Origin of the sequence: Streptomyces sp. 4N509B, from assembly GCF_052245655.1 — a bacterium.
GTDB lineage: Bacteria > Actinomycetota > Actinomycetes > Streptomycetales > Streptomycetaceae > Streptomyces.
In genome coordinates, this window is record NZ_JBQQBZ010000010.1 from 112977 (window position 1) to 170647 (window position 57671).

Annotated in this window: 44 protein-coding genes and 1 riboswitch (2 of these 45 cut by a window edge); of the genes, 33 read left to right on the plus strand and 11 right to left on the minus strand. The window is 75.3% G+C overall.

The features are described from left to right. On the minus strand, positions 1 to 1470 hold the 5' portion of the coding sequence (locus ACTWP5_RS12850) for a PP2C family protein-serine/threonine phosphatase (RefSeq protein ID WP_443221008.1). 33 nt of this gene lie to the left of the window's left edge; 1470 of the gene's 1503 nt are visible here — the first part of the coding sequence; the start codon lies at positions 1468 to 1470; the stop codon falls past the left edge of the window. A 289-nt stretch (positions 1471 to 1759) separates the two neighbouring features. On the opposite strand from ACTWP5_RS12850, the gene ACTWP5_RS12855 reads away from it, so the two are divergent. From ACTWP5_RS12855 to ACTWP5_RS12890, 8 genes are all read left to right on the plus strand, one after another. After that, positions 1760 to 3220 carry a HEAT repeat domain-containing protein gene (locus tag ACTWP5_RS12855; RefSeq protein ID WP_443221009.1) on the plus strand — a complete coding sequence of 487 codons (1461 nt, stop codon included), beginning with the start codon at positions 1760 to 1762 and terminating at the stop codon, positions 3218 to 3220. 139 nt (positions 3221 to 3359) lie between these two features. Beyond that, a complete protein-coding gene (locus ACTWP5_RS12860) occupies positions 3360 to 4484 on the plus strand; it encodes a glycosyltransferase family 4 protein (RefSeq protein ID WP_443221010.1) in 1125 nt (374 codons plus the stop codon). Beyond that, complete coding sequence (locus tag ACTWP5_RS12865; RefSeq protein WP_443221011.1) at positions 4481 to 5677, plus strand: glycosyltransferase; 1197 nt, start codon at positions 4481 to 4483, stop codon at positions 5675 to 5677. Before ACTWP5_RS12860 ends, ACTWP5_RS12865 begins: the two co-directional genes overlap by 4 nt. A gap of 209 nt (positions 5678 to 5886) precedes the next feature. After that, entirely contained in the window at positions 5887 to 6798 is a 912-nt protein-coding gene (locus ACTWP5_RS12870) for an SGNH/GDSL hydrolase family protein (RefSeq protein WP_443221064.1), read from the plus strand. Next, positions 6770 to 10459, plus strand: a complete 3690-nt coding sequence (locus ACTWP5_RS12875; protein ID WP_443221012.1) for a hydantoinase B/oxoprolinase family protein — start codon at positions 6770 to 6772, stop codon at positions 10457 to 10459. Before ACTWP5_RS12870 ends, ACTWP5_RS12875 begins: the two co-directional genes overlap by 29 nt. Positions 10460 to 10499: 40 nt before the next feature. After that, the gene (locus ACTWP5_RS12880) at positions 10500 to 12011 is read left to right on the plus strand and encodes a hypothetical protein (RefSeq protein ID WP_443221013.1); all 1512 of its coding nucleotides are present in this window, start codon (positions 10500 to 10502) and stop codon (positions 12009 to 12011) included. Next, positions 12008 to 12883: a hypothetical protein gene (locus ACTWP5_RS12885; RefSeq protein WP_443221014.1), complete on the plus strand. Its 876-nt coding sequence runs from the start codon at positions 12008 to 12010 to the stop codon at positions 12881 to 12883. The genes ACTWP5_RS12880 and ACTWP5_RS12885 overlap by 4 nt, the downstream gene beginning before the upstream one ends. A gap of 139 nt (positions 12884 to 13022) precedes the next feature. Beyond that, on the plus strand, positions 13023 to 17726 hold the full coding sequence (locus ACTWP5_RS12890; RefSeq protein WP_443221015.1) for a hypothetical protein: 4704 nt from the start codon (positions 13023 to 13025) through the stop codon (positions 17724 to 17726). Positions 17727 to 17783: 57 nt separating this feature from the next. On the opposite strand, the gene ACTWP5_RS12895 is transcribed toward ACTWP5_RS12890, so the two are convergent. Then, positions 17784 to 18053: a hypothetical protein gene (locus tag ACTWP5_RS12895; RefSeq protein ID WP_443221016.1), complete on the minus strand. Its 270-nt coding sequence runs from the start codon at positions 18051 to 18053 to the stop codon at positions 17784 to 17786. Positions 18054 to 18297: 244 nt separating this feature from the next. On the opposite strand from ACTWP5_RS12895, the gene ACTWP5_RS12900 reads away from it, so the two are divergent. The 4 genes from ACTWP5_RS12900 to ACTWP5_RS12915 all read left to right on the plus strand — a co-directional run bounded on the left by ACTWP5_RS12900 (position 18298) and on the right by ACTWP5_RS12915 (position 24803). Further along, positions 18298 to 20940, plus strand: a complete 2643-nt coding sequence (locus ACTWP5_RS12900; RefSeq protein ID WP_443221017.1) for a nitrate- and nitrite sensing domain-containing protein — start codon at positions 18298 to 18300, stop codon at positions 20938 to 20940. Between the two features lie 28 nt (positions 20941 to 20968). After that, positions 20969 to 21397 (plus strand): roadblock/LC7 domain-containing protein, encoded by a 429-nt coding sequence (locus ACTWP5_RS12905; RefSeq protein WP_443221018.1) that lies wholly within the window; start codon positions 20969 to 20971, stop codon positions 21395 to 21397. Positions 21398 to 21723: 326 nt separating this feature from the next. Further along, complete coding sequence (locus tag ACTWP5_RS12910; protein WP_443221019.1) at positions 21724 to 23757, plus strand: acetoacetate--CoA ligase; 2034 nt, start codon at positions 21724 to 21726, stop codon at positions 23755 to 23757. A gap of 38 nt (positions 23758 to 23795) precedes the next feature. Next, positions 23796 to 24803, plus strand: a complete 1008-nt coding sequence (locus tag ACTWP5_RS12915; protein ID WP_443221020.1) for a hypothetical protein — start codon at positions 23796 to 23798, stop codon at positions 24801 to 24803. 22 nt (positions 24804 to 24825) lie between these two features. Here ACTWP5_RS12915 and ptsP read toward each other — a convergent pair whose 3' ends face one another. Then, entirely contained in the window at positions 24826 to 26499 is a 1674-nt protein-coding gene (gene ptsP, locus ACTWP5_RS12920; protein ID WP_443221021.1) for a phosphoenolpyruvate--protein phosphotransferase, read from the minus strand. Between the two features lie 189 nt (positions 26500 to 26688). Between ptsP and ACTWP5_RS12925 the strand changes: the two genes are divergently transcribed. The 6 genes from ACTWP5_RS12925 to ACTWP5_RS12950 all read left to right on the plus strand — a co-directional run bounded on the left by ACTWP5_RS12925 (position 26689) and on the right by ACTWP5_RS12950 (position 33758). Then, positions 26689 to 27297: a CDP-alcohol phosphatidyltransferase family protein gene (locus ACTWP5_RS12925; RefSeq protein ID WP_443221022.1), complete on the plus strand. Its 609-nt coding sequence runs from the start codon at positions 26689 to 26691 to the stop codon at positions 27295 to 27297. 162 nt (positions 27298 to 27459) lie between these two features. Next, positions 27460 to 29955 carry a sugar phosphate nucleotidyltransferase gene (locus ACTWP5_RS12930; protein ID WP_443221023.1) on the plus strand — a complete coding sequence of 832 codons (2496 nt, stop codon included), beginning with the start codon at positions 27460 to 27462 and terminating at the stop codon, positions 29953 to 29955. A gap of 311 nt (positions 29956 to 30266) precedes the next feature. After that, entirely contained in the window at positions 30267 to 31016 is a 750-nt protein-coding gene (locus ACTWP5_RS12935) for an FHA domain-containing protein (RefSeq protein WP_443221024.1), read from the plus strand. Positions 31017 to 31095: 79 nt separating this feature from the next. Continuing rightward, positions 31096 to 31569: a bifunctional nuclease family protein gene (locus tag ACTWP5_RS12940; protein WP_443221025.1), complete on the plus strand. Its 474-nt coding sequence runs from the start codon at positions 31096 to 31098 to the stop codon at positions 31567 to 31569. Positions 31570 to 31693: 124 nt separating this feature from the next. Continuing rightward, entirely contained in the window at positions 31694 to 32323 is a 630-nt protein-coding gene (locus tag ACTWP5_RS12945; RefSeq protein WP_443221026.1) for a MerR family transcriptional regulator, read from the plus strand. A gap of 82 nt (positions 32324 to 32405) precedes the next feature. After that, positions 32406 to 33758 carry a DNA polymerase IV gene (locus ACTWP5_RS12950; RefSeq protein WP_443221027.1) on the plus strand — a complete coding sequence of 451 codons (1353 nt, stop codon included), beginning with the start codon at positions 32406 to 32408 and terminating at the stop codon, positions 33756 to 33758. A gap of 92 nt (positions 33759 to 33850) precedes the next feature. On the opposite strand, the gene ACTWP5_RS12955 is transcribed toward ACTWP5_RS12950, so the two are convergent. Then, positions 33851 to 34216 carry a PRC-barrel domain-containing protein gene (locus tag ACTWP5_RS12955; protein WP_443221028.1) on the minus strand — a complete coding sequence of 122 codons (366 nt, stop codon included), beginning with the start codon at positions 34214 to 34216 and terminating at the stop codon, positions 33851 to 33853. A gap of 136 nt (positions 34217 to 34352) precedes the next feature. Continuing rightward, a riboswitch (glycine riboswitch) is annotated at positions 34353 to 34450 on the plus strand. 182 nt (positions 34451 to 34632) lie between these two features. On the opposite strand from ACTWP5_RS12955, the gene gcvP reads away from it, so the two are divergent. Continuing rightward, positions 34633 to 37542 carry an aminomethyl-transferring glycine dehydrogenase gene (gene gcvP / locus ACTWP5_RS12960; protein ID WP_443221029.1) on the plus strand — a complete coding sequence of 970 codons (2910 nt, stop codon included), beginning with the start codon at positions 34633 to 34635 and terminating at the stop codon, positions 37540 to 37542. A gap of 172 nt (positions 37543 to 37714) precedes the next feature. Here the strand turns inward: gcvP and ACTWP5_RS12965 are convergent, their stop codons facing one another. Then, positions 37715 to 38272, minus strand: a complete 558-nt coding sequence (locus ACTWP5_RS12965; protein WP_443221030.1) for a hypothetical protein — start codon at positions 38270 to 38272, stop codon at positions 37715 to 37717. A gap of 260 nt (positions 38273 to 38532) precedes the next feature. Between ACTWP5_RS12965 and ACTWP5_RS12970 the strand changes: the two genes are divergently transcribed. Both ACTWP5_RS12970 and ACTWP5_RS12975 read left to right on the plus strand, forming a co-directional pair. Beyond that, entirely contained in the window at positions 38533 to 40038 is a 1506-nt protein-coding gene (locus ACTWP5_RS12970; protein ID WP_443221031.1) for a glutamate--cysteine ligase, read from the plus strand. 160 nt (positions 40039 to 40198) lie between these two features. Continuing rightward, positions 40199 to 40972 carry a CPBP family intramembrane glutamic endopeptidase gene (locus ACTWP5_RS12975; protein ID WP_443221065.1) on the plus strand — a complete coding sequence of 258 codons (774 nt, stop codon included), beginning with the start codon at positions 40199 to 40201 and terminating at the stop codon, positions 40970 to 40972. A gap of 43 nt (positions 40973 to 41015) precedes the next feature. Here ACTWP5_RS12975 and ACTWP5_RS12980 read toward each other — a convergent pair whose 3' ends face one another. The 3 genes from ACTWP5_RS12980 to ACTWP5_RS12990 all read right to left on the minus strand — a co-directional run bounded on the left by ACTWP5_RS12980 (position 41016) and on the right by ACTWP5_RS12990 (position 43719). Next, complete coding sequence (locus ACTWP5_RS12980) at positions 41016 to 41648, minus strand: TetR/AcrR family transcriptional regulator (protein WP_443221032.1); 633 nt, start codon at positions 41646 to 41648, stop codon at positions 41016 to 41018. 311 nt (positions 41649 to 41959) lie between these two features. Continuing rightward, a complete protein-coding gene (locus tag ACTWP5_RS12985; protein WP_443221066.1) occupies positions 41960 to 42652 on the minus strand; it encodes an HAD family hydrolase in 693 nt (230 codons plus the stop codon). Positions 42653 to 42753: 101 nt separating this feature from the next. Continuing rightward, positions 42754 to 43719: a M56 family metallopeptidase gene (locus tag ACTWP5_RS12990; protein WP_443221033.1), complete on the minus strand. Its 966-nt coding sequence runs from the start codon at positions 43717 to 43719 to the stop codon at positions 42754 to 42756. Between the two features lie 98 nt (positions 43720 to 43817). Here ACTWP5_RS12990 and ACTWP5_RS12995 point away from each other — a divergent pair, with 98 nt between their 5' ends. After that, on the plus strand, positions 43818 to 44441 hold the full coding sequence (locus tag ACTWP5_RS12995) for a GNAT family N-acetyltransferase (protein WP_443221034.1): 624 nt from the start codon (positions 43818 to 43820) through the stop codon (positions 44439 to 44441). On the opposite strand, the gene ACTWP5_RS13000 is transcribed toward ACTWP5_RS12995, so the two are convergent. Beyond that, on the minus strand, positions 44425 to 45108 hold the full coding sequence (locus tag ACTWP5_RS13000; protein ID WP_443221035.1) for a glycerophosphodiester phosphodiesterase: 684 nt from the start codon (positions 45106 to 45108) through the stop codon (positions 44425 to 44427). The two genes, ACTWP5_RS12995 and ACTWP5_RS13000, sit on opposite strands and share 17 nt — an antisense overlap. Positions 45109 to 45204: 96 nt before the next feature. Between ACTWP5_RS13000 and ACTWP5_RS13005 the strand changes: the two genes are divergently transcribed. From ACTWP5_RS13005 to ACTWP5_RS13030, 6 genes are all read left to right on the plus strand, one after another. Next, a complete protein-coding gene (locus tag ACTWP5_RS13005; RefSeq protein ID WP_443221036.1) occupies positions 45205 to 46620 on the plus strand; it encodes a DUF6421 family protein in 1416 nt (471 codons plus the stop codon). A 99-nt stretch (positions 46621 to 46719) separates the two neighbouring features. Further along, a complete protein-coding gene (locus ACTWP5_RS13010; RefSeq protein ID WP_443221037.1) occupies positions 46720 to 47496 on the plus strand; it encodes an SDR family NAD(P)-dependent oxidoreductase in 777 nt (258 codons plus the stop codon). Beyond that, positions 47493 to 48602, plus strand: a complete 1110-nt coding sequence (locus tag ACTWP5_RS13015; RefSeq protein ID WP_443221038.1) for a threonine aldolase family protein — start codon at positions 47493 to 47495, stop codon at positions 48600 to 48602. Before ACTWP5_RS13010 ends, ACTWP5_RS13015 begins: the two co-directional genes overlap by 4 nt. An 8-nt stretch (positions 48603 to 48610) precedes the next feature. Next, positions 48611 to 49003, plus strand: a complete 393-nt coding sequence (locus ACTWP5_RS13020; RefSeq protein WP_443221039.1) for a TlpA family protein disulfide reductase — start codon at positions 48611 to 48613, stop codon at positions 49001 to 49003. Positions 49004 to 49126: 123 nt separating this feature from the next. Further along, positions 49127 to 49915, plus strand: coding sequence for an electron transfer flavoprotein subunit beta/FixA family protein (locus tag ACTWP5_RS13025; RefSeq protein ID WP_443221040.1), 789 nt, complete (start codon positions 49127 to 49129; stop codon positions 49913 to 49915). Positions 49916 to 49967: 52 nt separating this feature from the next. After that, entirely contained in the window at positions 49968 to 50930 is a 963-nt protein-coding gene (locus tag ACTWP5_RS13030) for an electron transfer flavoprotein subunit alpha/FixB family protein (protein ID WP_443221041.1), read from the plus strand. Positions 50931 to 51036: 106 nt separating this feature from the next. On the opposite strand, the gene ACTWP5_RS13035 is transcribed toward ACTWP5_RS13030, so the two are convergent. Continuing rightward, entirely contained in the window at positions 51037 to 51252 is a 216-nt protein-coding gene (locus ACTWP5_RS13035; protein ID WP_443221042.1) for a hypothetical protein, read from the minus strand. A gap of 239 nt (positions 51253 to 51491) precedes the next feature. On the opposite strand from ACTWP5_RS13035, the gene ACTWP5_RS13040 reads away from it, so the two are divergent. From ACTWP5_RS13040 to ACTWP5_RS13060, 5 genes are all read left to right on the plus strand, one after another. Continuing rightward, the gene (locus tag ACTWP5_RS13040; RefSeq protein WP_443221043.1) at positions 51492 to 52829 is read left to right on the plus strand and encodes a DUF6986 family protein; all 1338 of its coding nucleotides are present in this window, start codon (positions 51492 to 51494) and stop codon (positions 52827 to 52829) included. 2 nt (positions 52830 to 52831) lie between these two features. Then, entirely contained in the window at positions 52832 to 53797 is a 966-nt protein-coding gene (locus ACTWP5_RS13045) for an ROK family protein (RefSeq protein ID WP_443221044.1), read from the plus strand. A 26-nt stretch (positions 53798 to 53823) separates the two neighbouring features. After that, positions 53824 to 54846 carry an NUDIX domain-containing protein gene (locus ACTWP5_RS13050; protein WP_443221045.1) on the plus strand — a complete coding sequence of 341 codons (1023 nt, stop codon included), beginning with the start codon at positions 53824 to 53826 and terminating at the stop codon, positions 54844 to 54846. Between the two features lie 134 nt (positions 54847 to 54980). Then, on the plus strand, positions 54981 to 55625 hold the full coding sequence (locus ACTWP5_RS13055; RefSeq protein WP_443221067.1) for a class F sortase: 645 nt from the start codon (positions 54981 to 54983) through the stop codon (positions 55623 to 55625). 132 nt (positions 55626 to 55757) lie between these two features. Beyond that, positions 55758 to 56399, plus strand: coding sequence for a hypothetical protein (locus tag ACTWP5_RS13060; RefSeq protein ID WP_443221046.1), 642 nt, complete (start codon positions 55758 to 55760; stop codon positions 56397 to 56399). Between the two features lie 49 nt (positions 56400 to 56448). On the opposite strand, the gene ACTWP5_RS13065 is transcribed toward ACTWP5_RS13060, so the two are convergent. Continuing rightward, positions 56449 to 57671, minus strand: the 3' portion of a protein-coding gene (locus ACTWP5_RS13065) for a dipeptidase (RefSeq protein ID WP_443221047.1). Its footprint extends 157 nt past the window's final position; only the last 1223 of its 1380 coding nucleotides appear in the window; the start codon falls outside the window, past its right edge — the gene reads right to left on this strand; it ends in the stop codon at positions 56449 to 56451.

Below are 57671 nucleotides of genomic sequence, written 5' to 3' on the forward strand. Positions count from 1 at the left end.
GTCGTCCTGCCGGCCCGTCTCGCCGCACGACTCCACGAGCTCCTCCAGGCAGTGCTCCGCGCTGCCGGCCGTACTCAGCCGGGGCGCCAGCGCGGCCAGCCGCCGGTCCACGCCGTCCACCGTCCGGACCGCCTCGGGGATGGCTGGAAACAGTCCATCGGTGGCGAGCACCAGCACGTCACCCGGTTCCAGCCGGTCGGTGCGCTGCGCGTACCCGGCGTCGGTCACCGTGCCGAGCAGCGGCCCGGCGGGGCGCGCCAGACCCCGGCCCACCCCGCGCCGGCACAGCATCGGGGCCGGGTGACCCGCCTGCGCCCACACCAGCGTGCCGCCCGCGCCCCGGGGCGCCGGCTCGTAGCGGCAGCAGACGGCGCTGGCCAGCACCGGATGCATGCCGTGGTCGAGCAGTTGGTTGAGGTACCCGAGGAGGTCACCCGGGGCGGCGCCGGTCAGGGCGATGCCGCGGACGGCGCCGAGCGCCGTCGCGGTGCTCGCCGCCGCCGCGGGGCCCTGCCCCGAGAGGTCTCCCACACTGAGCAGCCGGCTGCCGTCCGGCAGCGCGAGCGCGTCGTACCACTTGCCGCTCATCGGCGCGCCGTCCCGCGCCGGCAGGTAGCGGGCGGCGAGTTCGAGAGTGCCGGGCTCGCCCGCCGGCCCCGTCTCCGGCGGGCCGAGCCAGGGAGCCAGCGCGGCCTGGGCGAGCTCCACGGCCACGCCCTGCTCCGCCCGGGTGACGCGCCGCTGCCGCCGCAGCTCCTCGCCCTCCCGCGCCGACGGGCCGAGCGCCGAGCCCGTGGTGAGCGCTCCGGCGCCGCCCTCGCCGAGGACGGCGTCCCTGACCGCGGTCTCGCTGCGGCGCACCTCGCTGACGTCGCGGAACACCGCCCACATCGCCACCGTGCCGCCGCGGTCGTCGAGGATCGGCTCGCCCGACAGCTGCACCGTGCGCGTCGAGCCGTCCTGGCGGACCACCCGGAACTCGCAGTCCATGGGCCGCCCGTCCACCAGGCAGGCGGTGACGGCGGCGGTCAGCGTCGGCTGGTCCTGTTCGAGCAGCCGGGAGGGAAGCTGGTCGAGCGTGAGCGGGCCGTCCCGCTCGTCCCTGCCGAAGATCGCGAAGACCTCCGGGGACCACGTCACGCCGTCGGTCAGCAGGTTCCACTCGGCGCTGCCGACGCGCCCGCCCAGGCGCGCCCGGCCCTCCCGGCTCGTCGTCGCCCTGAGCTCGTCGAGGCGCTCCCCGACGTCCTCCAGCTGGCGGGCGGTGAGGTCCCACACCGCCCGTCGTATCCGCTGCCGCGACCCGCGGGAGGGGCCGGCCCGCCGGACGGCCTCGACCTCCTGGCGCAGGCGGTGGGTCCGGGCGATCAGCGTGTCGAGCGTGGTGAGGTCCCCGGCGTCGGGGCCGTCGGTGCACGCGCCGTCCGCCGCGTCGTCCGTGGAGTGGTCAGGTGGCTGGAAGGAGAGCATGGCGGGTCCCCGAGGAGGCGCGGCAGGGTGGTGTCGCCGGGTGCGGGTCGAGCGTCGCACGTGATCTCGCACAGGGTGGCCGACCCGGCGCGGCGACCGAGGATCACTGACTCCAGACTGTCGCACACCGTTCCGCACAGCGTAAGACTTTCGGCCGCCGGGCGGCCCGCCGGAGGGGAAACCTGCCCGGTCAGGGCCGAGAGAGGTGTAGGCGGGGCCCGGAGGGGCAAGGAGCCGCGCAACGGAAATCCCGTTGCCACCGTAACCTTCGCACCGGATGCTGACCCGTATGTTCGCCAGTCCGATCGAATCAGGCATAGCGCCCAGCGGCACCCTCCTCGGGCTGCTCCAGCGCGGCCGCGGCGACGGGTGGCTGCACGCCCTGGCCGCCCCCCGCGCGACGGCCGTCGCGGCGCTGGAGCACTGTGTGCTGCACGACCCACGCCGTGACTGGCGGCTGGAGCACCGCTCGTTGTACTACGCGCGCCTGTTCAGGGAGCTCGGGGCCGACCTCGACGCGGTCGCCGCCCACCTCTTCCACCCCGACGACCTCGCGGCCGGCGGCGCGGGCGAGGAGCGTGAGGGCGACGAGGAACGCACCGGCCTGGCCCTGTCCGTCCTCGGCCACCTCTCCTCCTACGGCGACCGGCGCGCCCTGACCCTGCTGCGCCGCTACGCCATGGTCGGCGCCAACTGGCGCTGGGCCCTCGACGAGCTGGCGGTCCGCGACGACGACGCCGGGCTCCGGGCCCTCGGGCCCGCGATCCTGGCGCGCTTCCCGCGCACCGAGGCGGGCGAGACGGCCCTGACCATCACCGTGCGGGACTCCTTCGAGCCGCGCCCCTGGCGGGTCTGGGCGGCGGACCCGACCCGCCCCCGGCAGCGCCTCCGGCTGGAGCGCGCCCTGACCAACGGGGACTTCGACCGCTGGCAGCGGCAGATGCGGCCCTCGGGGCCGCGGCCGGACTGGAGCGTGGCGGCCGTCCTGGCCTGGGCCCAGGAGGGCTACGAACAGATCCCGCGGCAGTGGCGCGAGGCGGCGGCGGCGCGTTGCCTGACCGCCGTGGCCGGGCCCGGCGATCGTCCCGCGCTGCGGGCGGCGGCGGCCGACGGGCCACCCGCGGCGCGGGCGGCGGCGCTGCGGCACCTCGCCGAGCGCGGCGACCCCGAGGTCTTCCCGCTGTTGGAGGCGGCGTCCGCCGCCGCGGACGGCGACGTCGCGCGCGCCGCGGTGACGGCGTTCTCCCGGATGAGCGACCGCGGCGCCCTGGCACAGGCCAGGCGCTGGGCCGACCGCCCCGACGAGCTCGGCTCCTGCGCCGCCGCCATGCTGGCCAGCCGCGGCGACGCGAGCGACGCCCCCGGCGTGATGGCCGCGTTGCTGCGCGCCGTGCGCGGTCGTGGCTGCGACGCCAGGGAGCTCGGGCCGCTGGTGGAGGGGGCGGGCCGGCTCGGGGTGAGGAACGCCGTGCCCGTGCTGCGTCACGTCTACCGCGAGACCGCCTCCTCCCAGCTGCGGGGCCACACCGCGCGGGCGCTCGCCGCCACCGACCCGTCCTTCGCCGCGGGCTTCGCCGTGGAGTGCCTGTGGGACTGCGAGGAGGACTCCCGGGAGCTCGCCGCCCGGTTCGTCGCCACGGGCGACGCCCGCGTCGTCGAGCGGCTGCGCCGGCTGGCGGCCGACCCGGCCGAGCGGGCCGAGGTCCAGACGGCGGTGCGCGGCAGGCTCGCCGACCGGACCGTCGGCTGATCGGGAAGCGCCGGCCGGCCGTCCGCCGCCCCGAGCTCGGGCAGCGCTGACGCGTCCATGTCCGAGCGCTCATGGGACGTTCTCCGAACGGACATGCGGATGTGGGCGGGGGCACGCCGGGGCAGGCGACAACGTCGGTATGCGCGTTGCCATCGTCACCGAGTCCTATCCCCCCGACGTCAACGGCGTGGCCCACTGTGCCCTGCAGACCGCTCAGCACCTGTCGCGGCGCGGCCACCACCCGTTGGTGATCACCCCGGCCCCGCCGCCGGGGGTCCGCTCACCCCACGACGGCCCCGCCCCCGTCGTGCACGTCCCCTCCCTGCCGCTGCCCGGCTACCCCCAGGTGCGGGTCGCGCTCCCGAGCCGTCGGCTCGCCGCCGCCCTGACCTCCCACCAGCCGGACATCGTCCACCTCGCGAGCCCGTTCGTCCTCGGCGCGCGCGGCGCCGCGTTCGCCGTCCGCCTCGACGTGCCGGCGGTCGCCGTCTACCAGACCGACCTCGCCGGCTACGCGCGCACCTACCTCGGCGCCGGTGAGCAGGCCGCGTGGCGGCGCATCCGCGCCATCCACTCCGCCGCCGCACTGACCCTCGCGCCCTCCACCGCCTCCGCCACGGCCCTCGCGGCCCACGGCGTCCCCCGGGTGCGGATGTGGGGGCGCGGGGTGGACACCCGGCGCTTCAGGCCCGCCCTGCGTGACGACGCGCTCCGCCACGACCTCGCCCCCGACGGCGAGCTGCTCGTGGGCTACGTCGGGCGACTGGCCCCCGAGAAGCACGTCGAGCTGCTGGCCGAGGCCGGCCGCCTGCCCGGCGTCCGGCTGGTCGTCGTCGGCGACGGCCCGAGCCAGGCGCAGCTGGCCGACGCGCTGCCGGGCGCCCACTTCCTCGGCCGCCGCACCGGCGACGACCTCGCCCGCGTCTACGCGTCCCTCGACGTGTTCGTCCACACCGGCCCGTTCGAGACGTTCTGCCAGACCGTGCAGGAGGCCCAGGCCAGCGGCGTCGCCGTCGTCGCCCCGGCCGTCGGCGGCCCGCTCGACCTCGTCGACGACGGCCGCACCGGCCGCCTCATCCCCCCGGGCGACCCCGCCGCCGTCGCCGCCGCCGTCCGCGAGCTGCGCGACGACCCCGCCCTGCGCGACCGCCTGGCCCGCGACGGGCACGCCGCCGTCGCCGAGCGCACCTGGGAGGCCGTCGGCGACCAGCTCCTGGACCACTACGACGCCGTGCTGCGCACCCGGGCGGTGACGGTCCGGTGAGCCAGCGCACGGGACTGCGGATCGTCCGCCTCGCCAACTTCGTCGCCCCCACCTCCGGCGGCCTGCGCACCGCCCTGCGCGAACTCGGCGCCGGCTACCTCGCCGCCGGCCACGAGCCGGTGCTGGTCGTCCCGGGCGAGGCCGCCCGCGAGGACCAGACCACCCAGGGCCGCGTGATCACGCTCCCCGGCCGCACCGTCCCCGGCACCGGCGGCTACCGCGTCCTCACCGACCGACGGCGGCTGGCCGCGCTGCTCGCCTCGCTCGCCCCCGACCGGCTGGAGGTCTCCGACCGCACCACGCTGCGGTGGACGGGGGAGTGGGCGCGCCGCCACCGGGTGCCCGCCGTGATGGTCTCCCACGAGAGCGTCGACGGCGTGATGGCCACCTGGCGCCTGCCGACGTCACTGTGCCGCCGCACCGCCGACCTGCTCAACCGGCGCACCGCGCACGCCTACACCACGGTGGTGTGCACCACCGACTGGGCCGCCAGGGAGTTCGAGCGCGTCGGCGCCACCAACGTCGTCCGCGCGCCGCTCGGCGTCGACCTCCACCGGTGCCGGCCCCAGCTGCGCGACCCCGACCTGCACCGCGAGTTCGGGCGGGGCGCGCGGGTGCTGCTCGCGATGTGCTCCCGCCTCTCCCCGGAGAAGCGGCCGGGACTCGCCCTGGACGCCCTCGCGGAACTGCTGGAGCGGGGTGTCGACGCGACGCTCGTGGTCGCCGGGGACGGCCCGCTCCACGGCCGGCTGCGGGAGCGGGCGCGGCAGCGGGAACTGCCGGTGGTCTTCACGGGACACATCGGGGACCCGGCCGACCTGGCCGTCCTCCAGGCCACCGCCGACGTGGTGCTGGCGCCAGGGCCTGCGGAGACCTTCGGCCTCGCCGCGATGGAGGCGCTGGCCTGCGGCACCCCCGTGGTCGCCAGCGACCGGTCCGCGGTGCCGGCGCTGCTCGGCGACGCCGGCGCGGTCGCGTCGGGCGACGGACGCTCCTTCGCCGACGGCGTGCAGCGGCTGCTCGCGCGCCCCGAGGCCGGGCGGCGGGCGGCGGCGCGGGCCCGCGCCGAGCGCTTCCCCTGGCACGCGGCGGTCTCGGCCTTCCTCGCCGCCCACCAGGCGCCCGCGCCCGCCGCGCCCGGCGGTGGCGCGCCGCGTCTGGCCTCCGCGCCGGCCGAGGGCGGGCGGGGGTGACCGGGAACGGGCCGCCGCCGGCCGCCCGCTCTCCGCGCTCCGCAGAACGCCTCGACCCGGCCGAGCGGCTCCGTCCGGCCGAGCGGCTCCGTCCGGCCGAGCGGCTCCGTCCGGCCGAGCGGCTCCGTCCGGCCGGGGGGCGTGCCGAACGGCGCCCCGCGGCCGACCCGCCCGACCACCCCCTCGAACGCCCCGGACGTGTCGAGGCGTTGCGCTTCGTCGCCCTCGGTGACTCGCTCACCGAGGGCCTCGGCGACCCCGTCGCCCCCGACGGCACCCGCCGTGGCTGGGCGGCGCTGCTGGCGGCCGGCCTGCCCGCCCCCGGCAGGCCCCTCCACCTCGTGAACCTCGCCACCAGCGGCGCCCGCACCGCCGACGCGGCCGGCGGCCAACTCGCCGCCGCCCGGCCCCTGCGACCCCACGTGGCCGCCGTCGTCGTCGGCCTCAACGACACGCTCCGTTCCTCCTTCGACCTGCCACGGGCCGCCCGCGCGCTGGACACCACCCTGGCCGTCCTCACCCGCGACGGCGCGGTCGTCCTGACCGCCTGCCTGCCCGACCCCGGACGCATGCTCCGCCTGCCGCGCTCGCTCGGCCGCCCCCTCGCCCGCCGCATGCGCGCGCTCAACGAGGTGGTGCACGCCCTCAGCGAGCGCCACGGCGCCGTCCACGCCCACCTGGCCGAGCACCCCATGGTGGAGGACCGCGCCGCGTGGAGCGTGGACCGCCTCCACCCGAGCGAACTCGGACACCGGCTGCTGGCCCGCGAGTTCCACACCCTGCTCGCCGCCAGGGGCCACGCCGCGGGCCCGCCGCCGGGAGGCGTGCCCACCGCGCCACCGCCCACCCGGGCGGCCAGCGCCTGGTGGCTGGCCACCCGCGGCACCCGCTGGGTGATGTCCCGCTCCACCGACCTGCTGCCGGGCCTGCTGCGGCTCGCCGCGACGGAGGCCGCCCACCGGCTGAGGGGCACCGAGGAGACGCTGGAGCGCGCGACCCGCGAGGCCACCGCCGCCGCGCTGCGCGGCTGCGCCCCGCCCCCGCGCGCGAGCCGGGGTCCCGTCGACGCGGCCGGCCTGGCACCATGTCCGCGTGAACGGCCGTTGGGAATTCTGGATTGACCGGGGCGGGACCTTCACCGACGTCGTGGGCCGCCGCCCCGACGGCCGGCTGGTGACGCACAAGCTCCTCTCGCACGCCCCCGAGCGCTACCGGGACGCGGCCGTCGCCGGCATCCGCCACCTGCTGGGCGTGGCGCCCGACGAGCCCGTGCCCGGCGAACGCGTCGAGATCGTGAAGATGGGCACCACCGTGGCCACCAACGCGCTGCTGGAGCGCCGCGGTGAGCCCACCGTCCTGGTCACCACGGCCGGTTTCCGCGACGCCCTGCGCATCGCCTACCAGAACCGGCCCCGCCTCTTCGACCGCCACATCCGCACGCCCGAGGCCCTCTACGACCGCGTCATCGAGGTGCCGGAGCGGCTCGCCGCCGACGGCACCGTCGTCCGCCCCCTCGACACCGACGCGGTCGCCCGCGCGCTCGCCGCGGCCCACCGCGACGGCTTCCGCAGCGCCGCCGTCGTGCTGCTCCACGCCTACCGCCACCCCGTCCACGAGCGACAGGTCGCCCGGCTCGCCGAACGGGCCGGCTTCACCCAGGTCAGCAGCTCCCACGAGGTCAGCCCGCTGATCCGGCTGGTCTCCCGCGGCGACACCACCGTCGTGGACGCCTACCTCTCGCCCGTGCTGCGCCGCTACGTCGACCAGGTCGCCTCCGAACTCCGCGGCGTCAGGCTGATGTTCATGCAGTCCAGCGGCGGGCTGCGCGAGGCGGGACACTTCCGCGGCAGGGACGCCGTCCTCTCCGGGCCGGCCGGCGGCGTCGTCGGCATGGCCCGCGCCAGCGCCGACGCCGGCCACCGCCACGTCATCGGCTTCGACATGGGCGGGACCTCCACCGACGTCTCGCACCACGCGGGCGAGCTGGAGCGGGTCCTCGGCACGGAGGTCGCCGGCGTCCGCATGCGCGCCCCCATGATCGACATCCACACCGTGGCGGCGGGCGGCGGCTCGATCCTGCACTTCGACGGCGCCCGCTACCGCGTCGGCCCCGACTCGGCCGGCGCCCTCCCCGGGCCCGCCTCCTACCGCCGGGGCGGGCCGTTGACCGTCACGGACGCCAACGTCATGCTCGGCCGCGTCCAACCCGCCCACTTCCCGCACGTCTTCGGCCCCACGGGCGACCAGCCGCTGGACGCCGAGGTCGTCCGCGACGGCTTCACACGCCTGGCCGACGAGATCACCCGCGCCACCGGAGACCGCCGCGGCCCCGAGGAGGTCGCCGCCGGCTTCCTCCAGATCGCCGTGCTGAACATGGCCAACGCGGTGAAGAAGATCTCCGTACAGCGCGGCCACGACATCACCCGCTACGCCCTCACCAGCTTCGGCGGCGCCGGCGGCCAGCACGCCTGCGCCGTCGCCGACGCCCTCGGCATCGACACCGTCATCGTGCCGCCCCTGGCCGGGGTCCTCTCCGCCTACGGCATCGGCGTCGCGGACGCCACCGCGCTGCGGGAGCGCTCCGTGGAGACCGAGCTGACCGACGAGGCGCTGCCCGGCATCCGGGAGCTCGCCGCCGAGCTGACCGCGCGGGCCCGGCTCCAGCTGCGCGACGACGGCGTCGCCGAGGACGCCGTCCGCACCACCGTCCGCCTCCACCTGCGGTACGCGGGGACCGACGCGGTGCTGCCCGTCATCCTCGACGAACGGCCCCGGATGGCGGCCGCGTTCGCCGACACCCACCGCGCCAGGTACGGCTTCACCATGGACAAGCCGCTGGTCGCCGCCACGGTCGTCGTCGAGGCCGTCGGACAGGCGGGCCCCCACCACCCGCCCGGCCCCGATCCCGCCCCCCGCGCGGCCGACGGCGCGCCCGAGCCGGCCGCCCCCGAGACGGTCACCGTGCGGACGTACGCCGAGGGCCGCTGGCACGATGCCCCGCTGCGCCAGCGCGCGGAACTGCGGCCCGGCGAGGCCGTCGACGGCCCCGCGATCGTCGCGGAGCCGGACGCCACCACCGTCGTCGAGCCGGGCTGGCGGGCCACCGTCGGGGCACGCGGCCACCTGCTCCTCACCCGGGTGCGGCCCCGCCCCGCCACCACCGCCGTCGGCACCGAGGTCGACCCGGTCAGGCTGGAGGTCTTCAACAACCTCTTCATGGCCGTCGCCGAGCAGATGGGCGTGACGCTGGAGAACACCGCCCACTCCGTCAACATCAAGGAGCGGCTCGACTTCTCCTGCGCCCTGTTCGACGCCGAGGGCAACCTCGTCGCCAACGCGCCCCACATCCCGGTCCACCTCGGATCGATGGGGGAGTCCATCAGGGAGGTGCTGCGCCGCAACGCCGGCACCATGCGCCCCGGCGACGTCTACGCCGTCAACGACCCCTACCACGGCGGCACCCACCTGCCGGACGTCACCGTCGTCACCCCCGTCTTCGACGCCGCCGGCACCTCGCTGCTGCTCCTCGTCGCCTCACGCGGCCACCACGCCGAGATCGGCGGCATCACCCCGGGCTCCATGCCGGCCTTCAGCCGCACCATCGAGGAGGAGGGCGTCCTCTTCGACAACTGGCTGCTGGTCCGCGACGGCCGGCTGCGCGAGGAGGAGACCCGCGCGCTGCTCACCACCGCCCCGTACCCCTCCCGCAGCCCCGACGCCAACCTCGCCGACCTGCGCGCCCAGATCGCGGCCAACGAACGCGGCATCGCCGAACTGCGCGCCATGATCGACCAGTTCGGCCTCGACGTGGTCCAGGCGTACATGCGGCACGTGCGGCACAACGCCGAGGAGTCCGTGCGCCGCATCGTCGCCACCCTCTCCGACGGATCCTGTCGGTACGAGACCGACTCCGGCGCGGTCATCGCCGTCACCGTCACGGTCGACCGCGCCGCCCGCGGCGCCGTGCTCGACTTCACCGGCACCTCACCCCAGCAGCCGGGCAACGCCAACGCCCCGAGCTCCGTCGTCATGGCCGCCGTGCTGTACGTCTTCCGCACCCTCGTCGCCGACGACATCCCCCTGAACAGCGGCTGCCTGGCTCCTCTCGACGTCCGCATCCCCGCCGGCTCCATGCTCGCCCCCACCCACCCGGCCGCCACCGTCGCCGGCAACGTCGAGACCTCCCAGGCTGTCACCGGCGCCCTGTACGCGGCCCTCGGCGTCCAGGCCGAGGGCTCCGGCACCATGAACAACGTCACCTTCGGCAACGACCACCTCCAGTACTACGAGACCGTCGCGAGCGGCTCCGGCGCGGGCGACGGCTTCCCCGGCGCCGACGCCGTCCAGACCCACATGACCAACTCCCGCCTCACCGACCCCGAGGTGCTGGAGTGGCGCTACCCGGTGCGCGTGGAGGACTTCCACATCCGCACCGGCAGCGGCGGCGAGGGCCGGTGGCGCGGCGGCGACGGCGTGACCCGCCGCATCCGGTTCCTCGAGCCCATGACCGTCGCGCTGTTGACCGGCCACCGCCGCGTCCCGCCCTACGGCATGGCGGGCGGGGCGCCCGGCGCCCTCGGCTCCAACGCCGTCGAGCGCGCGGACGGCACCGTCGAACCGCTCGCCGGCTGCGACACCGCCGCGGTGGAGCCCGGCGACGTGCTCGTGCTGCGCACCCCGGGCGGCGGCGGGTACGGCACGCCCCCGGCGCCCCCGACCACCGCGGCTGACACCCGCGGCACCCCTGCCGCCGCCGTGTCCCCGCCCCGGACGACCCCGTAGGCGTCCGGCGCTGTCAGTCCCACCACCTACGCTGAGCCACGTGACCGAACCCGTGCCGCCACCCGCCGCGACCAGCAGCCCCGCCCCGGGCCCGGCCGCCGACGAGGGCCTCGCCAGGCGCCTGCGCGCCCTCGCCTGCACGGCCCCGCTGCACGACCTCGACGCCCGCAAGGCCAACCTCGCCGGCGAGTACAGCACGTACGCCATGGCCGAGGTGGCGCTCGCCGCGATCGACCTGGTCACCCTCAGCATGGACTTCGACACCGGCGCCGACCACGAGCAGATCGTCGCCCGCCTGCTGCCCCGGGTCGCCGCCCAGGCCCCCACCCGCCCCGCCGCGGAGCACGAGCGCGTCGCCCGCTGGGTCCTCGACAGCCTGATCAACGTCGGCAGCGTCGACCGCGGATTCCGCGCCGTGTACGGCACCTTCGCCCCCGACGGCGCGTACGTCCGCCGGGACTACGACTTCAAGCTCGTCGAGGAGGTGCCGGGGCCCGGCGGCGGGGTGTACCTGCGCACCACGGACGAGGCGGTCAACGTCCTGGTCGGCGCCCTGGACACCGACGTCACCAGCGCCCAGATCGCCGCCGAGGTCAAGCTGGAGGTGCTCATCAGCCGCGGCCGCCTGGCCGACGCCCAGCTCGCGGCCGAGCAGGCCAGGTACCGCACCGTGCAGTACGCCGAGACGCTGCGCCGCGCCCTGGAGGCCACCCGCCGCGACGTCCGCGCGGTGGACTGGCTCCACGCCGTGCCCGAGCTGATCACCGAGGCGCTCGACCACATCGCCGACCGGTACCGCCACGAGAACGCCATCCTCACCAACATCCGGCGCGCCCGCGACGAGGCGGCCGACCCCGGACACAAGCGGCGCGCCGCGGAGTTGGTGGACATCGTCAAGGACTGCATCCGCCGCCACACCCAGCTACAGAGCAGACTCCTCCAGGCGGGGCCGCTCTTCCGCGCCGAGCAGGACCGGCAGGCGTTCGCGACGCCGGCCGCACGCGCCGGCACCGACCTCTACGGACAGCTCCTCGCGCCGCTGCTGCGGCTGCCCCTGTCCTCGGCCACCCGGGTCACCGACGCCTTCTTCGCCCGCGGCACCGCCCCCCGTCCGCCCGGCGCCGTGCGCCTAGCGGACCTCACCGAGCAGCTGCTGACCCCGCCCACGCCGCGCGAGCACCTCGGCGCAGAGCTGCCCGACCCCGAGCTCGTCGCCACCCCGGACGACAGTCGCTTCAGCGAGGAGCAGGTCGCCGCCGCCACCGAGCTGCTGCGCCTTCCGCCCGACGCGCCGCGCCGCCTGTCCGGCCTGCTGGCCGAGGCCCGCCGCCTCGACCCCGAGCTGCCGCACCTGGTCGCCCTGCTCGCGGTGCACGCCGCGAGCCCCGCCGTCGGCACGGCGTACCGACAGGGCGAGGAGCGGCTGCTGTTCGCCGCCGACGACGGCACGACGCTGGACGACCCGGAGATCGGCGGGGCCGACCTCGTCGTCGGCACCGCCCTGCTCGACGCGGCCGGCATGGCCGCCGCCCGCACGGAGAACGCGACATGACCACCCACCACGCCAGCCCCGCCGCACAGGGCCCGGCCCCGTCGGCGGCCCCGGCCCTCACCCCGGCCGACGCCGCCGACGCCTCCCGCCTGGTCTCCTGCGGACTCCACCCGCGGCTGCTGCCCGCCCGCGACGCCGCGTACGCCGCCCTGCTGCGCCGGTACCAGGAGGACCCGCCCTTCGCCCGGCTGGCCGACGCCGTCGCCACCGGCCTCGGACTCGTCGTGCTGGAGGTGTCCACCCGCGCCGGCATGGTCCTGGCCGCCGCCGAGGACTCCGTCTTCGCCGTCCGCATGAGCGACTACGCCCGCCGCGCCGCCGCCGACCCCACCGACCGCTTCCTGCACGGCCTGGCCCACCTCGCCGTCGCGGCCCTCGCCTTCCCCCGCCCCGCCGACCTCGCCGACGACGGGTACGTCGGCCGCATCACGGTCAACGGGGTGGAGACCTTCGTCCGCCACGCCTGCCGGCGCCTGGCCGAACGCGCCGCCGAGCGCGGGGAGAACGCCGATCCCGCCACCGACACCCCGGGGCTGGAGGCCGCCTGGCGGGTGTACGCCCGCCGGAGCACCACCGGCGCCACCAAGGACGCCCGCCGCCTGTCCGGCTCGACCACGGGCATCGTCGGCAGGGCCGTCGCGTTCCTCACCGACTCCGGCTTCCTCCAGCGCACCGGGGACGAGGCCGGCGGCGCGTACCGCACCACCCCCCGGTACCAGCTCCAGGTCCGTGAGATGGCCACGGGCGCCGCCATGACCGAACTGCTCGACCTCGGCGTCGTCCCCGTCAGCGACGGCTCCGGCGCGCTGGCGCCGCCCGCCACCGAGGACGGCGAGCTCGTCGACGGCGCCGGCCTGCCGTTCCACCCCTAGCCGGCACGCCGCACGACCGCACCCGACCGCACCCAACCCCCGACCCCGACCACACCCGACCGATCCGAGCCGAGCCGAGACCCCGGCCGACCGCCGGCCCGACCCGCGCACGCGACGAACCCACGAGAGCCCGCCCACCATGTACGAGCTGTCCCGGATCCGCCTCTACTCCATCGGACCAGCCGGTGCCCGGTACGCCGACACCGTCCTGGACCTGCGCGGCGTCGGCGACCCCGTGCCCCAGCCCGCGCCCACCCAGGCGGACTTCTTCGAGGAGGAGCCCACCGGCCCCCCGCTGCGCCCGGCGCCCGCCGCGGTCCTCTTCCTGGAGAACGGCGGCGGCAAGTCCGTGCTGCTGAAGCTCATCTTCTCCGTCATGCTGCCCGGCCACCGCAACACCCTGGGCGGCGCCAGCTCCGGCGTGCTGCGCAAGTTCCTCCTCGCCGACGACTGCGGGCACGTCGCGCTGGAGTGGCAGCACACCCGCACCGGGGAGACCGTCGTCGTCGGCAAGGTGAGCGAGTGGCGCGGCCACCAGGTCTCCGGCGACCCGCGCCGCTTCACCGAGGCCTGGTACTCCTTCCGCCCCGGCCCCGGCATGACCCTCGACTCCCTCCCCGTCGCCGAGTCCGTCGGGCTGCGCCCCCGCACCGACGGCACCTCGGGCGCCCGCGGCCGGCGCCGCACCATGAAGGGCTTCCGGGACGTCCTGACCGAGACCGGCAGGGCGTACCCGAACCTCGACGTCGCCTGGGAGGAGATCCACGAGCGCTGGATCGAGCACCTCGGCCGGCTCGGCCTGGACCCCGAGCTCTTCCGGTACCAGCGCGAGATGAACGCCGACGAGGGCGAGGCAGCCGGCCTGTTCGCCGTCAGGAACGACGCGGACTTCACCGACCTGCTGCTGCGCGCCGTCACCGACACCCGCGACACCGACGGACTGGCCGACCTCGTGCACGGCTTCGCCCACAAGCTCGGCCGCCGCGCCGAGCTCACCGCCGAGCGGGACTTCACGGCCGGCTCGCTCGACCTGCTGACCCACCTCACCGAGGCCGCCGAGCAGCGGCAGGCGGCCCGCGCCGTTCACCAGCGGGCCGAGCACCGCGTGCGGGCCCTCGCCGGCCGCCTGGCCGCCCGCGCGGTCGTCGAGCGGGAGCGCACCGCCGGCCTCGCCGAGCGCCTGACCGCCGCCGGGCACGCCGTCACCGAGGCCGACCGGGCCGTCGCCCGCGCCTCCAGCACCGCCGCCGAGCTCGCCTACCGCCACGCCCGCCTCGCCCTGACGGCTGCCGAGCAGACCGCCGCCACCCAGCGCCGGGAGCTGTCCGAGGCCCGCACACTCCACGCCGCCTGGCAGGCCACGGAGACCGTGCTCCACCACCGTGCCGCCGCCGACCGCGCCACCCGCGTCGCCGCCGCCATCCGCGAGGCCGAGCAGGACGCCGCGCCCGCCCTCGCCGCCCGCGCCCAGGCGGCCACCGCGCTGGTGCGCGCCCTGCTCGCCGCCTCCGCCGAGAGCGAGCGCGCGGCCGCCGGCCACGAGGAGCGCTCCAGCGTCCTGCAGGAGGAGTCAGAGGCCGCCCACCAGGCGGCCACCGCCGCCGCCACCGGCGCGGAGCGCGCCCGCAGCGAGGCCGACCACCTGAGGCAACGGCTCGCCGAGGTCGAGCAGGAGACGGCGGAGGCCGTCCGCGCCGGCTGGCTGGAGGACGCCGACACCGCCGCCGACCCGGCCGCCGCCGCCCTCGCCGCCAGCGACGCGGCACAGGAGGCCGCCGCCGCCCTGCGCGCCGTGGCCGCCGCCGCCCGTCAGCACGCCGACCACGCCCGGCAGGCCGTCACCGCGCACAACCAGGCCGAACTGGCCGCCGCCCGCGCCGCGGACGCCGCCAGGGCCGCCGAGCGCGCGTGGGTCACGGAACACCAAGCGGCCGCCGCGCTGGCCACCGACGACCGGCTGACCGCCCTCCTCGGCCTACCCCCCGCGCAGCCGTCCCCGCCCGCACCGTCGTCCCCGGCCGCTCCGTCGCACGGGAGCGCGTCCGTCGAGGGGCCTGTCCCCGACCGGGACTCCGCCGAGCAGAACGCGGTCGAGGCGCTGGACCGCCACGCCGAGGAGGCCATCGGGCTGTTGGAGGAGCGGATCTCCGACGCCGAGCGCCAGCTCTTCGAGCTGCGCACCGACGCCGCCGACGACGCGCGGATCCTCGCCGCGCTCGGCGACGGCGGGCTCCTGCCCCCGGGCCCGGACGTGTTGGCCACCGTCGAGCTCCTCGGGGAGCACGGCATCCCCGCCCTGCCCGGCTGGCGCTACCTCGCCCAGGCCGTCGCCCCCGCCGACCACGCCCGTGTGCTCGCCGCCCGCCCCGAACTCGTCGACGGCGTCGTCATCACCGATCCGGACAGCCACGCCCGCGCCCGCCGCGTCCTCGCCGGCGCCGCGCTGCTGCCGCGCTCCGCCGTCGCCGTCGGCACCGCCGCCGCCCTGCTCGCCCCCGCCCCACCCGAGGGAGGCGCCGACAGCGGCGTCTTCCTCGTGCCGCCCAACCCCGCCATGCACGACGAGCGCGCCGCCGACGACGAGCGGCGCGCCCTGCGCGAGCGCGCCGGCGCCCGCGACGAACGGATCCGCGAGCTCGCCGCCCGCCTGGCCAAAGACCGCCACCTCGCCGCCCGCATGACGGCCTGGCGCGCCGACTGCCCCGCCGGTCGCCTGGCCGAGTTGGCCGCCGCGGCCACTCGTGCCCGCGCCGAGGCGGACGCCGCCCGGCAGCGGCTCGCCGCCACCGCCGACGGCCGCGCCGAGGCCGAGCAGGCCGCCGCCGAAGCCACCGCGGCCCACGAGCGCCACCGCGACGCCCACGAGCGGGCCCGTCGCTCGGCCGACGCCCTGGCGGGCCTCGCGTCCCGGCTGCGGGAACGGCCCCGCTGGCAGGCCCGGCTCGCCGAGCTGGCCCAGACGGCCGCCGCGTCCGAGGAGCGGGCAGCGGAGTGCCTGGCCCGCGCCCGCGCCGCCGACGAGGACCGACGGGCCGCCCAACGCGCCGCCGACGACGCCCACCGCACCGCCCGGTCGCTGCGCGCCGAACGCGCGGAGGTCTCGGGCGTCCCCGAGTCCCCGGACGTGGACACCGCCGCGGAGGAGCCGGCGGCCGGGGCCGCCCGCGGCGGCCGGCCCTCGCTGCCGGCCCTGCGCGAGGCGTACCGCTCCGCCACCCGGCTCTACGAGAAGGTCGGCGTCGGAGCCGACCTGCGGGCCGAGCAGGCCCGCGCCGAGGGCGACGAGTCCGCCGCCCGCGCCGCCCTCGACCGCCTGACCGCCAAGGTCCGCACCCGCGCGGCGCGGCTGCTGGACGGCCCCGAGGGGGCGGACGGCCCGTCGCGGCAGGCGGCCGCCGCCCGTGCGGAGTCCCTGGTCACCCTGCTGGAGTCCCGCTCCGCCACCGCCAGCGAACAGCTGGGCCGGCTCCGCGGCGAGGCCGAGCGTCTGGCCCCCGCCGACGGCGAGGCCCACATCGAGCTTCCCGAGGACCGCGTCCCCGACGACGCGGCCGGCGCGAGGGAACTGCTGCGCGGGGCGACCACGGAGCTCGCCGCCCGCGAGGCCGCCCTGGCCGCCGCCCGCGCCGCCCACGAGGACCTGCGCCGCGACCACCAGCTCGCCCAGGACGCGGCCGGCGGCTTCGAGGAGGCCGCCGCGCTCCTGCGCGACCTGCTGCGCGATCCACCCGCCGCGGAGGCGGGGACCTCACCGGCCGCCACCGGCGACGGAGTGTCCCCGGGGGCGCCCGAGTGGTACCCGGGCGGCCTCGCCGAGGCCCGACAGGACACGGCCGGCGCCCGCCGCGAGCTGCGCGAACAGGCGGCCACCCTCTCCGCCGCCGAGGCCGCCGTCCGCGAGGCCGCCGACCGCCTGGTGCGCCACGCCAACGCCACCCGCTTCGAACAGGTCCGCACCCCCGCCCGGCAGCAGATCAGGGAGCTGCCCACCGCTGCGCTGCCCGACCACGCCGAGGCGTGGGCCGCCGCCTTCGCGCCCCGGCTGCGCGTCCTCGGCGACGAACTCGACCAGCTGGAACGCAACCGCGACGGCATCGTCGACCGGCTGCGGGGCCTGGTCGAGTCCTCGCTGGACACGCTGCGCGCGGCCCAGCGCCTCTCCCGCCTCCCCGAGGGCCTGGGGGAGTGGTCGGGGCAGGAGTTCCTCAGGATCCGCTTCGACGACCCCGACCAGGCCACCCTCACCGAACGCCTCGGCGAGGTCGTCGACGAGACCACGCGCGCCGCCGTCGCGAAGAACGCCGACCTGCGCAGGGACGGCATGTCCCTGCTGCTGCGCGGCGTCCACGCCGCCCTGCGCCCCCGCGGTGTCAGCGTCGAGATCCTCAAACCCGACGCCGTGCTGCGTGCCGAACGCGTCCCCGTCGGCCAGATGGGAGACGTCTTCTCCGGCGGCCAGCTGCTGACCGCCGCCATCGCCCTGTACTGCACCATGGCGGCGCTGCGCGGCAACGACCGGGGCCGGGACCAGCACCGTCACGCCGGCACCCTCTTCCTGGACAACCCCATCGGCCGCGCCAACGCCACGTACCTGCTGGAGCTCCAGCGCGCCGTCGCCGACGCCCTGGGGGTGCAGCTGCTCTACACCACCGGCCTGTTCGACACCACGGCGCTGGCGGAGTTCCCCCTCGTCATCCGGCTGCGCAACGACGCCGACCTGCGGGCGGGCCTGAAGTACATCAGCGTCGAGGAGCACCTGCGCCCGGGACTGCCCCGACAGGAGCCGGAGTCCGCCCCGACCCACGGGGAGATCACGGCCACCCGCGTCTTCCGCAGACCCTGACCGCGCACGCCTGTGCCGCGGCGCCCCCGCTCCGGCGGCCCCGCCGTCGCGGCGCGCTCAGCGCGGATCGCGCCGCAGCGGCCGGCGGCGCGCCACACTGCTGGGCGCCGACACCACCCCGTTCCGCTGCCGCCACGCCTGCCGCGTGATCCAGATGTCCAACACCGCCCACGTCGCCACCACCGTGCTCGCCACGGTCGACAACAGCATGGGGAAGGCGAGCCACGACCCGGCCAGCGTGCACAGCAGCACGACCACGAGCTGACTGAGCGTCAGGGCGATGATGATGACGGCACGCACCGCGGCCGCGCGCACGGGATCAGGCATGCGGGCTCTCGCATACACTCCGCTCTCGCTCCCACCCAAGGCGACACGCACGGATATGTATCCCCTCATGGTAGAGCGCGCCACGCTCGACGGTCACCCCGGCCACCCGTCCGGCGACGCTCCGCCGAGCGGCCGTCGCACCGTCCGGGATACCCAAGTTGGCCCCCGGAGCGGAGGAGCAGTAGTAGGCTCACGCTGTCCGACGGTGAGAACACCCCCACGCGCGGGAACCCTAGGGGAGGGCATGCGCTTCCGCGGCAAGTCGATCCGACGCAGGATCGGGGCGCTGGTCCTGGTGCCCCTGCTGTCCCTCGTGTCGGTGTGGGCGTACGCGACGGCCATCACCGTGAGCGACGCGCGCCAGCTGCTGTCCAGCACCGCCGCCGCCGACACCCTCGGCCCCGCCACGCAGGAGCTCGCCCTCGCCCTCCAACGGGAGCGCCGGCAGACCCTTCTCGTCCTCGGCGACCTCCGCGACGCCGAGGCACGCAGCGGCATGCAGCGCGACCACGCCGCCACGAACGAGGCGGTGCGCGCCTTCCGCGAGGCGACCGGGGACGCCGGCGACGGCCTCGACACCGTGGGCACCCAGGCCGTCGACGCCGTCAGGGCCGCGCTCGCCGGCCTGCCCGACATCAGGGAGCAGGTCGCCGTTCCCGTCGCGCGCACCGAGGCCCTCGACGAGTACACCGCCATCGTCGCGCCCGTGCTGCGGCTCCTCGCCGCGGTCCAGCCCGTGACCGACGCCGACCTCGACCTCCACGGCCACGCCGTGGCCACCCTGGCGCAGTCGAGCGAACTCCTCGCGGAGGAGGACGCCCTCGTCGCGAGCGCGCTCGCCGACGGCCGGGTCCGCTCCGTCGACGCCCGCCGGGTCGAGGAGCTCATCCTCCGGAGGGAACTCGCCTACGACAGCCACCCCCTCGGTCTGCCGACGTTTGACCAGGAGGCGCACGACCGGTTCTGGGACAGCGGTCTCGGGAGTGTCCTCGCGGCCACCGAGCGGACCCTGCTCGACGCGGGCGCGGGCGTCGGCACCGTCTCCGCCGAGCAGTGGGACGAGGCCAGCGGCGAGGCGCTGGGAAAGCTGCGCGACCTGCGTTCGGACGCCGAGGACCGGTACCGGGAGCGGGTGGACTCCGCCCGGACGGCGGTGCTGCTGCGCGCCGGCCTGGTGGGCGGCGGCGGCCTGCTCCTGGTGGTGGTCGCGGCCCTGTGCGCACACCGCGTCGGCGGCCGCCACCTGAGGGAGCTGCGGACCCTGTCGCGGGAGGCCACCGAGGCCGCCCAGGTGCGCCTGCCGGGCGTGATGCGGCGCCTGGCGGCCGGCGAGCGCGTCGACGTCGAGACCGAGGCACCGCGCCTGGAGTATCCGCCGGACGAGCTCGGGCAGGTCGGCCAGGCGCTCAACATCCTGCAACGCGAGGCCGTCTCGGCGGCGGTCGAACGCAGCAGCACCCGACGCGGCGTCTCCGAGGTGTTCGTCAACCTCGCCCGCCGCAGCCAGGTCCTCCTGCACCGCCAGCTGAACCTGCTGCAGGGCGTCGAACGCCGCGCCGAGGAGCCGTCCCAGCTCGCCGACGTGCTGCGGCTGACCCACCTCACCACCCGCATGCGTCGTCACGCCGAGGGCCTCGTCCTCCTCTCGGGCGCCGCGCCCGCCCGCCAGTGGGGCCGGCCCGTGCCGTTGATGGACCTGGTGCGCGCCGCCGTCGACGAGGTGGAGGACTACGAGCGCGTCGAGCTGCGCCGCCTGCCCCACCTGGTGGTCTCCGGAGCGGCCGTGCCCGACCTCACCCACCTCGTCGCCGAACTGCTGGAGAACGCGACGGTGTTCTCCCCGCCGCACACCGCGGTCCAGGTCTCGGGTGAGCGCGTCCCGCACGGCTTCACCCTGGAGATCCACGACCGTGGTCTCGGGCTGACCGCCGACGCGCTCCAGGAGGCCAACCAGCGGCTCGCCGAGCCGACCGACTTCGAGCTGACCGACACCGACCGGCTCGGCCTGTTCGTCGTCTCCCGCCTCGCGCAGCGCCACGGCGTGCGGGTGTCGTTGCGGGACTCCCCGTACGGCGGCACCACCGCGGTCACGCTGATCCCCGGCACGCTGCTGTCCGAGGGCGAGATCCCCGAGCGGGAGTTGCCCGAGCGGCGGCGGCCCTCCGAGCTGAACGGCCCGGTCGACGGCCCGGTGGAGCTGGAGGCGCCGGTGCGCGCCGCGGGACTCAGCCTCGACCCCACCCTCGATCCCGGCCTCGATCCCGGCCTCGATCCCGGCCTCGATCCGGCTCTCGGCCTCTCCGTCGGTGGTGTCGACCGCCCCGTGGACCACCCCACCGAGCAGCCCGTCGGTCGCTCTTCCGGACACGCCGCCGGCGCAGGCCCCGCGGAGGAGCCGGCCGCGCCCGTGCCGTTGACCTCCCGCCGGCGGCACCCGGTCCTCGTCTCCGACCGCGGCCGCCCCGTGGGCGTCCCGCCCGAGGAGCCCGCCGAGGAGGGCGCCGACCGGAGCGCGACGGACCGCGACACCGCTGACCACAGCGGCCCCGCACCCTCCGCCGCCGCGCCCACCACCAGCGCGGGACTGCCCCGCCGGACACGTCGCACGGCCCACCGCCCCGGTGGCGGCCACGCCGCACGCGGAGCGCGCCGCGAGGACGCCGGCGCCGAGGCCGCCACCCCCGGCGGCCGGGCGCAGCCCGCCACCCCCACCGCCGTGCCCGACCTGGACGCCGAGGCGGTCCGCACCCGCATGTCGGCCCTCCAACGCGGCTGGCAGCGCGGGCGCCAGCACAACGAGACCCGGCAGCAGAGCGAGACCCGCCAGCGGCAGACCCCGTCGGCGTCCGACACCGACCCCCAGCAGCACGAGCCACCCCCGTCATGAGCACGGACCGACACACGAGGCGTATCCCATGACCGCACCGCCACCCCAGCCGCCACCGTCGCCGGACCGCGCACAGCTCGACTGGCTCCTCAACGAGCTGGTCGAGCGCGTCCCGAGCGTCCGTCACGCCCTGGTGCTCTCCGACGACGGGCTGGCCCGCGGCAGCTCCCACTCCCTCGGGCGCGAGGACGGCGAGCAACTGGCGGCCGTCGCCTCGGGCCTGCACAGCCTCGCCCGCGGCGTCGGGCAGCACTTCGAGACCGGCGGCGTGCGGCAGACCCTCGTGGAGCTGGAGGGCGCCTTCCTGCTGGTGTCGGCGGCGAGTTCCGGCAGCGCGCTCGCGGTCTTCGCCGACTCGGACGCCGACATCGGCCAGGTGGCCTACGAGATGGCCCTCCTGGTCAAGCGGGTCGGCCCTCACCTGTCCACCCCCCCGCGCGGCACCGCGCGCGACTGACGCGCCGAGCGTGATCGTCTCCGTACCGCCCCGGAGATGTCGCGAACGGGTGACAAAGCCCTCGGCTCTGCCAACCGCCGTCCCCGTCGGGACGTCGAAGACCAGTGACGGCGGCGGGTCGGGACCCACGGGGGTGGCTCCGACTCCGCCGCCGTCGACCGTCCCCCTCCCTCTCCCTCCCGCCCGCCCCGCCCGACGCGGCGTCACGCCGGGCGGCGACGGCCCTGGTGCGCGCGGCGACGACCTGGCATCGTCCTGGTCAACGACCTGATCACCACCCCGATCAGCCGCGTCACCCGCACACCACCGGCCCGACGGGAGTCGCCATGACCGCAGCGCACCGCCACCCAGCCGCCCCCAAACCCCTGTGGCGGCCGAGCCCCGAACGCGTTGACGCCGCGCGCCTGACCCGCTTCCACGCCCTCGCCGCCGACCGCTTCGGCGCCCCGCCCCCGCTCTCCGGCGACCCGGCCGCGAGCTACGCGGCCCTGCACCGCTGGTCGGTGACGGATCTCGACGCGTTCTGGCGGGCGGTGGCCGTCTTCTTCGACGTCGGCTTCGCGCAGGACGGTGGGCCGGCTCTCGCCGAGAGCGGCATGCCGGGCGCGCGGTGGTTTCCCCGCGCCCGCCTCAACTACGCCGAACACGCCCTGCGCCACGGCCTGTCGGAGGAACGGGCCGGGGAGCCGGCGCTGCTGTGGGTGTCGGAGGACCAGGAGCCGGCGCCGGTGCGCTGGTCCGAGCTGCGCCGCCAGACCGGCTCCCTGGCCGCCGCGCTGCGCGCCCTGGGCGTGCGCCCCGGTGACCGGGTCGCCGGGTACCTGCCCAACACCCCCGAGGCGGTCGTCGCCCTCCTGGCCACGGCGGCCGTCGGCGCGGTGTGGACCTCCTGCGCCCCCGACTTCGGCGCCCGAGCCGTCCTGGACCGCTTCGAGCAGGTCGAGCCCACCGTGCTGGTCGCCGTGGACGGCTGCCGGTACGGCGGCAGGGTCCACGACCGCACCGACACCGTCGCCGAGCTGCGCGCCGGCCTGCCGAGCCTGCGCGCGACCGTCCACGTCCCGCTGATGGGCACCCCCACCCCGTCCGGCGCCCTGTCCTGGCAGGAGCTGACCGGCCAGGACACCGAGCCCGTCTTCGAACAGGTGCCCTTCGACCACCCGCTGTGGGTGCTGTACTCCTCCGGCACCACGGGACTGCCCAAGGCCATCGTCCACTCCCAGGGCGGCATCCTGCTCGAACACCTGAAGCAGCTCGGCCTCCACTGCGATCTCGGCCCCGGGGACCGCCTGTTCTGGCACACCTCCACCGGCTGGATGATGTGGAACTTCCTCGTCTCCGGCCTGCTGGTCGGCAGCACCGTGGTGCTCTACGACGGCAGCCCCGTCTACCCGGACGCCGCCGCGCAGTGGCGTGTCGCCGAACGCACCCGCGCCACGCTCTTCGGCACCTCGGCCGCCTACGTCACCGCCAGCGCCAAGGCGGACGTCCACCCGGGCCGCGACCTCGACCTCTCGGCGACGCGGTGCGTCGCCACGACCGGTTCGCCGCTGCCGCCCGACGGCTTCCGCTGGTTGCACGACGAGGTCTCCCCGGACCTGTGGATCGCCTCCGTCAGTGGCGGCACCGACGTGTGCAGCTGCTTCGCCGGCGCCGTCCCCACCCTCCCGGTGCACGTGGGGGAGCTCCAGGCCGCCTGCCTCGGCACCGACCTCAGGTCCTACGCGCCCGACGGCACCGCGCTGACCGACGAGGTCGGCGAGCTGGTCGTCACCACCCCGATGCCCTCGATGCCCGTCCGCTTCTGGAACGACCCCGACGGCTCGCGGTACCGCGACAGCTACTTCGGGATGTTCCCCGGGGTGTGGCGGCACGGCGACTGGACGACGGTCACCTCGTGGGGCGGCGTCGTCATCCACGGCCGGTCCGACGCCACGCTCAACCGGCAGGGCGTGCGCATGGGGTCGGCCGACATCTACGAGGCCGTCGAACGGCTGCCGCAGATCCGGGAGTCCCTCGTGATCGGCCTCGAACAGCCCGACGGCGGGTACTGGATGCCGCTCTTCGTCCACCTCGCCGAGGGCGCCGCACTCGACGACACGCTGCGAAGGAGCATCACCCAGGTCATCAGGGAGCGCCTCTCGCCGCGGCACGTCCCCGACGAGGTGATCGAGATCCCCGGCGTGCCGCACACCCTCACCGGCAAGCGCATGGAGGTGCCGGTCAAGCGGCTGCTCCAGGGCGCGGCGCTGGAGCAGGCGGCCAACCCCGGGTCCGTGGACAACCCCGAACTCCTCGCGTTCTTCGCCCGGCTCGCCCGCGAGCGCGCCACTGTCAGTGACGATGACTACTCTCGGTGACGTAACGATCCCGATCGGTCGATCCTTGAGGGGGAGCCATGACCGACACGTCACCACAGACCCACCACGGCCGGACAGGGCGGGAGGAGACCGCCAGCGTCGTCGCGGTCGTCCCGGACGAGGCCGGCTTCGCGCTGATGCGCCGGTACCGCACCTTCGGCTTCGCCGACCACGCGGCGTACCTGCGGCACACCGAGGACCGGCTGCGGTCCCTCGCCGAGCGCCACGCGTACACCAGCGTCGCCCTGCTCGACCCGGTCGGCTTCGCCGACTGGTGCGAGCGGGAGGGGCTGGAGCCCGACAGCGTGGACTCCCGCTCGCGGTACGCGGGGGAGATCGCGATCCACGGCGCCGTCCTGCCGTACGGAGGGCAGCCCCTGGGCGCCCTTCTCCCACGGCTGGTCGCCGAGCACGGCCGGTGGGAGGCGTGGGACGTCGCGGCGGAGCTGCTGGCCGAGGCCGGCGCCTGCCCGGACTGCGGGGAGCCGCTGGCGCACTGCGCCTTCCAGCGCGCCGCCGAGGCGTTCACCACCCTGCTGGAGCGCGCCGCGGCCGGCAGCCACCACCTGGTGGCCACGCTGGTGCCCGACCCGGGCGACGGTGAGCCTGGGGGCGGCGTGCCCGCGGCCGGCGAGCCGGCGGACGGCCCGCTGACCGGGGCGGTCAGGGCGGTGCTCGGCGCCGACGGCGGCGTGCGGGTCTCCGAGTCCGACGCGCTCGTCCTGTGCACCGTCCTCGCCGCGGGCCTGGCCACCGGGCGTTCCGTCGGGCTGGTGCTGCGCTCCCGGCCCGAGCCGCGGGACGCCACCGTGCCCGAGCGGATCTGGGGCTGGCGCCTGCGGCGCGGCGTGCTGCGCCCGCTCGCCGACGTGGAGATCGCCTCGGCGTACGCCACCGACGCGCGGACGGGGCAGCCGCTGCCACCCGAGCCCGGCGTCGTCCACCACACCGCGCCCGCGCTGCCGCCGTTGCGCTGCCCGGGCGGCAGCGCGGCGCGGCCGGGCCGGTCTGGGGCCCCGGCCGGGCGTGAGGACGGGAGGGGCTGAGGCGTGAGCCGCCCCCGGACGGTCACCCCGAGGCGAGCACGGCCTCCGCCGCGGCGCGGGCCGCCTCGGCGCTCTCGGCAGCACGAGCGGCCGCCGCGGCGCGCTCGCACTGCGCCAGCGTGTGCTCGGCCAGTGCGGCGCGCACCCCCGGCAGCGCCGAGGCCGCCATCGACAGGCTGGTGACGCCGAGCCCGGTCAGCACGCAGGCCAACAGCGGGTCAGCGGCGGCCTCGCCGCAGACGCCGCAGCTCTTGGCCTCGGCCTTGGCGGCCTCCGCGGCCATCGCCACCAGGTCGAGCAGCGCGGGCTGCCAGGGGTCGTGCAGGCGCGAGACGACCCCCAGCTGCCGGTCGGCGGCGAAGGCGTACTGGGCCAGGTCGTTGGTGCCCACCGACAGGAACTCCACCTCCTGGAGCAGCGAGCGTGCCCGCAGCGCCGCGGCGGGCACTTCCACCATGGCCCCGGCCCTGGCGCTCAGCCCGGCGGCGCGGCAGGCGTCGACGAACGCCCGGGCGTCGGCCTGGTCGGCGACCATCGGCGCCATGACGTCCAGCGCGACGGGCAGCTCCCGCGCGGCGGCGGCCAGCGCCCGCAGCTGCACCGCGAGCACACCGGGGTGCTCCAGCAGCGCGCGCAGCCCCCGCACGCCGAGCGCGGGATTCGGCTCGTCGTGGGCGCGCGGGAGGAACGGCAGCGGCTTGTCCGCGCCCGCGTCCAGCACCCGCACCACCACACGCCCCTCGGGGAACGCCTCGAGCACCTGCCGGTACGCGGCCCGCTGCTCGTCCTCCCCGGGAGGGCTCTGCCCGCCGTGGAGGAACAGGAACTCGGTGCGGAACAGGCCCACCCCCTCGGCGCCGGCCTCGACCGCGGCCGCCACGTCGGCGGGCGTGCCGATGTTGGCCATCAGCGGCACCTTGTGGCCGTCGCGGGTCGCGCCCGGCCCGCTGGCCGTGCGCGTGGCCGCCTCACGCTCCCGCGCGCGCCGCGCCAGCGAGGCCCGCTCGCGGGCGCTGGGGTTCACCAGGACCTCGCCGCCCGAGCCGTCGACCGCCACCACGGTGCCCTCCGCGAGCCGGAGCGCGCCGGGCAGCGCCACCACGGCGGGCACCCCGAGGGCGCGCGCCAGGATCGCGCTGTGGCTGGTGGGGCCGCCCTCCTCGGTGACGAAGCCCAGCACGAGGGAGGGGTCGAGCAGCGCGGTGTCGGCGGGGGCCAGATCGCGGGCCACCAGCACGTACGGCTCGTCGCTGTCGGGCACACCCGGTATCGGCACGCCCATCAGCCGCGCGACGACGCGGTTGCGCACGTCGTCGAGGTCCGCCACCCGGGCCGCCAGGTACTCCCCGGCGCCCGCGAGCAGCTCCCGGTAGGCCGCCATGGCGTCGTGGACCGCGCCCTCCGCCGAGGACCCCGCCCCGATCCGGCGGTCGACGTCCGCCAGCAGCTCCGGGTCCACCGCCATCATCGCCTGGGCCTCCAGCACGGCCTGTGCCTGGCCGCCCGCCAGCGTGCCCCGTGCCCGAAGGTCGGCCGCCACGGCCTCGGCCGCGCGGCGCGCCCGCTCCGCCTCCCGCGGCGCCTCGTCCGCGGCGACCTCCCGCGTGGGCGGCTCCAGCACGGCCGTCCCGATGTGCCGGACCTCGCCGATCGCCATCCCGTGGCTGACACCGACGCCTCGAAGCCTGGTCTCCATCTCACGTCCCACGTCCGTCACCGCCCAGCCGAAGCCTGGGCGCGTTGGCCGCGTGCGGGCCTCACAGCAGCGTAAGTCATGGTCCACGCCATGCGCGCGCACGCGCCCGACCGGCGACGGGTAGGGTCAGGGGCGTCGCAACGGCGGCTTGGGCAGTGGTGACAGCGGAACACGGGTGGAGGCTTCCGGGTGGAGGTCCAGGAGACGCGCATTCAGACCGACCGGGTCCTCACCATCCCCAACCTCCTGAGCATGGCCCGTCTGCTGGGCGTGCCGCTCTTCCTGTGGCTGGTGCTCTCCCCGGAGTTCGGCGGCCCCGACCTCGACGGCTGGGCGCTGCTGGTGCTGGCCCTCAGCGGCGTCAGCGACTACCTCGACGGCAAGCTCGCCCGCCGCTGGAACCAGGTCAGCGCCCTCGGCCGCGTCCTGGACCCCGCGGCCGACCGCCTCTACGTGCTCGCCACCCTCGTCGGCCTGACCTGGCGCGACATCCTGCCGCTGTGGCTGACCGTGTTCCTGCTCACACGGGAGGCCATGCTGCTGGTGACGGTCTGGCGGCTGGACCGTCACGGCTACGCTCCGCCGCAGGTCAGCTTCCTCGGCAAGGCCGCCACCTTCAACCTCATGTACGCCTTCCCCCTGCTGCTCCTCAGTGACGGAAGTGGCTGGGTGGCATCACTCGCTGCTATTTTCGGATGGGCGTTCGCTGGCTGGGGTACAGCGCTGTACTGGTGGGCAGGGATCCTCTACGTGGTCCAGGTCCGCCGACTCCTGGCGGCGGATGCCACGGCCGACTGAGCTCGCCCTGGCAACGTCGCGGGGGCCTGGCGTCCCGAGTCGCGACCGGCCTTGCGTGCCAGGGCACCTCCCGGGACAGCCACCACACCAAGAGCCATGAGCCCCCTCCAGACGGGCGCAGACGGCGTGACTGTCCACTCCCCCAAGGAGGACACTTCCGATATGAAGGCCGTCGTAATGGCTGGGGGCGAAGGCACCCGGCTTCGTCCGATGACCGCGAGCATGCCCAAGCCGCTCCTGCCCGTGGCGAACCGTCCCATCATGGAGCACGTCCTGCGGCTGCTGAAGCGGCACGGACTGACCGAGACCGTCGTCACCGTGCAGTTTCTCGCCTCCCTCGTCAAGAACTACTTCGGCGACGGCGACGACCTCGGCATGGACCTCACCTACGCCAACGAGGAGAAGCCGCTCGGGACGGCCGGAAGTGTGAAGAACGCCGAGGAGGCCCTGCGGGACGCGCCCTTCCTCGTGATCTCGGGAGACGCCCTCACCGACTTCGACCTCACCGACCTGATGCGCTTCCACCGGGAGCGCGGCGCGATGGTCACCGTCTGCCTCACCCGCGTCCCCAACCCCCTCGAGTTCGGCATCACCATCGTCGACGACGAGGGCCGCGTCGAGCGCTTCCTGGAGAAGCCCACCTGGGGCCAGGTCTTCTCCGACACCGTGAACACCGGCATCTACGTCATGGAGCCCGAGGTCTTCGACTACGTCGAGGCCGGCGTGCCCGTGGACTGGTCGGGTGACGTCTTCCCCCGCCTGATGAAGGAGGGCAAGCCCATCTTCGGGTACGTCGCCGAGGGGTACTGGGAGGACGTCGGCACCCACGAGAGCTACGTCAAGGCCCAGGCGGACGTGCTGGAGGGCAAGGTCGACGTCGAGATCGACGGGTTCGAGATCTCTCCGGGCGTCTGGATCGCCGAGGGCGCCGAGGTGCACCCCGACGCCAAGCTCCGCGGTCCGCTCTACGTCGGGGACTACGCGAAGATCGAGGCCGGCGCCGAGGTCCGCGAGCACACCGTGATCGGCTCCAACGTCGTCGTCAAGTCCGACGCCTTCCTCCACCGCGCCGTGATCCACGACAACGTCTACGTCGGCCCGCAGACCAACCTCCGCGGCTGCGTCATCGGCAAGAACACCGACATCATGCGGGCCGCCCGCATCGAGGACGGCGCCGTCATCGGCGACGAGTGCCTCATCGGCGAGGAATCCATCGTCCAGGGCAACGTCCGCGTCTACCCCTTCAAGACCGTCGAGGCCGGCGCCTTCGTCAACACCTCCGTCATCTGGGAGGCGCGCGGCCAGGCGCAGCTCTTCGGCGCCCGCGGCGTCTCCGGCATCCTGAACGTCGAGATCACCCCCGAACTCGCCGTCCGCCTCGCCAGCGCGTACGCCACCACCCTGAAGAAGGGCTCCACGGTCACCACCGCCCGAGACCACTCCCGGGGCGCACGCGCGCTGAAGCGCGCCGTGATCTCGGCCCTCCAGGCGAGCGCGATCGACGTCCGCGACCTGGAGAACGTGCCCCTGCCCGTCGCCCGCCAGCAGACCGCGCGCGGCAGCGCCGGCGGAGTGATGATCCGCACCACCACCGGCCGCCCCGACTCCGTCGACATCATGTTCTTCGACGAGCGCGGCGCCGACCTCTCCCAGGCGGGCCAGCGCAAGCTCGACCGTGTCTACGCCCGGCAGGAGTACCGCCGCGCCTTCCCCGGCGAGATCGGCGACCTCAGCTTCCCCGCGAGCGTCTTCGACGGGTACACCGGCTCCGTGCTGCGCGCCGTCGACACCACCGGCATCGCCGAGTCCGGCCTGAAGATCGTCGTGGACGCCGCCAACGGCAGCGCCGGCCTGGTGCTGCCCAGCCTGCTGGGCCGTCTCGGCGTCGACGCGCTGACGATCAACCCGGGCCTGAACGAGGCCCGGCCCACCGAGTCGGCCGACACCCGCCGCGCCGGCCTGGTGCGGCTGGGGGAGATCGTCTCCAGCGCCCGCGCCGCCTTCGGCGTGCGCTTCGACCCGGTGGGGGAGCGGCTCGCCCTGGTCGACGAGCGGGGCCGGATCATCGAGGACCAGCGGGCCCTGCTGGTCATGCTCGACCTGATCGCGGCCGAGCGCCGCAGCGGCCGGGTCGTGCTGCCGGTGACGACGACCCGCATCGCCGAGCAGGTCGCCGCGTACCACGGCACGCAGGTGGAGTGGACCACCACCTCGCCGCACGACCTGACACGTGTGGCCCACAAGGAGGGCTCCGTCTTCGGTGGCGACGGCCGGGGCGGCTTCATCGTGCCCGAGTTCTCGCCCGTCTTCGACGCCACGGCAGCCTTCGTCCGGCTGATCGGCCTGGTCGCCCGCACCCAGCTGTCGCTGAGCCAGATCGACGCCCGCATCCCCCGCGCCCACGTCCAGCGGCGGGAGGTCGCCACCCCGTGGGCGGTCAAGGGGCTGGTGATGCGCAGCGTGGTCGAGGCCGCCGGGGAGCGGTCGATCGACACCACCGACGGCGTGCGCGTCGTCGAGCCCGACGGCCGTTGGGTCCTGGTGCTGCCCGACCCGGCCGAGGCCGTCACGCACCTGTGGGCCGAGGGCCCCGACGACGCCGCGGCCCAGGAGCTGCTCGACACCTGGTCGGCCGTGGTCGACGGCGCCGACCGCTGACGGCGGCCCCGCACCACGCCCCCACACGGCGTCCCCGCCCGCCCGAGCCGGGTCACCGGCTCGGGCCGAAGCCCGCCGACTCTCCAGATGGTCGCCGTGGGCGCCTTGCGGACGACGGAGCAGCATGACTACGCTCAGTCGTCATCGTGACCGGATCTCGCCGCCCCCGGGGGCCACCGGCTCCCGGGGGCGCCGCGTGAGGGAAACTGGACGAGGGCCGTGCACGTTGTCAGGACGTCTCTCACCTCCCGTGAGAGAGAATGGACCGTCCCGTCCGGTCGGCGGGACGGTAGGTTGCGAGGGGATCGCTGGTGAGTTTTTTCGCTCGGTTGTTCGGCAGGCGTCAGAGCGGCGTGCACAGTGCCGCACGGGCCCGCGCCCGCCAGCATGGCGAGCCGCCAGCGTCGTCCGGCTCGCAGCAGGGCGGCAGGCCCCTCTTCCGTGACGAGGTCGGTGGCCAGCCCTCCGGTGCCCCCGGGGCCGGCGGCATAGGTCCCCACGGTCCCGCCACGGGCCAGCACCGGCCGGTCACCGGCTCGGTCGCCTGCCCACGGTGCGGCCACCGCACCGCCGCGACCAGCCGTTTCTGCCCTTCCTGCGGGAATCCGCTGCGTCCGGGGAGCGAGGGGTCCTCCGAGACCACCTCGACGATCTCCATCACCGGGCTCGAGGCGTACGACGCCGAGGTCACCGGCCAGCTCCCGACGGCCACCCTGTCGCCCGAGGCGCAGGCGGCGGTCGACGCCCTGCCGCCCGGTTCGGCGCTGCTGATCGTGCGGCGCGGACCGAACTCGGGCAGCCGTTTCCTGCTCGACGGGGACCTCACCACGGCCGGCCGGCACCCGCACAGCGACATCTTCCTCGACGACGTGACGGTCTCCCGCCGTCACGTGGAGTTCCGTCGCCAGCCGGACGGCACGTTCACCGCCGGTGACGTCGGCAGTCTCAACGGCACCTACGTCAACAGGGAGCCCATCGACTCGGTGGTGTTGGCCAACGGTGACGAGGTCCAGATCGGCAAGTACCGTCTGGTCTTCTACGCCAGCCGATACGCTCTGTGACCGTCACAGCGGATCGTCGCTTCGCCACCCGGTGGTGCTCGACTATCCAAATGCCCCGGGCACGTCCTAGGGTTGCTGTGTGAATCAGCTCGACGTCGTGGGCGTGCGGGTGGAAATGCCCAACAACCAGCCCATCGTGCTACTCCGTGAAGTGGGTGGCGACCGCTACCTCCCGATCTGGATCGGGCCGGGAGAGGCGACCGCCATCGCGTTCGCCCAGCAGGGCATGACCCCTGCCCGACCGCTCACGCACGACCTGTTCAAGAACGTGCTGGAGGCGGTGGGGCAGCAGCTCGACGCTGTGCGCATCACCGATCTGCGCGACGGAGTCTTCTATGCCGAGCTCGTGTTCGCCAGCGGGGTCGAGGTCAGCGCCCGTCCCTCCGACGCCATAGCGCTCGCGCTGCGCGTGGGCACGCCGATCTACGGCAGTGACGCGGTGCTCGACGACGCGGGGATCATCATCCCCGACGAGCAGGAGGACGAGGTGGAGAGGTTCCGCGAATTCCTCGACCAGATCTCGCCCGAGGACTTCGGCACGAGCAGCCAGTAGCCACGCGTGGCGATCGTTGACCCGCCTCGTGTGCATCCCTAGCGTCAGGTGGGCATGTCGTGGGAGGAACGCCGTGCGCGTGCTCGCCGTGACACCCGGTGAGTAGCCGGGGCGCGGTCGGGACATGGTGAACGGAGGCGGCGTGACAGGTAACGGCGAGGGCAGAGCCGTGGGCGAGACGCCCACGCTCACCCCACTCCCCGGGGCGACACCCGAACCCGGCCTGCGGGCGTCGGTCGCCCAGCAGGGCCGCGGCACCCCCGAGCAGCTGGGCTACCGCGGACCCAGCGCCTGCGAGGCCGCCGGCATCACCTACCGCCAGCTGGACTACTGGGCCCGCACCGGCCTCGTCCAGCCGAGCATCCGCCCCGCCCACGCCACGAGCCAGCGCCTGTACAGCCTGCGGGACGTGGTCGTCCTCAAGGTCGTCAAGCGACTGCTGGACGCGGGCGTCTCCCTCCAGAGCATCCGTACCGCGGTCCGCGCACTCCAGGGCGCGCAGCCGCGGGAGCTCGTGGGGCTCACCCTGATGAGCGACGGCGCGGCGGTCTACCGCTGCGCCTCCCCCGACGAGCTCGCCGAGCTCCTCCAGGGCGGACGCGGCGTCTTCGGCATCGCCATCGGCGCCGTGTGGGCGGACGTCGAGAGCGCACTGGCGCGGCTGCCCGCCGAGCAGCTCGCCACCGGCGAGCAGCTGCCGGGGCGACACCCCGCGGACGAGCTCGCCCGCCGCCGTCGCCGCGGCACCGCCTGAAGGCCGTCCCGCCGCCGACGGCGGCGCGCCGCACCGCCCGGCACAGCCCCCGTTGTCAGACCCCTGCGTCACCATCGGAGGTGTGCGCAGCGAGCCCACCATCCTCCACCTCGACATGGACGCGTTCTACGCCGCCGTAGAGCAGGCGGCCAAGCCGAGCCTGCGCGGAAAGCCGGTCATCGTCGGCGGCATCGGCCCCCGCGGCGTCGTGGCCACCGCCTCCTACGAGGCGCGCCCCTTCGGGGTGCACTCGGCGATGCCGACGGCCCAGGCGCGGCGGCTGTGCCCGCACGCCGCGTACCTCGTTCCCCGCTTCGCCGCGTACCGGACCGTCAGCGACGCCGTCATGGGCCTGCTGGCCGAGCTGTCCCCGCTGGTGGAGCCCCTCAGCCTGGACGAGGCGTACGTGGACCTCGCCGCCGGCACCCTCGACGCGGCCACGCCGGACCGGGCCCGCGCGGTCGGCGAGGCGCTGCGGGAGCGCATCCGCGAGGTCACCGGCCTGTCGGGCTCCGTCGGCCTGGCCGGCTCGAAGATGCTCGCCAAGATCGCCTCCGAGCAGGCCAAGCCCGACGGCCTGGTGCTGATCGAGCCCGGCACCGAGCGGGAGCTGCTCGCCCCGCTCCCGATCAGGACCCTCCCCGGCGTCGGCCCCGCGACGGAGGCGACGCTCCGCCGCGCCGGGATCAGCACCGTCGGCGACGCCGTGCGGGCCGGGGAGGCGGAGCTGCTGCGCCTGCTCGGCAGGGCCCACGGCGCCGGCCTCCACGCGATGGCGAACGGCGTCGACGAGCGCCCGGTGGTGGCCGAACGGGACGCCAAGTCGATCTCCGTGGAGGACACCTTCGACACCGACCTCGCCGACCGGGACCGCGTCCTCGCCGAGGTCGTCCGGCTCGCCGAGGTGTGCGCCTCCCGGCTCCGGGGCGCCGGCAGGTCCGCCAGGACCGTCGTCCTGAAGGTCAGGCGGCACGACTTCACCACGCTCACCCGCTCCGAGACGCTGCGCGGCCCGACCGACGACCCCGCGGTGGTCGAGGAGGCCGCCGTCCGCCTGCTGGCCGCCGTGGACACCACCTCCGGCGTCCGGCTGCTCGGCGTCGGCGTCAGCGGTCTGGCCGACTTCACCCAGGAGGACCTGTTCGCCCAGGCCAGCCGTGGCGAACGGGAGCGAAGACCCGAGCCCTCCCGGGTGCCCGCCCGGACCGCCGCGCCCGGCGACGCGCCGCACCGCTGGTACCCCGGCCGCGACGTCCGGCACGAGGCGTACGGTCCTGGCTGGGTGCAGGGGAGCGGCGCCGGCCGGGTCACGGTCCGCTTCGAACAGCCGGGATCGCCCCCGGGACGCGTGCGCACCTTCGCCGTGGACGACCCCCGCCTCGCCCCGGCCGAGCCGCTGCCCCTGACGCCGGCCGTGGCGGGGCCGAGGCCCTGACGGCGGGCCCCGTCCCGCCCGACGGCCCGCGACGCCGCAGGGCGCCGCAGGACGGGCTGCCCGACCCCTCGGGGAGCACGCGAGGGGGCCCCTCAGCTCTCCTCGGGCGTCTCGGGCGAGGTGACCGCGTCCGGACCGCCGGACCGGGGCACGTCGATCCCGTAGTGGTGGTACAGCTGCAGCTCCTGCTCGGGCGAGAGGTGCCGCCCCACCCCGAAGTCCGGGGCCTGACGGATCACAGAGCGCTCGAACGGCACGCGCAGCGCGTCGTCCACCACCTCGCTCGGTTCCAGCGGCACGAAGGCGTCCCGGCTGAACAGCCCGGTGCGCACGGCGGCCCACTCCGGCGCGCCGGTGGCGTCGTCCAGGTACACCTCGTCCACCGTGCCGATCTTGCTGCCGTTGCGGTCGAACGCCTTGCACCCGATGAGACTGCGTGGGTCGATGTCGGTCTGCACGAATCTCCTCCAGCCCTCGCCACGGCCAGTGACACCCCCACTCCTCCTTCTATTGAAAGAACACAACCGGTGTCGAGGCCAGTCGAACGACGAAACGTGGGCGACCCGGGGCGCTGGTAGTCTCGGAAACGGTTGACCACCTCGTGCGGGAGAGTCCTCCGGCCGGCAGACCGGAGGCGCCGAAGGAGCAACTCCTCCCCGGAATCTCTCAGGCCCCCGTACCGCACGGGCAGACCACTCTGGAAAGCAGGGCGGACCCCGGCCCACGCCGCGGCACCCGTCCTCACCGACGGTGCAAGCCGCCGCGCAGCACGCGCCCCGGCGAAGCTCTCAGGTCACACGACAGATGGGGAGGCCCCCGGGGCACCGTGCCCCGGCACCCCAGGTGGCCCGTGACCGGGAGGAGCCTTCCGCAGATGACCGCCGAACCGACCCCGCCCACCACCCTCGGCGAGGACACCCCCTTCGCCGCCCGCCACATAGGGCCCGACGACCAGGCGCGCGCCAAGATGCTCGCCCACCTCGGCTACGGCTCCCTGGACGAGCTGTCGGCCGCCGCCGTGCCCGCGGCGATCGCGACGACGCGACGGCTTGGTCTTCCCCCCGCCCGCAGCGAGGCCGAGGTTCTCGCCGAACTGCGCGCGCTCGCGGCCCGCAACACGCTCCTGCAGCCCATGATCGGCCTCGGGTACCACGGCACGGTCACCCCGCCCGTCATCCAGCGCAACGTTCTGGAGAATCCCGCCTGGTACACGGCGTACACGCCCTACCAGCCGGAGATCTCCCAGGGCCGGCTGGAGGCGCTGCTGAACTTCCAGACCATGGTGGCCGACCTGACCGGCCTGCCCACGGCGGGCGCCTCGCTGCTCGACGAGGCCACCGCGGCGGCCGAGGCCATGGCCCTGGCCCGCCGCGTCACGAAGGCCGCCGGCGGCGTCTTCCTCGTCGACGCCGACTGCCTGCCGCAGACCATCGCCGTGGTGCGGACCCGGGCCGAGCCCGTCGGCGTCGACGTGGTCGTCGCCGACCTCTCCGACGGCGTTCCCGAGGAGGTGGCCGCCCGCGGCGTCTTCGGCGTGCTGCTGCAGTACCCGGGGGCCTCAGGCGCCCTGCGCGACCCCCGCCCCGTCATCGAGCGGGCCCACGAGCTCGGCGCGGTCGTCACCCTCGCCACCGACCTCCTGGCCCTCGCCCTGCTCGCCTCGCCGGGCTCCCTCGGCGCCGACATCGCCGTCGGCTCCAGCCAGCGCTTCGGCGTCCCGCTGGGCTTCGGCGGACCCCACGCCGGCTTCATGGCGGTCCGCGAGAGCTACGCCCGTTCGCTCCCGGGCCGCCTGGTCGGCGTCTCGCGCGACGCCGCGGGAGCCCCCGCCCACCGGCTCGCCCTCCAGACCCGTGAACAGCACATCCGGCGCGAGAAGGCCACCAGCAACATCTGCACCGCCCAGGTGCTGCTGGCCGTGATGGCCGGCATGTACGCCGTCTACCACGGGCCCGACGGGCTCGCGGCGATCGCCCGCCGCACCCACCGGCACGCCGCCGTGCTCGCGGCGGGCCTCGCGGCCGGCGGGGTCGAGGTGGTGCACGGCGCCTTCTTCGACACCCTCACCGTCCGGGTGCCCGGCAGGGCCGAACGGGTGGTGGAGGCCGCCCGCGAGGCCGGCGTCAACCTGCGGCTGACCGACGCCGACCACGTCGGCGTCTCCTGCGACGAGACCACCACCACCGCGCACCTGGCGGCCGTCTGGTCCGCGTTCGGCGTGGCCGGGCCCACCGGGCAGGACGCCGACGTCGCCGCACTCGACGCCGCCACCCCCGACGCGCTGCCGGAGCCCCTGCTGCGCGGCGACGACTACCTCACCCACCCGGTCTTCCACGACCACCGCTCGGAGACCGCGATGATGCGCTACCTGCGGCGGCTGGCCGACCGGGACTACGCGCTGGACCGCGGCATGATCCCGCTGGGCTCGTGCACCATGAAGCTCAACGCGGCGGCCGAGATGGAGGCGGTGACGTGGCCGGAGTTCGCCGGCCTGCACCCCTTCGCGCCGCTGGACCAAGCCGAGGGGTTCCTGGCCCTCATCCGGGAGCTGGAGGAGCAGCTCGCGGTGGTCACCGGGTACGACGCGGTCTCCCTCCAGCCCAACGCGGGCTCCCAGGGGGAGCTCGCCGGCCTGCTGGCGGTCCGCGCCCACCACCGGGCCCGGGGCCAGGCGCAGCGCACGGTCTGCCTGATCCCGTCCTCCGCGCACGGCACCAACGCGGCCAGCGCCGTGATGGCCGGCATGCGGGTCGTCGTGGTCGCGACCGGCGAGAACGGTGACATAGACGCCGACGACCTGCGGGCCAAGATCGACAAGCACCGCGACGAGCTCGCCGTGCTCATGGTCACCTACCCCTCGACCCACGGCGTGTTCGAGGCGGACATCGCCGAGGTCTGCGCCGCGGTGCACGACGCCGGCGGCCAGGTCTACGTGGACGGAGCCAACCTCAACGCCCTGGTGGGCCTCGCCCAGCCCGGCCGCTTCGGCGCGGACGTCTCCCACCTGAACCTCCACAAGACCTTCTGCATCCCGCACGGCGGCGGTGGCCCCGGAGTCGGCCCGGTGGCCGTCCGCGCCCACCTGGCCCCGTACCTGCCGAGCCACCCGCTCCAGCCCGCGGCCGGACCGGCCTCGGGGGAGGTGGGGCCGGTCTCCGCCGCCCCCTGGGGCTCCGCCGGCATCCTGCCCATCTCCTGGGCCTACGTCCGGCTGATGGGAGCGGAGGGGCTCCGTCAGGCCACCCAGCACGCCGTGCTGGCCGCCAACTACGTCGCCCGGCGGCTCGAACCGCACTATCCGGTGCTGTACACCGGCCCGGACGGCCTGGTGGCGCACGAGTGCATCATCGACATCCGTCCCCTGACCAGGGCCAGCGGCGTCAGCATCGACGACGTCGCCAAGCGGCTGATCGACTACGGCTTCCACGCCCCGACGATGTCCTTCCCGGTGCCCGGGACGCTGATGGTCGAGCCGACCGAGAGCGAGGACCTGGCCGAGCTCGACCGGTTCTGCGACGCGATGATCGCGATCCGTGGGGAGATCGAGCGCGTCGCGACGGGGGAGTGGCCCGGAGAGGACAACCCGCTGGCGAACGCACCTCACACCGCCGAGCAGTTGGCGGGGGAGTGGCCCCACCCCTACAGCCGGCGCGAGGCGGTCTTCCCGGCGGGCACCTCGGCCCGGGACAAGTACTGGCCGCCGGTCCGGCGCATCGACGGCGCCTACGGCGACCGCAACCTGTTCTGCTCCTGCCCCCCGGTGGAGGCCATGGAGGAGGCGTGACGGCGCGGGCCCCGCGACGCCGGTGACGCTCTCGTGACGACGTGAGCCCGTGACGCCGCCGGGGCGGGCCCTGGGGCCCTTCTCCCTTCTTCGAACCCCGGGGCCGGTCCCGCGCCGTTGCGGGCCGGCCCGGGGCGGCGTGCGGCTGACGTCGCCTGTGACCGCGGCCGGATCAGGCCGGCGTCAGCCGGGCCGTCAGCAGCGTGACCAGCTCCGCGGTGCTGATCGCCCGGTCGGCCGCGATGCCCGGGGGCGCCGGTGCCAGCGGCACCAGCAGGTCCCGGGGTCCTGGGCTGCCCTCGGCCGGGTCGGCGTCGATGTCCACGTGGAGCCACAGCGTCAGCATGTACAGCTCCGGAACGGACAGCAGACGCGGCTGGTACGGCTCCGCGAGCAGTTCGGCGTGGCCCACCGCGCGCTCGGAGGAGGAGATGTAAGGGCCTTCCAGGAAGTGGGAGAACGCCCATCCGTCCGCGGTCAGCATCGTCTCCGCGGCGCCGACGGCCTGGCCGTCGCTGCGCAGCAGAAAGCGCCAGCCGGTGAGCCGGCTGTGCGGCGGTCCCTCGGGGGAGACCGCCGGCATGAGCTGGTGGACGGGGAGCGGCAGAGCCGGGGTGAGCGCCGCCCGATTCAGGTGCAGCGGGTGGGGTGAATGCGCGGTTGTCGGATGGAGGGCGGCACGGATGCTGCGCTCTGCGGCAGCTGGGGCCGGGGGGATTTCCAGGGGCATGATGGGTCGCCTCTCGCTTAAGGAGTAGGTCGCCTCTTCTGTAGGAGACACGCCGTCGCGAATCGTATAGCAGTCGAGGTGGCGTTATGTTTCCAATACATGACCAGAGAGGTTTCGGCAAGAAGAAATTGAGCCGCGCGCTCCGGAAGGCTTTCCTCTGGTATATGCCACGGGCAGCACGGAGGCGTGTTACCTGCGCTCTGACGTGGGCATGATCAAACGGAGCATGCTGTAGGGGTGTGACACGGGAGGTGGTTCTCATGGGGGCGAAGGTCGTCGCCGACCAGTTCGACCTGAGAGACAGGGAACGCTTCAGAACACGGCTGCACGCGGGCCGCGAAGCACTGGACCGCCTCCTCGCCGAGGGGCGTTTCGACCGTCCACGTGATCTCGTCGGCATCGAGATGGAACTGAATCTGGCCGATGTCGAGGGTGCTCCGAGAATGGTCAACGAGCAGGTGCTCTCGCGAATGGCGACCGGCGATTTCCAGACCGAGCTGGGTAAATTCACGCTCGAACTCAACGTCGCCCCCCGCCGACTCTCCGGTCGCGTGTTCGACGATCTGGCCGAAGAGTTGCGCGTCGCGCTCGGATACGCGAACCGAATGGCCGAGGAATGCGGCGCCCAGATCGTGATGATAGGGGTTCTTCCGACCATCACCGAGCACGAGATGGTGCCGGACACGTTCTCCCGCGTCGACCGCTACCTGCTGCTCAACGACCAGATCATGGCCGCGCGCGGCGAGCGGATCGCCCTCGACATCGCGGGCACGGAGACCCTCTCCGGCGTCGCCTTCGACTCCATCGCGGCCGAGTCCGTCTGCACCTCGGTGCAACTCCACCTCCAGGCCACGCCGGAACGTTTCGCCGCGACGTGGAACGCCGCCCAGGCCGCGGCCGCCGTCCAGGTGGCGGTCGGCGCCAACGCCCCGTTCGTGTTCGGCCGCGAACTGTGGCACGAGTCCCGGCCCCCGTTCTTCCTCCAGGCCATCGACAGCCGACCGCCCGAGATCGCCGCCCAGGGCGTCCGGCCACGCACCTGGTTCGGCGAACGCTGGATCACCTCCGTCGCGACCCTGTTCGAGGAGAACCTCCGGTACTTCCCGGCGCTGCTGCCGATGTGCGACGACGAGGACCCGATCGCCGTCCTCGACGCCGGCGGCGTGCCGCGGCTGTCGGAGCTGTCCCTGCACAACGGCACCATCTACCGCTGGAACCGGCCGGTGTACGCGGTGGCGGACGGCGTCCCCCACCTGCGGGTGGAGAACCGGGTGCTCTCCACCGGGCCGACCGTCACCGACACGGTGGCGAACGCCGCCTTCTACTACGGCCTGGTGCGTTCGCTGGCCGACCAGGCCGACCCCGTCTGGCGGCGCCTGCCGTTCGCCGCCGCCGAGCGGAACTTCCGCGACGCCTGCCGCCACGGCCTGGACGCCGAGCTGACCTGGCCCGATCCCGCCGACGCGGGTGCGGGCACGCGCCGGACACCCGCCGTCCGCCTCATCCGCGAGGAACTGCTGCCGCTGGCCGCCGCCGGCCTCGACGCCCACGGCGTCGCCCCCGCCGACCGCGACCACTACCTGTCCGTGATCGAGGAGCGGTGCCGGCGTCGCGTCACCGGAGCGGCCTGGCAGACTCGGGTCTACCACCGCGAGGTGGCCGGCGGAGCGGACCGGGCCACGGCCCTGCGGCGGCTCGTCGCACGGTACGGCGCACTGGCGCGCACGGACGCGCCCGTGCACACCTGGCCGACCGGGCGGTCGTGACGGCGGGCAGCCGCCCGCACGGCCCGCGCCGCCCCGCCCCGCCGGACCCGCCCGGACCCGGGCGACCCCGGGCACCCCGGGACGAAGCGAACGGAGGGAAGGCACCGTGCGGCTCACGTCCGACCAGGACCAGGCGGCCCCCGCGCCGCCCCCGCCCCCGGTGACGCCGCCGCGCAGCGTGCTGCGCCGCGAACTGCTGCTCGTGCTGGGCCTCTCGCTGGGCGCCAGCGCCGTGGCCGCGCTGATCCACTTCTCGGGATCCGTCACCCGTCCGGGCGGCCTGGCCGACCAGGCCGCGACCCTCAACAGCTCCAACGCGCCCGGCCGGCCCTGGCTGGACCTGGCCTGGCAGCTGTTCGACATCACGACCGCGCTGGTGCCGGTCCTGCTCGTCGCCCACTTCCTGGTGCGCGAACGGCCGGGGCCGCCCGCCCCGGGTCTCGCCGTCATCGGGTTCGACCTGCGCCGCCCCCGCTTCGACCTGGGCTGGGGCGCGCTGGTCGCGGCCGGGATCGGCGGCAGCGGGCTCCTGCTCTACCTGGGAGCCCACGCCGCGGGTGCCAACCTCACGGTGGTCCCCGAGTCCCTGCCGGAGGTGTGGTGGAAGTTCCCCGTGCTGATCGCCTCCGCCCTGCAGAACTCCGTCGTGGAGGAGGTCATCGTCGTCGGGTACCTGGTGCGACGGCTCGACCAGCTGGGCTGGGGACCGGGGAAGGTCCTGCTGGCCAGTTCGACGCTGCGCGGCTGCTACCACCTCTACCAGGGCGTCGGCGGCTTCTTCGGGAACATGGCGATGGGCGTGATCTTCGTGTGGCTCTACCGGCGGTGGGGGAGGGTCATGCCCCTGGTCGTGGCCCACGCGCTGATCGACATCGTGGCGTTCGTCGGCTACGCGCTGCTGGCGGGGCACGTCGACTGGCTCCCGACGGCCTGAACGCACCGCCGCCGCGGTCGTCGGTCGTCGGTGGCGGCGGTCGTCAGGCGCCGCGGGACGCCGGGGCGGGGGCCGGGCCGGGCGGGTACCCCCGCTCCCACGGCAGCTCGTAGCGCGCGAACAGCTCCGCCCGCAGCCGGGACAGCGGCATGGGCGCGCCCGGCAGCAGCTGGGCGACCACCGCGCCCATCAGCAGGGCCCGCAGCAGCGGGTAGTCGGTGTCGGGGTCGTCCGACCCGTAGCGCGTCACCGTCTCCCTCAGCAGGGCGGCCAGCCGCTGCTGCTCGGAGCACCGGATGAACCCCTCGTCCTGCAACAGCCTCGCCATGTGCGCCCGCATCAGCACCGGCCGGTCCCTGGCCAGGCCAAGGATCGCGTCGATCGCCCGGGCGAGCAGCTCGTCACCGGCGTCGGGGCCCGACGGCTGCGGCTCCCGTTCGAGGGCGGCGGCGAGAGTGAGGTGCATCACTCGGTGGACGGCCGACTGGAACAACTGCCGTTTCCCGGGAAAGTAGTACGAGATCAGCCCGCGTGCGGAACCCGCCCGCTCCGCGATGTCGGCCAGGGTGGTGGCCTCGTACCCCCGCTCGGAGACGAGCTCGACCGTGGCCTCCAGCAACCGGATACGCGAGCGCCGTCGCAGCTCTTCATTGACGGATGCGCTGCGAGGGGACATCCTGGACTCCCGCGTTGACTGGCTGAGAGCCAATATACTCAGTGCGGCTTCGTGAAGCTCACCCCGGCCTGGCCGGAGGTGTGTGCCGGCGCGGTGCCGGTTTCGGGCGGAGCGGGGGACCGCCCGAGGCCGGCGCCGCGCCGGCGTCGTCGTTCATCCCCCAGGTCCGTCCCCCGGGCCGCCCCCGGGTCGCTCCCCATCCTCCCTGGTCACCGCGCCGCGGCGCCGGTCCGCCCCCCTTCTCGAGGCCCTCACCCGCCGGACCCGCCGGCCGGTCCCACGCGACCGGCGCCCTCGGCCGGGCCGCCGTGTCAGCCCACCAGGTCGAGCACCGGACGCAGCCCGTCGGTCCGCTCCGTCACCGGCAGGTGCTCCACCAGGCGGACGGCGCATCCCAGCGCCGCCGCCCCACCGTCGGCGTCGGCGTCGTCCCCGACCATCAACGCCTCGGACGGCGACGTCAGGCCGAGCGCCTCGCACGCCGTGGCGAAGAGTCGGGGATCGGGTTTCTGCACGCCGTGCTCGTAGGACAGCACGTACGCGTCCACGTAGGCGTCCAGGCCGTGGGCCTCGAACACCGGGCGCAGGTCCCAGCCGATGTTGCTGACCACGGCGACGGGGACGCCGCGCTCCGACAGGGCCCGCAGCACGGCCGGGGCGTCCGGGTAGGGCAGCCAGGCGGCCGGCTCCCGGTGCCGGTCGTACAGGGCGTCATACCAGGACGGGTCGGGCAGCGCGACCTGGCGTGCCAGGCCCGTGTAGAGGGCCCGGTGCCGGGCCGCGTCACGGTCCCGCTCCCGCCACAGCGCGGCGAGCTCCGGGGGAAGGGACCTGGGCTGCGGGCCGCCGGGCAGGGCCCCGGCCCGCGCCAGCGCGGCGGCCAGCCGCTCGACCTCCTCCTCGGGCAGCTCGGCTCCCGCCCGGGCGAGGACGGTCCGCAGCCAGGACAGGGGCGACTCGATCCGCATCAGCGTCCCGGAGAAGTCGAAGAGCACTCCCGCGATCGTCATGCACCCGATCCTGCCGGGCGGAACAGCCGCCACGCCACCGAGGCCCCTCGCGGACGCGTGCCCGCCGCGCGCTCGCCGCTCCCCGGGCGCCTCTCCTACCGCACGCCGCCCAGCGCCGAGAGCCCCGGCGCGAACGCCACCAGCAGCGGGACCACGGGCAGCACCGCCGCCGCCGCGGTCCAGCGCAGGCGCCGGGCGGGCGCCAGCCGCGCGGCCGGCGTGAGCAGCCGACTCACGCGCTGCGGCACCTCGGCCCCGTGGGGTGCCGCCGCCGGGTCGTCGGGGCAGCTGACGGGGCCGCGGTCCTCGTTCAGTCCGACCAGGGCCAGAGCGGTGGTCACCCGGCCGAAACGGCGCGAGGCGGCGTCGTCGGCCGCGAGCTCCGTCAGCCGGTGCACCTGCTCCTGGAAGGCCGCGAAGACGGGAACACCGGGAAAACCCCTGGCCAGGGCGCCCGCGCAGTACAGCAGCCAGTGGTGGCGGGCCCTGACGTGACCCTGCTCGTGGGCGATGACCGCGTCCAGCTGCCGGCTGGTCAGCCGCCGCAGCGCGGAGGTGGTGATCACCAGGCGGGGGGAGGGGCCCGGCAGCAGCCAGGCGTCGGACCGCGGTGACTCCAGCACCACCAGCCGGTCCCCGGGCTCGGTCTCCTCGCCGGGCAGCCGCGGCGCCCTCGCCAGCAGCGCGACCCTGCGCCGCCGCCGCAGCGCCCGCGCCTCCCGCACCTCGCGGGTGAGCATCACCGCGGTCCACAGCCCGCCGCAGGCCAGCACCAGCGCCAGCGAGGCCGCCCACCGCTGCCCGTCGGCGGGCAGCGCGTACGCCTCCACGACGTGGCTCGGCGCGGGGGCGAACAGCTGACCGCGCACCTCGCCCCAGGCGGCCGAGCCCGACAGGGCCATCGCGAGCACGCAGCACAGCAGCACCGCCGCCACGACGCACTGCCACACCCACAGGGCGAGAACGGGCTCGCGCAGCGGCCAGCTGCCGCGGTTGAGCAGGCGCGGGGCGCCCACCGCGGTGAGCCCGGCCAGCACCAGCAGAGTCAGGGCGATCGCCATGACCACAAGCGTAGATCCCACCCCCGACACGGCCCCCGCGGGCCGGGCCGGGTCGGCGCCCGGCGGCCGCCCGCCGTCGCGGCGCACCGCGCGTTACGATGCCTCGCGTGACGACGGGCGTGACGCGAGGGGCGGAGGGAACGGGGCCGGTGGACGGTGCGGGGTCGACGCGTCCACGGGTGCGTTTCCGCACGGCGACGACGAGCGACGTCCCCGCCCTCGTCGCGCTCGTGGACTCCGCCTACCGCGGCGAGTCCAGCCGCGCCGGCTGGACCACGGAGGCCGACGTCCTGGACGGGCGGCGCACGAACACCGACGAGGTGCTCTCCGTGATCCGCTCACCCGACAGCCAGCTGGTGATCGCCGAGCGCGACGACGAGCTCGTCGCCTGCTGCCAGATCGAGCGGCGCGGCGAGGCCGACGGCCCGCCCGAGCGGCGCGCGGCCTACTTCGGGATGTTCGCCGTCCGCCCCACCGAGCAGGGCGGCGGCCTGGGCGGCCTCGTGCTGGCCGAGGCTGAGCGCCGCGCCCACGAGGACTTCGGCGCCCGGCGGATGCGGATGACCGTGCTCAGCGTGCGGCACGAGCTGATCGCCTGGTACGAGCGCCGTGGCTACGCCCGCACCGGCGAGCGCACCCCGTTCCCCTACGGAGACGAGCGCTTCGGCGTGCCGCGCCGCCCGGACCTGGAGTTCGAGCTGCTGGTCAAGCCCCTGCCCTGACCGCCGCCACGATCTCCGGCAGGTCGGTCACCACCCCGTCCAGGCCCAGCTCGCGGGCGCGGTCCAGTTCGGCGTCGGTGTTCACCGTCCACGCCAGCACCCTCACCCCGGCCTCGCGGCACCGGTCCACGACGTCCTGCCCCAGCTGCGGGAGCTCGCAGGAGACGAGCGTGGCGCCGAGCTCCGCGGCCCGCTGGGGCGCGGTCGGCGTGGACTGCCCGGTGACGAGCCCGACGGCCACCTCCGGCAGCAGCGCGCGGGTCTCGCTCAGCGCCTCGTCGTGGAAGGAGATGACGGTGACCCGCCGCTCCAGCCCACGCCGCCGGATGACGTCTGCCAGCACGCGGGCCGCGGCCCGGTCCTTGATCTCCGCCTGAAGGGGCGCCCCCACCGCCTCGACGACCTCGGTGAACAGCGGCACCCGCTCCCCGAGACCGGCGTCGAGCGCGCGCAGCTCCGCCAGCGTCAGCTCGGCCACCTGCCCGGTGCCGTCGGTGGTGCGGTCGACGTCGGCGTCGTGCATCACGACGAGCTCGCCGTCCCGGCTCAGGTGCAGGTCGAGCTCGATGACGTCCAGGCCGGCGTGGTCGGCGCGGCGGAAGGACCGCAGGGTGTTCTCCGGTTCCACGCCCATCAGTCCACGGTGTCCCACGGTCAGCATCGCCATGGCGCAAGGATCTCACGGCCCCTGCACGCCCGGTTGATCGAAGAAAGTCCGCCATATACCGTGAGAGAGCGCAAGGAAATCCTGTGGAGGCGGATCATGACGGAAGCTTTTGCGTCGACCCTGCGGAGTGAGGCCCCGGCCGCCCAGCCGGCGGGACGCCTCGTGGACCACCCGGCCTGGGCTCGCCTGAAGGAGGCGGTGTCCGCCGTCCGCCCGGCCCAGTCGCCCGACGGCTCGATCGACTTCCAGGCCGAGTCGGCGCCCTCTCCCGGCGAGGTCGCGCGGCGGATCGACAGCGTGGTCGAGGCCGTCGAGGAGCTGTCCCCCCTGCTGCCGCACGACGCGGCCTACCACCAGGCCCTCGTTAAGGACCTGCGCCGGTGGGCCGACACCGGGTTCACCGTGCCCGACTTCCTCGACTCGCTGCTGGCGTTCCAGCCCGCCGCCGGCCGCGCGGACGGCCGCGAGCACCTCGTCGTCTTCCCCATGTACACGCAGAACGGCAACCCCGACCGCAACCTGGAGGCCCTGGTGCTGCGCGTCGTCTGGCCGGACTGGCTGGCCGAGCTGGAGCGCACCCGCTACGACAACCCGATGTTCCTCGCCATCACCTTCGAGGACTTCACCGCGGGCTACGACACCCACTCCGCCGTCCTCTTCCCCGAGACCATCGCCGTGCGCGAGGCCCCCGAGCGCTTCAGCTGGGGCGGCATCTTCTGCGACCGCGAGGCCGCCCGCTTCCGCCGCGTCGTCACCGCCGCGTGCGAGGTCACCCGGCTCACCCTCCCCGACGACGCCCGCGAGCTGCTGGCGGACCCCCGCCGCTGCCAGGAGACCTTCGCCCTGTGGGACATGGTCCACGACCGGACCCACAGCCACGGCGACCTGCCGTTCGACCCGTTCATGATCAAGCAGCGGCAGCCGTTCTGGATGTACGGCCTGGAGGAGCTGCGCTGCGACCTGACCGCCTTCCACGAGGCCGGCCGGCTCGCCGACGACGGGTACCCGCAGGGGCGCGACGTGCAGTACGCCGTCCTGCTGGAGCGGCTCTTCCGCTTCCCCGTCACCGGTGAGCGGGTCAGGAACTACGACGGCCTGGGCGGGCAGCTCCTGTTCGCCTACCTCCACCAGCACGACGCCCTGCGCTGGCGGGACAACACCCTCACCCTCGACTGGGAGCGCGCCCGCCAGGTCACCGCCCAGCTGCGCGAGGAGATCGAGACCCTCTACCGGCGCGGCATCGACCGCCCGAAGATCGTGCACTGGCTCAAGGCCTACGAGCTGGTGTCGACCTACCTCGCCCCGCACCCCGGCTCCACCTGGGCCAAGGGGCCCGACGCCCTCGACCTGAGCCTGCCGCCGCGCAAGCTCGTCGACGACGTCCTGCCCGACGAGTTCCCCCTGAGCCTGTTCTACGAGGCGCTGGCACGGAAGCTGCGGCGGGTGATCGCCTCCACCCGCGGCATCACCGCCGCCACCTCCACGCCCACCCCCACCCCCCAGGCCGCCTGATCCCCACCACCCCCACACGTCGCGGCATCATGGACCCATGCGCGCGTACCGCGCGCGCCCACGCGAACCACGCGAGGCCTTACGCAGGAGGTGGCGACGATGACACCCAGCTCTGATCCCCACGGCGGCGGGGACGGCGGCCCCCTGGAGGGAGCCGTCGTTGCGGTGGCCGGCGCGGGAGGCCCCGCCGGGCACGCCACGCTGCTGCGTCTGGCCGAGGCCGGCGCCGTGGTGGTCGCCGCCGACGCCGACGCCGAGCGTCTGGCCCTGGGCGTGGACGCGGCGCGCTTCGCCCACGGCGGCGCCACCGTCACGGGCGACACGGTCGACCTCCTCCACCTGGCCGCGGCGCGGGAGTGGGCGGCCAAGATCGAGAAGGAGTTCGGTCGGGTCGACGGCCTGGTCCACCTCGTGGGCGGCTGGCGCGGCTCCGCCACCTTCGCCGAGACCGACCTGGCCGACTGGGAGCTCCTGCACGACCTGCTGGTGCGGACCGTGCAGCACACCTCCCTCGCCTTCGAGGGCCCGCTGGCCCGCAGCGGCAACGGCCGCTTCGTCCTCGTCAGCGCGGCCGGCGCCAGCAAGCCCACCGCGGGCAACGCCGCGTACGCCGCCGCCAAGGCCGCCGCCGAGGCGTGGACCCTCGCCCTGGCCGACGGCTTCCGCAAGGCGGTCCCCGACGGCCCGCCGGCCGCCGCCGCCACCGTCCTGATCGTCAAGGCACTGGTCCACGAGGCGCTGCGCGCCCAGCGGCCCGGCGCCAGGTTCGCCGGCTTCACCGACGTCACGGAGCTGGCGACGAGCATCTGCCAGCTGTGGAGCCAGCCGACCGAGGAAGTGAACGGAACCCGCCAGTGGCTCACACCCCAGCCATGACCCCCACGACGCCCACGACACCCGCGCCGTCCCCGACGGCCGCGCCCACCACCGCCGCCCGGCGTCGCCACGACCCCACCGTCCGCGGCTTCGCCAGCGACAACTACGCCGGGGTCCACCCGGAGCTCCTGGCCGCCCTCGCCCTGGCGAACGGCGGCCACCAGCCCGCCTACGGCGCGGACGACTACACCGCCCACCTCGCCGAGGTCTTCCGCGCGCACTTCGGCCCCCGCGCCGAGGTCTATCCGGTGTTCAACGGCACGGGCGCCAACGTCGTCGGCCTCCAGGCCCTCACCGACCGCTGGGGGGCCGTCGTCACCACCGACACCGCCCACATCCACACCGACGAGTGCGGCGCCCCCGAGCGCGTCGCCGGCCTGAAGCTCCTCACCGTGCCGACCCCCGACGGCAAGCTCACCCCCGAGCTCGTCGACCGCCAGGCCTTCGGCTTCGACGACGAGCACCGCGCCACGCCCCAGGTGGTCTCCCTCACCCAGAGCACCGAGCTGGGCACCTGCTACACCCCGGACGAGATCCGGGCGCTGGCCGAGCACGCCCACGAGCGGGGCATGGCCGTCCACCTCGACGGCGCCCGCCTGGCCAACGCCGCCGCGGCGCTGGACCTGCCGCTCGCCGCCCTCACCACCGACGTCGGGGTGGACGTGCTCTCCTTCGGCGGCACGAAGAACGGCATGCTCTACGGCGAGGCCGTCGTCGTCCTCGACCCCGGTCGCGTCACGCGGATGCCGCACCTGCGGAAGCTGTCGATGCAGCTGGCCTCGAAGATGCGCTTCGTCTCCGTGCAGTTCGAGGCGCTGCTGGCCGACGGGCTGTGGCGCCGCGGCGCCGAGCACGCCAACGCCATGGCCGCCCGGCTCGCGGCGGGCGTGGCCGCCGTGGAGGGCGTCACCATCAGCTACCCGGTGCAGGCCAACGCCGTCTTCGCCCGGCTGCCGCGCGAGGCGGCCGACCGGCTGCGCAAGCGGTACCGGTTCTACGACTGGGACGCGGCGCGCGGCGAGGTGCGGTGGATGTGCTCCTTCGACACCACCGAGGACGACGTGGACGGCTTCCTGGCGGCGCTGCGCGAGGAGATGGGCCGCTGAGGACCGACGTGACCGGCCAGGACCCCTCCCCGACGCGCCTGACGGCGGCCTCGCTCGGCATCCCCTCACTCGGGGAGCGGGCCACGCTCCTCCAGGTCTCGTCGGCCTTCTGCCAGCCCTGCCGGGCCACGCGGCGGGTCCTGGCCAGGGCCGCGGGGATGGTGGAGGGCGTGACGCACGTGGAGGTCGACGCCGCCGCCCGCCCCGACCTGGTGCGCGCGCTGCGAATCACCCGCACGCCGACGGTGCTGGTGCTGGACGCCGCGGGGCGGCTGGTGCGGCGGGCCGCGGGTCAGCCCCGGCTGGCCGACGTCGTCGCCGCGCTCGGCGTGGCCCTGGACGTCGGGGACGCCCCCGTTCCGCCCGTCTCCTCCGCTAATGATCCACCGCCGGCGACGTAGGAAACGTCACAGTAGGACATTCTTGTCACCGGGCATACCCTGGGTGCCTGGATGTACTGACGAGTAACTAACATGGTGGCAAGCAAGCCAACCAAGGAACCGGGCCGATCGAGGAGAGCCGGCGTGAGCCTGAGGATCGTTGTCTGTGTCAAGTACGTGCCCGACGCCACCGGCGAACGGCGCTTCACGGAGGACCTGACCACCGACCGCGAGTCGGTGGACGGTCTGCTGTCGGAGCTCGACGAGTACGCCGTGGAGCAGGCGCTGCGCATCGCCGAGGAGAGCGACGACGACGTCGAGGTGACCGCCCTGACCATCGGCCCCGAGGACGCGGAGGAGGCCCTGCGCAAGGCCCTGCGCATGGGCGCGGACAAGGCCGTCCACGTCGAGGACGACGCGCTGCACGGCACCGACGCGCTGGGCACCTCCCTCGTGCTGGCCAGGGCCGTCGAGCACGTCGGGTACGACCTGGTGATCTGCGGCATGGCCTCGACGGACGGCGGGATGGGCGTCCTGCCCGCCATGCTCGCCGAGCGGCTCGGCGTCCCGCAGGTCACGTCGCTCAGCGAGCTCGCCGTGGCCGACGGCGCCGTCACCGGGCGCCGCGACGGCGACGTCGCCAGCGAGCGGCTGCGCGCCGAACTGCCGGCCGTCATCTCCGTCACCGACCAGTCGGGGGAAGCGCGTTACCCCTCCTTCAAGCAGATCATGGCGGCCAAGAAGAAGCCGGTGACCACGCTGGACCTCTCCGACCTCGACATCGAGGAGGACGAGGTCGGGCTGGCCGGCGCGCACACCGCCGTGGTCTCCGCCACGGAGCGCCCGCCGCGCACCGCGGGCGAGATCGTCACCGACGAGGGCGAGGGTGCCCAGAAGCTCGCCGCCTTCCTCGCGGAACACAAGTTCGTCTGACCCGCACCCGACCGACCCTCCCTTCCGACTCGTCCCGCAGGAGCGCGAACCCATGGCTGAAGTCCTCGTTTACGTCGACCACGTGGACGGAGACGTCCGCAAGCCCACCCTGGAGCTGCTGACCCTCGCCCGCCGGCTCGGTGACCCGGTCGCCGTCTACCTCGGCGCCGGCGTCGACGCCGCGGCCCCCGTGCTCGCCGAGCACGGCGCGAGCCGCGTCCTCGCCGCCGACGCGCCCGAGTTCGCCGACCACCTCGTGGTGCCCCACGTCGACGCCCTCCAGGCCGCCGTCAAGGCCGTCTCCCCGGCGGCGGTGCTGCTCACCGCGTCCGCCGCGGCGACGGAGATCGCCGGCCGCCTCGCCGTCCGCCTCGGCTCCGGCATCATCACCGGCGCCGTCGACGTGGCGGCGGGCGAGGACGGACCGGTGGCCACCCAGTCCGTGTTCGCGGCCTCGTTCACCACCACCTCGCGCGTCACCAAGGGCGTTCCGGTGATCACCGTGAAGCCCAACGCGACCTCTCCGGAGGCCGCACCGGCCGCCGGCACCGTCGAGCCCCTGGAGGTCGGCTTCGGCCCGCTGGCCACCGGCACCAGCGTCGTCTCGCGCAGCCCCCGCGCCGCCACGGGACGGCCCGAGCTCACCGAGGCCGCGATCGTCGTCTCCGGCGGGCGCGGTGTCGGCGGCGCCGAGCACTTCGCCCTCATCGAGGCGCTCGCCGACTCCCTCGGCGCCGCCGTGGGCGCCTCCCGCGCCGCCGTGGACGCGGGCTGGTACCCGCACACCAGCCAGGTGGGCCAGACCGGCAAGACGGTGTCCCCGCAGCTCTACATCGCCGCCGGCATCTCCGGCGCGATCCAGCACCGCGCGGGCATGCAGACGTCCAAGACCATCGTGGCCATCAACAAGGACGCCGAGGCCCCCATCTTCGAGCTGGTCGACTACGGCGTCGTCGGTGACCTGTTCGACGTCGTCCCCGCCCTGACCGAGGAGATCACCACCCGCAAGGGCTGACGGCGCGTCACCACCCGCTTCCCTCGCGAATCCGCTCACCACGCGCCGCGGCCCTCGCTCCGGAACTCGGGAACGAGGGCCGCGGCCGTGGCGCGACAGCCGCCGATCAGGTGACGGTCACGGGCGTGGCGCCACGCCGGCGCCCCACCAGGCCACCGCGCCGTCGGCGGCCCGGCACGGCCTCGTGTCGCACGCGGGCGCTCGCGGCGCGCGCCGCCAGCCGGTCGGCCTCGTGCCCCGGCACCGCCGGCACCGGGCCGCTGCCGTCGTCCTCCCGCAGGCGGGCCAGTGCCAGCCCGGCCATCAGGTGGTAGTAGTCCATGATTCCTCCCAGACGCTGAATTACAGGGACTTCCTTGGATTTCCGCGGAACTTTCCCGCTGCACTCCAGCGTCGGCCAGTCGCGTGACGCGACCTTTGCCCTCCGGTCAATCCTCCGTGGCGCCAGTCGAGCGGGCCGTGAACGAGGGGTGACACAGCCGCTGTTGTGTTTCGTGTGGGCGCGGGATAGCGTCGTCACCTGAGGGTTCAACGGATTGTTGAATGTCGGGAGGGCGGCCCATGCGGCGGCGTGACACGGCGCACACCAGCCTCTCTGAGGCCGCCACCGCGGCGGTGACGGCGCCACTGGCCGCCGTCGACGCCGAGCTCGCCCGCCGGTACCCCGGCGCACCGCCGGCCAGCCAGCCGGTCCACACCGTCTACGTCCCCGCCGACCGGCTCACCGCCGACACCGTCCGCTCCTGGGGCGAGGCGGCGCTGGCGCTGCTGGACGCCCACGCCCCCGACGCCGCCGCGCTCGCCACCCTCCTCGGCCTGCCCGACGCCCTCGCCGCGCCCGTCCACGACCGGGTCCGCGCCAAGCTGGCACGCGAGCCCGTGGAGGACCTGCGCATCGACTTCGAGGACGGCTACGGGCGCCGCCCGGACGCGGAGGAGGACGCCGCCGCCGTCCACGCGGCCCGCGTGGCCGTCCGCCTCGCCGCCGACCCCGGCGGGCCCGCCCACCTCGGCATCCGCATGAAGAGCATGGAGGCACCCGTCCGGGACCGCGCCGTCCGCACCCTCGACGTCTTCCTCACCACGCTGCTGGACGCCGGACCGCCGCCGAAGGGACTGCGCCTGACGCTGCCCAAGGTCAGCCACCCCGCCCAGGTCACCGCCATGTCCGGGCTGTGCGGCGCGTTCGAGCGGGCCACCGGCCTCACCCCCGGCCAGCTCCGCTTCGAGGCGCAGATCGAGACGACCCAGGCCATCCTCGGCCCCGACGGCCGGGCCACCGTCGCCCGCCTGGTCGACGCCGCCGAGGGCCGCCTCACCGGCCTCCACTTCGGCACCTACGACTACACCGCGGCCTGCCAGATCCCCGCCGCCCACCAGTCCCTGGACCACCCCGCCGCCGACCACGCCAAGGCCGTCATGCAGCTCGCCGCCGCCGGCACCGGCGTCGAGCTCTCCGACGGCTCCACCAACGTCCTGCCCACCGGCTCCGCCGAGCAGGTCCACCACGCCTGGCGCCTCCACCACCGCCTCGTCCGCCGCGGCCTGGCCCGTGGCTTCCCGCAGGGCTGGGACCTCCACCCCGGCCAGCTGCCCACCCGGTACACCGCCGTCTACGCCTTCTACCGCGAGGGCTTCGACGCCGCGGCCGACCGCCTCGCCACCTACGTCGGCCGCCTGGCCACGCCCGGCACCGCCGTCCTCGACGAGCCCGCCACCGCCCGTGCGCTCGCCGCGTTCCTCCTGCGGGGCCTGCGCTGCGGCGCCCTGGACGCCGCCGAACTCGCCGCCGGCACCGGTCTGGCCCCCGCCGAGCTGGCGGCCCTCGCCGACCCCGCCACGCCCCACCCGCCACGGGCGGACTGGACAGCCCGGCCCACCAGGGATCAGGCTTCCTGACCATGACCATGGATCTCGTGGCCGCCGTCGACATCGGCGGCACCAAGATCGCGGGCGCCCTCGTCGACGGCGCCGGCACCCTCGTGCACCGCGTGCAACGCCCGACCCCCGCCACCGAACCGGCCGAGCGCGTGCTCGCCGCCGTCACCGAGGTCGCCAGCGGCCTGACCGCGCACCCGTGGTGGCCCCACGTCACCGCCGTGGGCATCGGCAGCGCCGGACCGGTGGACGCCCGCGGCGGCACCGTCAGCCCCGTCAACATTCCCGCCTGGCGCGACTTCCCCCTCGTGGCGGGCGTGCGCGAGACCACCGGCCCCCTGCCGGTCACCCTCGTCGGCGACGGCGCCGCCATCGCCGCGGGCGAGCACTGGCGCGGTGCCGCCCAGGGGCGGGCGAACGTGCTGTGCATGGTCGTCTCCACCGGCGTCGGCGGCGGCCTCATCCTCGACGGCCGGCTGCGCCCGGGACCCACGGGCAACGCCGGCCACATCGGCCACATCAGCGTCGACCTCAACGGCGACCTGTGCCCCTGCGGCGGACGCGGCTGCGTCGAGCGCATCGCCAGCGGCACCAACATCGCCCGCTACGCCCGCGACGCCGGCTGGCGCCCCGAGGCCCCCGACGGCGACGCCACCGCCGCGGGCGTCGCGGCGGCCGCCCGCGACGGCCACCCCGTGGCGCTGGCGGCCTTCCAGCGCGCCGCCCGCGCCCTGGCGGCCGGCGTCGCCGCCACCGCGACCCTCGTGGAGATCGAGACGGTGGTGGTCGGCGGCGGCGTGAGCCAGTCGGGCGAGGTCCTCCTCGCGCCGCTGCGCGAGGCCCTCGCTGAGTTCGCCACCCTTCCGTTCGTCCGTGGCCTGGAGGTCGTTCCCGCCCGGCTCGGCACCGACGCCGGCCTGGTGGGGGCGGCGGCGGCCTGCCGCGGCCACGCGGAGACGTTTCTGGCACGGGGTGCAGCGGGCACCTGACACACGGGCGACTAAGGAGGGGGTTTGTGATCATCTGGCTGAACGGCGCGTCCGGCGTCGGCAAGACCACGGTGGCCAACGAACTGCTCGACCTGCTGCCGGGAAGCGTGCTGTACGACCCGGAGCTGGTCGGCGCCGGGCTGCGCGCGATGCTGCCCAAGGAACGCCTGGCCGAGGTCGACGACCTCACGGACCTGCCGTCGTGGCGGCGGATGGTGGTGGACACCGCCGCGGCCCTCCTCACCGAGGTGCCGGGGCCGCTGGTCGCTCCGATGACGCTGTTGGACCAGGCGCACCGGGACGAGATCTTCGGCGGCCTCGCCGCCCGCCGCATCCCGGTGCAGCACTTCCTGCTCCACGTAGACGAAACGTTCCTGCGGGCGCGGATCGACCAGCGGGCCTCCGTCGAGGGCGAGGCCGTGCGCGGGCGCTGCCTGGCGAACCTGCCACGCTACGACGCCGCCCTCGCCTGGCTGAGCGCGGACACCCACCCCCTGGAGGCCTCCCGGCTGACCCCCCGACAGGCCGCGACGCTCCTCGCCGAGGCCGCCCGCCGCGGCGACGGCACCCGGCAGATCGTGCAGACCCCCGCCCCCCGCGCGGAGACCCTCGCCGCCGGCGTGCTCCTCTTCGACGACCAGGACCGGGTGCTGCTGGTCGACCCGACCTACAAGCCCGGCTGGGAGTTCCCCGGCGGCGTCGTCGAGGCCGGCGAGCCCCCCGCCCGCGCGGCGGTCCGCGAGGTGGCCGAGGAACTCGGCCTGCGGCTGACCCACGACCTCCCCCTGCTCGTCGTCGACTGGGAGCCGCCCCGACCCGGCCACTACGGAGGGCTGCGGCTGCTCTTCGACGGCGGGCGCCTCGACGCCGACCGGCTGCGCGAGGTGCTGCTGCCCGGCGCGGAGCTGCGTGACTGGCGCTTCGTCGACGAGGAGGAGGCCACGACCCTGCTCTCACCAGGCCGCCTCGCCCGGCTCAGGGGGGCCCTGCGCGCCCGCGCCGAGGGCCGCCCCCTCAACCTGGAGGCCGGCGTCCCCGTCGGGGTGTGACGGCGCGCCCGACCAGGGGTTCGACCAGGGCGCGACGAGGGCTCGACGACGGGCCCGGAGACGGCTCGGGACGGCCCGGCGGCGGCGCCGTACGAATCGCGGCCCGTCACCGGCCGTCCTAGCGTGGTGCGGTGATGGAGTGCGACGCGAGCTCGGACGAACCCCGCCCGGCCTCCCGGACCGCCTTCGGCATCACGGCCGGCGCGCTGGCGGTGGGAGTGGCCACGATGCTCGGCGCCGTCTGGGACGGCAGCCGGAGCGAGGGCCCGCCGCTGCCCGCCGGCGCCGCCTCGACCGCGCCCGCGGCCGTGGCGGCCCCACCCCAGCGGGCCGCGGTGCCGACCTGGCTGACGATCCCGGCCATCGACGTCGAGACCCCCCTGATGGGCGTCGGCCTCGAACCGGAGGGTTGGCTCGCCGCGCCGCCTCCCGGCCTCGAACACCTCGTCGGCTGGTACCAGGGCGCGGTCACCCCGGGGGAGCGGGGCACGGCCGTCCTCGTCGGCCACGTGGACGGCGCCGTGGGACCGGCCGTCTTCTACGACCTCGGCACCCTCACACCGGGAGACACCGTCGAGGTGGTCCGCGAGGACGGCACGCGCCTGCGGTTCACCGTCCACGAGGTCGCCGTCTTCGACAAGGAGCAGATCCCCGCGCGCGTCTACGAGGACTCGGGGCGAGCCGAGCTGCGCCTGATCACCTGCGGCGGCAGCTTCGAGGAGGGCTCCGGCTACCAGGGCAACGTCGTCGTCTTCGCCCACCTCACCCAGGCCGGCTGAACCCGGCCGGCCCAACGCGTTAACCCGTTCGTCCCACCCAGAAGACCGGTGCCCGGTTTGTCTGCTTACGGTCATGGTGCGGGCGATCCACGTCCGACGGACCCCCACGGCACCCAGGACAGGAGCCTTCAGATGAGCACTCCGCGCACGGCACTCGCAGGGGCCTCACTCGCAGCGATAGCACTCGGCTCCGCCGCGCCCGCGGCGGCCACCACCGCGGCCGGCCCGGGCGAACTGCCGGAGCGGCCCCGGGCCCTCAGAGCCCAGGCGTTCGGCTACAGCCTCGCGCCCCAGGCCGTCCAGCCGGGCGGCGCCGTGGACCTCACGGTCACCGGATGCGTCGACGCGGAGGCCACCGCCTCCTCCGCCGTGTTCGACACCATCACCCTCGGAATGCCGGGAGCGGTCCAGAGCGCGACCACCACCGTCGACGCCGAGGCCCGGGCCGGGGCCCAGTACGAGGTCGTCTTCGCCTGCGGCGACGAGAACGCGAGCGCCATGCTGAGCATCCTCGCCGCGAGCCCGACGGCCACCCCGACGCCCACCGCGACCCCCACGACGACCCCGACGGCGACGCCCACCGCGACCCCCACGGTGACGCCGACGGCCACCTCCACCACCATGCCGACGCTCGGCGCCCAGGCCGGCGTCGGCGGCTCACAACGCGACGGCTCCCCCCGGACCACCGCACTGCTCGTGGCCGGTGGCGTCACCGCCCTGGCCCTCACCGGCGGCGCGCTCGCGCTCCGCCGACGCCCCCGCCGACACCTCTGACGCCGCGAGCGGGCGACCCCGGCGGCCGCCCGGCGCCGCCGGCCCGCGTTCACCGACCGGCGGCCTGCGCCCCGTACCGGCGCAGGAACAGCGCCTCGGCCACGGCCATCCGCTCCAACTCCTCCGGCGAGACACTCTCGTTGACGGCGTGGATCCGCGCCGCCGGCTCGCTCAGCCCGACGAGCAGGATCTCCGCCTCCGGATACAGCCGCCCCAGCGTGCTGGTCAGCGGAATCGACCCGCCCTGCCCCACGACCGCCATCTCCACGCCGTCGTACGCCACCCGCATCGCCTCGGCCATGACCGCGTACGCCGGACTCGCCGTGTCCGCCCGGAACGGCTGCCCGGAGCCCGTCGGCTCGACCTCCACCCGCGCCCCCCACGGCGCATGGGAGACCAGATGCGCCGCCAGCAGTTCGCCCGCCGCCTCCGCGTCCACGCCCGGCGGCACCCGCAGACTCACCAGTGCCCCCGCGCTCGCCTGAACCGACGGCGTCGCGCCCACCACCGGCGGGCAGTCGATGCCCAGCACCGTCACCGACGGGCGCGCCCACAGCCGGTCCGCGACCGTGCCGGAGCCGGCGAGCCCCACACCCTCCAACACGCCCGCGTCCGCCCGGAACACCTCCTCCGGGAGATCCGTCCCCGCCCACGTGCCCCGCGCGTCGAGCCCGTCGATCGAGGGGGAGCCGTCCGCGTCGGTCAGCGAGTCCAGCATCCGGACCAACGCCGCCAACGCGTCGGGCGCCGCCCCGCCGAACGCCCCCGAGTGCAGGTTCCCCTCCAGGGTGTCGACCCGCACCCGCACCACCGTCATGCCCCGCAGCACCGCCGTCACCGTCGGCTGGCCCGCCCGGACGTTCCCCGTGTCCCCGATCACCACCGCGTCGGCCGCCAGCAGCCGCGGATGCTCCTCGGCGTACCGCTCCAGCCCGCCGGTGCCCTGCTCCTCGGAGCCCTCGACGATCACCTTCACGCCCACCGGCAGCCCGCCCGTCGCCCGCAGGGCCCGCAGCGCCAGCAGGTGCATCACGACGCCGCCCTTGCAGTCGGCCGCCCCCCGGCCGTACCAGCGCCCGTCGCGCTCGGTCAGCTCGAACGGCGGGGAGACCCACTCCGACTCCGCCAGCGGGGGCTGCACGTCGTAGTGCGCGTACAGCAGCACCGTCGGCGCGCCCGCCGGCCCCGGCAGGTGGCCGTAGACGGCCTGACTGCCGTCGGGGGTGTCCAGCAGGGCGACCTCCTCGAAGCCCTCGGCCGTCAGCGCGTCGG

What these genes read in the sequence shown, in the direction of transcription:
- ACTWP5_RS12995 (WP_443221034.1), top strand. Translation starts at nt 43,818, where the DNA reads ATGCCTCGCGTGACGACGGGCGTGACGCGAGGGGCGGAGGGAACGGGG.
- gcvP (WP_443221029.1), top strand. Translation starts at nt 34,633, where the DNA reads ATGACCGCCGAACCGACCCCGCCCACCACCCTCGGCGAGGACACCCCC.
- ACTWP5_RS12915 (WP_443221020.1), top strand. Translation starts at nt 23,796, where the DNA reads ATGACCGACACGTCACCACAGACCCACCACGGCCGGACAGGGCGGGAG.
- ACTWP5_RS13060 (WP_443221046.1), top strand. Translation starts at nt 55,758, where the DNA reads ATGAGCACTCCGCGCACGGCACTCGCAGGGGCCTCACTCGCAGCGATA.
- ACTWP5_RS13005 (WP_443221036.1), top strand. Translation starts at nt 45,205, where the DNA reads ATGACGGAAGCTTTTGCGTCGACCCTGCGGAGTGAGGCCCCGGCCGCC.
- ACTWP5_RS12895 (WP_443221016.1), bottom strand. Translation starts at nt 18,053, where the DNA reads ATGCCTGATCCCGTGCGCGCGGCCGCGGTGCGTGCCGTCATCATCATC.
- ACTWP5_RS13035 (WP_443221042.1), bottom strand. Translation starts at nt 51,252, where the DNA reads ATGGACTACTACCACCTGATGGCCGGGCTGGCACTGGCCCGCCTGCGG.
- ACTWP5_RS12890 (WP_443221015.1), top strand. Translation starts at nt 13,023, where the DNA reads ATGTACGAGCTGTCCCGGATCCGCCTCTACTCCATCGGACCAGCCGGT.
- ACTWP5_RS12905 (WP_443221018.1), top strand. Translation starts at nt 20,969, where the DNA reads ATGACCGCACCGCCACCCCAGCCGCCACCGTCGCCGGACCGCGCACAG.
- ptsP (WP_443221021.1), bottom strand. Translation starts at nt 26,499, where the DNA reads ATGGAGACCAGGCTTCGAGGCGTCGGTGTCAGCCACGGGATGGCGATC.
- ACTWP5_RS13045 (WP_443221044.1), top strand. Translation starts at nt 52,832, where the DNA reads ATGACCATGGATCTCGTGGCCGCCGTCGACATCGGCGGCACCAAGATC.
- ACTWP5_RS13010 (WP_443221037.1), top strand. Translation starts at nt 46,720, where the DNA reads ATGACACCCAGCTCTGATCCCCACGGCGGCGGGGACGGCGGCCCCCTG.
- ACTWP5_RS13040 (WP_443221043.1), top strand. Translation starts at nt 51,492, where the DNA reads ATGCGGCGGCGTGACACGGCGCACACCAGCCTCTCTGAGGCCGCCACC.
- ACTWP5_RS12945 (WP_443221026.1), top strand. Translation starts at nt 31,694, where the DNA reads ATGGTGAACGGAGGCGGCGTGACAGGTAACGGCGAGGGCAGAGCCGTG.
- ACTWP5_RS12885 (WP_443221014.1), top strand. Translation starts at nt 12,008, where the DNA reads ATGACCACCCACCACGCCAGCCCCGCCGCACAGGGCCCGGCCCCGTCG.
- ACTWP5_RS13055 (WP_443221067.1), top strand. Translation starts at nt 54,981, where the DNA reads ATGGAGTGCGACGCGAGCTCGGACGAACCCCGCCCGGCCTCCCGGACC.
- ACTWP5_RS13000 (WP_443221035.1), bottom strand. Translation starts at nt 45,108, where the DNA reads ATGGCGATGCTGACCGTGGGACACCGTGGACTGATGGGCGTGGAACCG.
- ACTWP5_RS12930 (WP_443221023.1), top strand. Translation starts at nt 27,460, where the DNA reads ATGAAGGCCGTCGTAATGGCTGGGGGCGAAGGCACCCGGCTTCGTCCG.
- ACTWP5_RS12910 (WP_443221019.1), top strand. Translation starts at nt 21,724, where the DNA reads ATGACCGCAGCGCACCGCCACCCAGCCGCCCCCAAACCCCTGTGGCGG.
- ACTWP5_RS12855 (WP_443221009.1), top strand. Translation starts at nt 1,760, where the DNA reads ATGTTCGCCAGTCCGATCGAATCAGGCATAGCGCCCAGCGGCACCCTC.
- ACTWP5_RS12965 (WP_443221030.1), bottom strand. Translation starts at nt 38,272, where the DNA reads ATGCCCCTGGAAATCCCCCCGGCCCCAGCTGCCGCAGAGCGCAGCATC.
- ACTWP5_RS13030 (WP_443221041.1), top strand. Translation starts at nt 49,968, where the DNA reads ATGGCTGAAGTCCTCGTTTACGTCGACCACGTGGACGGAGACGTCCGC.
- ACTWP5_RS12900 (WP_443221017.1), top strand. Translation starts at nt 18,298, where the DNA reads ATGCGCTTCCGCGGCAAGTCGATCCGACGCAGGATCGGGGCGCTGGTC.
- ACTWP5_RS13015 (WP_443221038.1), top strand. Translation starts at nt 47,493, where the DNA reads ATGACCCCCACGACGCCCACGACACCCGCGCCGTCCCCGACGGCCGCG.
- ACTWP5_RS12970 (WP_443221031.1), top strand. Translation starts at nt 38,533, where the DNA reads ATGGGGGCGAAGGTCGTCGCCGACCAGTTCGACCTGAGAGACAGGGAA.
- ACTWP5_RS12980 (WP_443221032.1), bottom strand. Translation starts at nt 41,648, where the DNA reads ATGTCCCCTCGCAGCGCATCCGTCAATGAAGAGCTGCGACGGCGCTCG.
- ACTWP5_RS12990 (WP_443221033.1), bottom strand. Translation starts at nt 43,719, where the DNA reads ATGGCGATCGCCCTGACTCTGCTGGTGCTGGCCGGGCTCACCGCGGTG.
- ACTWP5_RS12860 (WP_443221010.1), top strand. Translation starts at nt 3,360, where the DNA reads ATGCGCGTTGCCATCGTCACCGAGTCCTATCCCCCCGACGTCAACGGC.